Annotated in this window: 64 protein-coding genes (2 of these 64 only partly in view); all 64 read right to left on the reverse strand. The window is 41.5% G+C overall.

What is annotated here, in order from left to right; genetic code table 11:
• A protein-coding gene (rpsB, locus tag ABC357_RS11165; RefSeq protein ID WP_412887575.1) for a 30S ribosomal protein S2 crosses the window boundary here: on the reverse strand, positions 1–184 show its 5' portion. It extends 539 nt beyond the left edge of the window; 184 of the gene's 723 nt are visible here — the first part of the coding sequence; it begins with the start codon at positions 182–184; its stop codon lies beyond the left edge, outside the window.
• Between the two features lie 286 nt (positions 185–470).
• Complete coding sequence (locus tag ABC357_RS11170; RefSeq protein WP_412887576.1) at positions 471–1,070, reverse strand: hypothetical protein; 600 nt, start codon at positions 1,068–1,070, stop codon at positions 471–473.
• Positions 1,071–1,079: 9 nt separating this feature from the next.
• On the reverse strand, positions 1,080–1,394 hold the full coding sequence (locus tag ABC357_RS11175) for a hypothetical protein (protein WP_412887577.1): 315 nt from the start codon (positions 1,392–1,394) through the stop codon (positions 1,080–1,082).
• Positions 1,395–1,436: 42 nt separating this feature from the next.
• Complete coding sequence (locus ABC357_RS11180) at positions 1,437–2,813, reverse strand: flagellar assembly protein A (RefSeq protein ID WP_412887578.1); 1,377 nt, start codon at positions 2,811–2,813, stop codon at positions 1,437–1,439.
• A 28-nt stretch (positions 2,814–2,841) separates the two neighbouring features.
• The gene (locus tag ABC357_RS11185) at positions 2,842–3,603 is read right to left on the reverse strand and encodes a FliA/WhiG family RNA polymerase sigma factor (RefSeq protein ID WP_412887579.1); all 762 of its coding nucleotides are present in this window, start codon (positions 3,601–3,603) and stop codon (positions 2,842–2,844) included.
• A 92-nt stretch (positions 3,604–3,695) separates the two neighbouring features.
• Positions 3,696–3,986: a hypothetical protein gene (locus ABC357_RS11190; RefSeq protein ID WP_412887580.1), complete on the reverse strand. Its 291-nt coding sequence runs from the start codon at positions 3,984–3,986 to the stop codon at positions 3,696–3,698.
• A complete protein-coding gene (locus tag ABC357_RS11195) occupies positions 3,986–4,483 on the reverse strand; it encodes a chemotaxis protein CheD (RefSeq protein WP_412887581.1) in 498 nt (165 codons plus the stop codon). The genes ABC357_RS11190 and ABC357_RS11195 overlap by 1 nt, the downstream gene beginning before the upstream one ends.
• Positions 4,476–5,117 carry a chemotaxis protein CheC gene (locus tag ABC357_RS11200; protein WP_412887582.1) on the reverse strand — a complete coding sequence of 214 codons (642 nt, stop codon included), beginning with the start codon at positions 5,115–5,117 and terminating at the stop codon, positions 4,476–4,478. The genes ABC357_RS11195 and ABC357_RS11200 overlap by 8 nt, the downstream gene beginning before the upstream one ends.
• A 2-nt stretch (positions 5,118–5,119) precedes the next feature.
• A complete protein-coding gene (locus tag ABC357_RS11205) occupies positions 5,120–5,590 on the reverse strand; it encodes a chemotaxis protein CheW (protein ID WP_412887583.1) in 471 nt (156 codons plus the stop codon).
• A 32-nt stretch (positions 5,591–5,622) separates the two neighbouring features.
• Positions 5,623–7,704 (reverse strand): chemotaxis protein CheW, encoded by a 2,082-nt coding sequence (locus tag ABC357_RS11210; RefSeq protein WP_412887584.1) that lies wholly within the window; start codon positions 7,702–7,704, stop codon positions 5,623–5,625.
• A complete protein-coding gene (locus ABC357_RS11215) occupies positions 7,704–8,810 on the reverse strand; it encodes a protein-glutamate methylesterase/protein-glutamine glutaminase (RefSeq protein ID WP_412887585.1) in 1,107 nt (368 codons plus the stop codon). Before ABC357_RS11215 ends, ABC357_RS11210 begins: the two co-directional genes overlap by 1 nt.
• An 8-nt stretch (positions 8,811–8,818) precedes the next feature.
• A complete protein-coding gene (locus tag ABC357_RS11220) occupies positions 8,819–9,685 on the reverse strand; it encodes a MinD/ParA family protein (protein ID WP_412887586.1) in 867 nt (288 codons plus the stop codon).
• Positions 9,678–10,829 (reverse strand): flagellar biosynthesis GTPase FlhF, encoded by a 1,152-nt coding sequence (gene flhF, locus ABC357_RS11225; protein WP_412887587.1) that lies wholly within the window; start codon positions 10,827–10,829, stop codon positions 9,678–9,680. Before flhF ends, ABC357_RS11220 begins: the two co-directional genes overlap by 8 nt.
• Positions 10,829–12,865: a flagellar biosynthesis protein FlhA gene (gene flhA, locus ABC357_RS11230; RefSeq protein WP_412887588.1), complete on the reverse strand. Its 2,037-nt coding sequence runs from the start codon at positions 12,863–12,865 to the stop codon at positions 10,829–10,831. The genes flhF and flhA overlap by 1 nt, the downstream gene beginning before the upstream one ends.
• Before the next feature lie 93 nt (positions 12,866–12,958).
• Positions 12,959–14,041 carry a flagellar biosynthesis protein FlhB gene (gene flhB, locus ABC357_RS11235; protein ID WP_412887589.1) on the reverse strand — a complete coding sequence of 361 codons (1,083 nt, stop codon included), beginning with the start codon at positions 14,039–14,041 and terminating at the stop codon, positions 12,959–12,961.
• Positions 14,042–14,827 (reverse strand): flagellar biosynthetic protein FliR, encoded by a 786-nt coding sequence (gene fliR, locus ABC357_RS11240; protein ID WP_412887590.1) that lies wholly within the window; start codon positions 14,825–14,827, stop codon positions 14,042–14,044.
• 4 nt (positions 14,828–14,831) lie between these two features.
• Positions 14,832–15,101, reverse strand: a complete 270-nt coding sequence (fliQ, locus tag ABC357_RS11245; RefSeq protein WP_412887591.1) for a flagellar biosynthesis protein FliQ — start codon at positions 15,099–15,101, stop codon at positions 14,832–14,834.
• Between the two features lie 13 nt (positions 15,102–15,114).
• The gene (gene fliP, locus ABC357_RS11250; RefSeq protein WP_412887592.1) at positions 15,115–15,780 is read right to left on the reverse strand and encodes a flagellar type III secretion system pore protein FliP; all 666 of its coding nucleotides are present in this window, start codon (positions 15,778–15,780) and stop codon (positions 15,115–15,117) included.
• The gene (locus ABC357_RS11255) at positions 15,773–16,447 is read right to left on the reverse strand and encodes a flagellar biosynthetic protein FliO (RefSeq protein ID WP_412887593.1); all 675 of its coding nucleotides are present in this window, start codon (positions 16,445–16,447) and stop codon (positions 15,773–15,775) included. The genes fliP and ABC357_RS11255 overlap by 8 nt, the downstream gene beginning before the upstream one ends.
• An 86-nt stretch (positions 16,448–16,533) precedes the next feature.
• Positions 16,534–16,896 (reverse strand): chemotaxis protein CheY, encoded by a 363-nt coding sequence (gene cheY / locus ABC357_RS11260; protein ID WP_412887594.1) that lies wholly within the window; start codon positions 16,894–16,896, stop codon positions 16,534–16,536.
• A gap of 18 nt (positions 16,897–16,914) precedes the next feature.
• Entirely contained in the window at positions 16,915–18,138 is a 1,224-nt protein-coding gene (gene fliY, locus ABC357_RS11265) for a flagellar motor switch phosphatase FliY (RefSeq protein ID WP_412887595.1), read from the reverse strand.
• Positions 18,128–19,129, reverse strand: a complete 1,002-nt coding sequence (fliM, locus tag ABC357_RS11270) for a flagellar motor switch protein FliM (protein WP_412887596.1) — start codon at positions 19,127–19,129, stop codon at positions 18,128–18,130. Before fliM ends, fliY begins: the two co-directional genes overlap by 11 nt.
• Before the next feature lie 52 nt (positions 19,130–19,181).
• A complete protein-coding gene (gene fliL / locus ABC357_RS11275) occupies positions 19,182–19,598 on the reverse strand; it encodes a flagellar basal body-associated protein FliL (protein ID WP_412887597.1) in 417 nt (138 codons plus the stop codon).
• The gene (locus ABC357_RS11280) at positions 19,585–19,809 is read right to left on the reverse strand and encodes a flagellar FlbD family protein (RefSeq protein WP_412887598.1); all 225 of its coding nucleotides are present in this window, start codon (positions 19,807–19,809) and stop codon (positions 19,585–19,587) included. Before ABC357_RS11280 ends, fliL begins: the two co-directional genes overlap by 14 nt.
• A gap of 50 nt (positions 19,810–19,859) precedes the next feature.
• A complete protein-coding gene (gene flgG / locus ABC357_RS11285; RefSeq protein WP_412887599.1) occupies positions 19,860–20,681 on the reverse strand; it encodes a flagellar basal body rod protein FlgG in 822 nt (273 codons plus the stop codon).
• Positions 20,682–20,755: 74 nt separating this feature from the next.
• Positions 20,756–21,145 (reverse strand): TIGR02530 family flagellar biosynthesis protein, encoded by a 390-nt coding sequence (locus ABC357_RS11290; RefSeq protein WP_412887600.1) that lies wholly within the window; start codon positions 21,143–21,145, stop codon positions 20,756–20,758.
• A gap of 12 nt (positions 21,146–21,157) precedes the next feature.
• Positions 21,158–21,811, reverse strand: a complete 654-nt coding sequence (gene flgD, locus ABC357_RS11295; RefSeq protein WP_412887601.1) for a flagellar hook assembly protein FlgD — start codon at positions 21,809–21,811, stop codon at positions 21,158–21,160.
• Positions 21,808–23,208 carry a flagellar hook-length control protein FliK gene (locus tag ABC357_RS11300; protein ID WP_412887602.1) on the reverse strand — a complete coding sequence of 467 codons (1,401 nt, stop codon included), beginning with the start codon at positions 23,206–23,208 and terminating at the stop codon, positions 21,808–21,810. Before ABC357_RS11300 ends, flgD begins: the two co-directional genes overlap by 4 nt.
• A 28-nt stretch (positions 23,209–23,236) precedes the next feature.
• Positions 23,237–23,860: a MotE family protein gene (locus ABC357_RS11305; RefSeq protein ID WP_412887603.1), complete on the reverse strand. Its 624-nt coding sequence runs from the start codon at positions 23,858–23,860 to the stop codon at positions 23,237–23,239.
• Between the two features lie 8 nt (positions 23,861–23,868).
• Complete coding sequence (gene fliJ, locus ABC357_RS11310; RefSeq protein WP_412887604.1) at positions 23,869–24,315, reverse strand: flagellar export protein FliJ; 447 nt, start codon at positions 24,313–24,315, stop codon at positions 23,869–23,871.
• Entirely contained in the window at positions 24,316–25,635 is a 1,320-nt protein-coding gene (fliI, locus tag ABC357_RS11315; RefSeq protein ID WP_412887605.1) for a flagellar protein export ATPase FliI, read from the reverse strand.
• A 4-nt stretch (positions 25,636–25,639) separates the two neighbouring features.
• Complete coding sequence (gene fliH / locus ABC357_RS11320; RefSeq protein WP_412887606.1) at positions 25,640–26,401, reverse strand: flagellar assembly protein FliH; 762 nt, start codon at positions 26,399–26,401, stop codon at positions 25,640–25,642.
• On the reverse strand, positions 26,394–27,413 hold the full coding sequence (fliG, locus tag ABC357_RS11325) for a flagellar motor switch protein FliG (protein ID WP_412887607.1): 1,020 nt from the start codon (positions 27,411–27,413) through the stop codon (positions 26,394–26,396). The genes fliH and fliG overlap by 8 nt, the downstream gene beginning before the upstream one ends.
• Before the next feature lie 12 nt (positions 27,414–27,425).
• Complete coding sequence (fliF, locus tag ABC357_RS11330) at positions 27,426–29,027, reverse strand: flagellar basal-body MS-ring/collar protein FliF (protein WP_412887608.1); 1,602 nt, start codon at positions 29,025–29,027, stop codon at positions 27,426–27,428.
• A 76-nt stretch (positions 29,028–29,103) separates the two neighbouring features.
• On the reverse strand, positions 29,104–29,379 hold the full coding sequence (gene fliE, locus ABC357_RS11335; protein WP_412888642.1) for a flagellar hook-basal body complex protein FliE: 276 nt from the start codon (positions 29,377–29,379) through the stop codon (positions 29,104–29,106).
• A gap of 42 nt (positions 29,380–29,421) precedes the next feature.
• Positions 29,422–29,874 carry a flagellar basal body rod protein FlgC gene (gene flgC / locus ABC357_RS11340; RefSeq protein ID WP_412887609.1) on the reverse strand — a complete coding sequence of 151 codons (453 nt, stop codon included), beginning with the start codon at positions 29,872–29,874 and terminating at the stop codon, positions 29,422–29,424.
• Between the two features lie 2 nt (positions 29,875–29,876).
• Positions 29,877–30,269, reverse strand: coding sequence for a flagellar basal body rod protein FlgB (flgB, locus tag ABC357_RS11345; RefSeq protein WP_412887610.1), 393 nt, complete (start codon positions 30,267–30,269; stop codon positions 29,877–29,879).
• A 628-nt stretch (positions 30,270–30,897) separates the two neighbouring features.
• A complete protein-coding gene (codY, locus tag ABC357_RS11350) occupies positions 30,898–31,677 on the reverse strand; it encodes a GTP-sensing pleiotropic transcriptional regulator CodY (protein ID WP_412887611.1) in 780 nt (259 codons plus the stop codon).
• Between the two features lie 142 nt (positions 31,678–31,819).
• The gene (gene hslU / locus ABC357_RS11355) at positions 31,820–33,238 is read right to left on the reverse strand and encodes an ATP-dependent protease ATPase subunit HslU (protein WP_412887612.1); all 1,419 of its coding nucleotides are present in this window, start codon (positions 33,236–33,238) and stop codon (positions 31,820–31,822) included.
• A gap of 17 nt (positions 33,239–33,255) precedes the next feature.
• A complete protein-coding gene (hslV, locus tag ABC357_RS11360; RefSeq protein ID WP_412887613.1) occupies positions 33,256–33,798 on the reverse strand; it encodes an ATP-dependent protease subunit HslV in 543 nt (180 codons plus the stop codon).
• Positions 33,799–33,821: 23 nt separating this feature from the next.
• Entirely contained in the window at positions 33,822–34,715 is an 894-nt protein-coding gene (xerC, locus tag ABC357_RS11365; RefSeq protein ID WP_412887614.1) for a tyrosine recombinase XerC, read from the reverse strand.
• 55 nt (positions 34,716–34,770) lie between these two features.
• Positions 34,771–36,084: an FADH(2)-oxidizing methylenetetrahydrofolate--tRNA-(uracil(54)-C(5))-methyltransferase TrmFO gene (gene trmFO, locus ABC357_RS11370; RefSeq protein ID WP_412887615.1), complete on the reverse strand. Its 1,314-nt coding sequence runs from the start codon at positions 36,082–36,084 to the stop codon at positions 34,771–34,773.
• Positions 36,085–36,817: 733 nt separating this feature from the next.
• Positions 36,818–38,896 (reverse strand): type I DNA topoisomerase, encoded by a 2,079-nt coding sequence (gene topA / locus ABC357_RS11375; protein ID WP_412887616.1) that lies wholly within the window; start codon positions 38,894–38,896, stop codon positions 36,818–36,820.
• Between the two features lie 546 nt (positions 38,897–39,442).
• Entirely contained in the window at positions 39,443–40,324 is an 882-nt protein-coding gene (dprA, locus tag ABC357_RS11380) for a DNA-processing protein DprA (RefSeq protein WP_412887617.1), read from the reverse strand.
• A gap of 82 nt (positions 40,325–40,406) precedes the next feature.
• Positions 40,407–41,309, reverse strand: coding sequence for a succinate--CoA ligase subunit alpha (sucD, locus tag ABC357_RS11385; RefSeq protein ID WP_412887618.1), 903 nt, complete (start codon positions 41,307–41,309; stop codon positions 40,407–40,409).
• Between the two features lie 18 nt (positions 41,310–41,327).
• Complete coding sequence (gene sucC / locus ABC357_RS11390; RefSeq protein WP_412887619.1) at positions 41,328–42,488, reverse strand: ADP-forming succinate--CoA ligase subunit beta; 1,161 nt, start codon at positions 42,486–42,488, stop codon at positions 41,328–41,330.
• Between the two features lie 245 nt (positions 42,489–42,733).
• A complete protein-coding gene (locus ABC357_RS11395; protein ID WP_412887620.1) occupies positions 42,734–43,795 on the reverse strand; it encodes a DUF871 domain-containing protein in 1,062 nt (353 codons plus the stop codon).
• Between the two features lie 78 nt (positions 43,796–43,873).
• Positions 43,874–45,238 (reverse strand): PTS transporter subunit EIIC, encoded by a 1,365-nt coding sequence (locus ABC357_RS11400; RefSeq protein ID WP_412887621.1) that lies wholly within the window; start codon positions 45,236–45,238, stop codon positions 43,874–43,876.
• A gap of 37 nt (positions 45,239–45,275) precedes the next feature.
• Positions 45,276–46,160, reverse strand: coding sequence for an N-acetylmuramic acid 6-phosphate etherase (gene murQ / locus ABC357_RS11405; protein WP_412887622.1), 885 nt, complete (start codon positions 46,158–46,160; stop codon positions 45,276–45,278).
• Positions 46,161–46,320: 160 nt separating this feature from the next.
• On the reverse strand, positions 46,321–47,175 hold the full coding sequence (locus ABC357_RS11410; RefSeq protein ID WP_412887623.1) for a MurR/RpiR family transcriptional regulator: 855 nt from the start codon (positions 47,173–47,175) through the stop codon (positions 46,321–46,323).
• Between the two features lie 18 nt (positions 47,176–47,193).
• Positions 47,194–47,484, reverse strand: a complete 291-nt coding sequence (locus ABC357_RS11415; RefSeq protein ID WP_412887624.1) for an EscU/YscU/HrcU family type III secretion system export apparatus switch protein — start codon at positions 47,482–47,484, stop codon at positions 47,194–47,196.
• Positions 47,481–49,487 carry a hypothetical protein gene (locus ABC357_RS11420; protein ID WP_412887625.1) on the reverse strand — a complete coding sequence of 669 codons (2,007 nt, stop codon included), beginning with the start codon at positions 49,485–49,487 and terminating at the stop codon, positions 47,481–47,483. The genes ABC357_RS11415 and ABC357_RS11420 overlap by 4 nt, the downstream gene beginning before the upstream one ends.
• Positions 49,488–49,529: 42 nt before the next feature.
• Positions 49,530–50,324 (reverse strand): ribonuclease HII, encoded by a 795-nt coding sequence (locus ABC357_RS11425; protein WP_412887626.1) that lies wholly within the window; start codon positions 50,322–50,324, stop codon positions 49,530–49,532.
• A gap of 72 nt (positions 50,325–50,396) precedes the next feature.
• Positions 50,397–51,260 (reverse strand): ribosome biogenesis GTPase YlqF, encoded by an 864-nt coding sequence (ylqF, locus tag ABC357_RS11430; RefSeq protein ID WP_412887627.1) that lies wholly within the window; start codon positions 51,258–51,260, stop codon positions 50,397–50,399.
• A 15-nt stretch (positions 51,261–51,275) separates the two neighbouring features.
• Positions 51,276–51,827, reverse strand: coding sequence for a signal peptidase I (lepB, locus tag ABC357_RS11435; RefSeq protein ID WP_412887628.1), 552 nt, complete (start codon positions 51,825–51,827; stop codon positions 51,276–51,278).
• Between the two features lie 259 nt (positions 51,828–52,086).
• Positions 52,087–52,431, reverse strand: coding sequence for a 50S ribosomal protein L19 (rplS, locus tag ABC357_RS11440; RefSeq protein WP_019242330.1), 345 nt, complete (start codon positions 52,429–52,431; stop codon positions 52,087–52,089).
• A gap of 133 nt (positions 52,432–52,564) precedes the next feature.
• On the reverse strand, positions 52,565–53,302 hold the full coding sequence (gene trmD, locus ABC357_RS11445) for a tRNA (guanosine(37)-N1)-methyltransferase TrmD (protein WP_412887629.1): 738 nt from the start codon (positions 53,300–53,302) through the stop codon (positions 52,565–52,567).
• On the reverse strand, positions 53,299–53,817 hold the full coding sequence (gene rimM / locus ABC357_RS11450; RefSeq protein ID WP_412887630.1) for a ribosome maturation factor RimM: 519 nt from the start codon (positions 53,815–53,817) through the stop codon (positions 53,299–53,301). Before rimM ends, trmD begins: the two co-directional genes overlap by 4 nt.
• An 11-nt stretch (positions 53,818–53,828) precedes the next feature.
• Entirely contained in the window at positions 53,829–54,215 is a 387-nt protein-coding gene (locus tag ABC357_RS11455; RefSeq protein ID WP_412887631.1) for a YlqD family protein, read from the reverse strand.
• A gap of 155 nt (positions 54,216–54,370) precedes the next feature.
• The gene (locus ABC357_RS11460; protein ID WP_412888643.1) at positions 54,371–54,601 is read right to left on the reverse strand and encodes a KH domain-containing protein; all 231 of its coding nucleotides are present in this window, start codon (positions 54,599–54,601) and stop codon (positions 54,371–54,373) included.
• A gap of 13 nt (positions 54,602–54,614) precedes the next feature.
• A complete protein-coding gene (rpsP, locus tag ABC357_RS11465; RefSeq protein WP_050614750.1) occupies positions 54,615–54,887 on the reverse strand; it encodes a 30S ribosomal protein S16 in 273 nt (90 codons plus the stop codon).
• Between the two features lie 99 nt (positions 54,888–54,986).
• Positions 54,987–56,327 carry a signal recognition particle protein gene (gene ffh / locus ABC357_RS11470; protein WP_412887632.1) on the reverse strand — a complete coding sequence of 447 codons (1,341 nt, stop codon included), beginning with the start codon at positions 56,325–56,327 and terminating at the stop codon, positions 54,987–54,989.
• Positions 56,328–56,339: 12 nt separating this feature from the next.
• On the reverse strand, positions 56,340–56,666 hold the full coding sequence (locus ABC357_RS11475; protein WP_412888644.1) for a putative DNA-binding protein: 327 nt from the start codon (positions 56,664–56,666) through the stop codon (positions 56,340–56,342).
• Between the two features lie 272 nt (positions 56,667–56,938).
• A protein-coding gene (gene ftsY / locus ABC357_RS11480) for a signal recognition particle-docking protein FtsY (protein ID WP_412887633.1) crosses the window boundary here: on the reverse strand, positions 56,939–57,671 show its 3' portion. It continues 254 nt past the right edge of the window; the window shows 733 of its 987 coding nt (coding positions 255–987); its start codon lies beyond the right edge, outside the window — the gene reads right to left on this strand; its stop codon occupies positions 56,939–56,941.

Raw genomic sequence — 57,671 nt, forward strand, 5'->3', positions numbered from 1 at the left:
CAGCAACTTCTTTAACGAAGTTGTATGCTTCTTCGATTTTTCTCACTGTTTTTTGTAGGTCGATGATGTAAATCCCGTTACGCTCCATGAAGATATATTTCTTCATTTTTGGGTTCCAACGACGAGTTTGGTGACCGAAATGTACACCAGCTTCAAGCAATTGTTTCATTGAAATAACTGACATGTTTTGTTTCCTCCTAGGTTTTCTTTTTCCTCCGCCCAATTCATTTTCTGTTGAAAACTGTCTAAGACAGCACCTGTCAACGGAATCCTTGAGCGTGTGTATTAACACCATGAATTAATATAGCATATACATTCCGCATATTCAAGTGTTGATTCTTTACTTTTTAATTATATAGTGGCAGCCTGCAACATATTTCACCTTGACTAGTAGTATGTATGGCTTCAAAAGAAAAAAATTCTTCTGCCAGGATAACAAAAAAAGGCTGCCGGTTGTCCAGTTAGCCTTTTTAAGCATGGAATTTTACGAGAAGTTCTATTTCTGTTTTTCCTTTTCCCAATTGTTTAGCTATTTCTTCTTCCGTAAGGCCATCATTCTTCATTTTCATGACCTGCTCAGGGAGGGTCAATTGTTTTTCACTTTTCAATTGCTGCTTCAACAAATCTTTGAATCCATGTTTTTCTTGTTCTATGCTTTTATTTGGTTCAACGTTGGCATGGGACAATTCGACTTGATCAGTCACTTCATTCACTAATCCCTCATAGCTATCTGCCTGCTTGCTGTTAACGGAGAGGTCCATTGGTTGTTCTTCCTTGGCACCCATCCGATTAAGCGGCTGTAACTTGTTGTCGGAGGGCTTCGTTTCTGGACGCATTGGGTTAGCGCTTTTTTTCATGCTTCCCATTTGGCTAATGGCGTCCTTCATTTCATTATTGCTTTCCTCTAATTCCATGGCGAATGATTGCAATACATCCTCAAGTTCCTTTTTCATCTTCTCTATATGCTGTTCAGTCTCCTTATATTGATTTTGTCTGCTATATAGAATAATGATGGCTAATATGCTGACGCAATGTAAAATCAAGCTGACGATTAAAATAAATGTGATCATTAATTACCTCTATCCGGAAAAGTCGATTCTATTTCCTTTATAAGGATGGTGCGAAAGCTCTTCCTTTTCTTCTTGTGTACAGTTCAAATTATGTCCTGAATGCAGATTCGTTTGATTCATCTTCCCGGAATCTTCTCCGACCTTTTGCTGCCTTGCCTTTTTTGCAGCAATAACAGACTGTTCCTTTTTCTTTTCTTCTCTTTTTACCTCATTTGCTGCTGAATCGATTGCGATTTGGCTTCTTTGCTGCAACTGTTCCTGTATTTTGCCAGCGTCCTGGGTACGCGGCAAAGCAATTTGCATTTCTATAGCTTTCAAGCTCAAAAACGACCACCCCTTTACCCGAATATGGCCTAGGCTCCTCCGTTAAGATAGCGGTTCTGTCCTGATTTCGCCTTCAGAAAAGAATATCTTTATTGAAGACGTTTTTTTCTGAAACACCTTAGAATACTTCCCGAATCGCATTTCTGTATTTGGATATACTGTACCTCGTGCATGGATATATGCTTGTTCATGGGCCATTTGGAGTTCTTTCAATTTCTGGGCTTCTTCTTCCAATCGGGCTAATTTTTCCTTATTCGCACGCGTAGTTATTTCTTGTTTTTCTAGGACAAGCCTTTCCTTCACACCCAGTGTACCTGTCATTTGCTTATGCCCTTGTAATTTTTCCGACAAGATCTTAAGCTTATCAAGCGCTGCCTTCACCAGGTTAATTTCCTTTTGGATCTTGAGTTCCTGTTCTGCATATTGATGGGATTTCCCGACAAAAATGGATGTCTGCATATAATGATGATTGCCGAAGTCATTTGCTTCCACGCCATCCATCGCAGATAGGAAACCGCCAATCACAGCTCCTCTTTTACAGTAGACACTGCCTCCGCATTCAATCCTGCTATGCAAAATGGATGACTCAATATAGACTGATCCCCCTGCCCGGCAATTGGCTTGATTCAAGTAATTGGCTTGGATATTCAATTCAGCTTCAATTGAGCCTTTATTCCCCCCTGTTATCCCGCCTAAAATGTGAATTGACCCTCCTGCTTTCAGATCTGCGGACTCCACCAATCCATCTATTTTGATATCTCCTCCTGCACGGATGCTATAACCGTTCGGAACATCGCCATGGATCACTACATTCCCAATAAAATCGATATTTCCGGTTTTTAAGTCCAAATCGCCTTGTACTTCAAAAATAGGATGTACATGGACTGCATGGTTCGATAAAGATACTTGCCCATCTACAGTTGCATATACCTTCCCTTGAAGAAATAGGACATTTTTGCCGGCCTTCAGCTTAAAAGCGCGCCCAGTCTTTGCCGGAATCGCGGTCCCGCTTACATCAATTCCAGGCACCCCCAAACCTGGCTTCATAATTTCAGCCAGGCATTGCCCGTTTTTGACTGAAGGAATCGTAAGGACATTCCGAAGGTTCAGCGTTTTTTCAGAGGTTTGCTCATTTGCCTTATCCATCGAAGGCAGGGATACTTTATTGACCAAAAAACCATCTTCTCCATCGGTAGGAGGTATGCCCTCTGCCACAACGATTGGATCTTTGGCGATTGAGGGATCTAACGCAATGGAAGCCAATACATCCCCCTGTATTCCATAAGTGATGGAATACTCCGCTAAAGCTTGATTCAATTCATCTGCAGTCACGTCTTGGAATGCCTCCATATCCTTTTTTAAAACCATCTTTGCCATTAAGCCATCTTTGCTTTTAAGCACTTCAAACCGACCGTCCATAGGATGCTCCCTCTCTTCTTTACATTCTTTATAAGATCGACTTGAGCAGATTCCTCAATTTAAAGATAGATTTTGAATGGATTTGAGAGATTCTGCTTGTGGATAGGTCCATGACATGGCCGATCTCGGTTAACGTAAGTTCTTCTTTATAAAACAATTGGAGCACTAATTGTTCGTTTTTATTCAATTGGGCAATCCCGCGGGCAAGGTCCTCATATACTTCCGTTCGTACCATATGATCATCAGGAAGGACCGCTTTATCATCTTTTAAATGGACAGATTTCCCTTCCCCATCATCATGGTCGCCCTGGTCTTCAATGGAAATCACATTCGCGAAGAAGTTTTCATTCAATGAATGGATGACTTCATCAGGGCTAATGTCTAATTCTTCTGCGATTTCTTCCGCTGAAACATTCCTCAAATGCTCTTGTTCCAGCCTCTCGATTGTATGTTCAATCTTTTTCGTCTTTTCGCGGGCACTTCTCGGAAGCCAATCTTCTTTTCTTAAACCATCCAAAATAGTTCCACGGATCCGGAAAGATGCATATGTATCGAACTTCAAATCCCGATCCGGTTCAAATCGTTCAAGAGCATTGAACAAGCCCATCATCCCTAAACTTCGTAAATCATCTCTGCTTACACTTTTAGGAAGACCTACCGAGATGCGCTGGACATGATAGGAAACGAGCGGCATATATTTACGGGCCAAAAAATCTCCCGCTTCAGAATCTTTTGATTTAACCCATTTCTTCCAGTGAACTGTTTCATCATCTCTTGCTAGTTGAGACATTGTTCTCCTCCTTACCTACTATTCAATAAGGATTTATTTACTATTTAGTATATCAAACTACGATATTAAACAATAAATAAACCAAAATAGTATTATGAACGTTCTTCATCTTCCCTTAATAAATCTTTTACGACCTTCGAAACTTCTTTGATTTTTTCATCGGATGCCATATGATCCAGAGAATCCGTTTTCACTTTGCTTGTTTCTTTCAATGCAATACCCCACAGCCATCTGACCAGATACATAAAAAAATAAAAAATAATAAATGCGGCCAAACCTCGCCAGACTGCATACAAATAAAAATCCACACTGAAGGAAAAAAAGAAAAACATCGCAAATCCAAAAACCGCAAAAAGGAGATTCAATTTATATGATCCTGCCATTACAATTCTTTTACCCCTTGATATACAGTCCTGATCGATAATCGTTTTGTTCCCGGATTAAACTCAATGGTCCTGCCGCTGCTTCCCCCGCAATCTTCACCCTTTAGGCCAATATGAAACTGATCCAATGCCATCTTGACAGCCTCCACATTCCTGGGCCCAATCCTCATCATGTCACTTCCCGATGAAAACTGGAACATTTGGGCGCCTCCCGCAATTTTGGCCTTCAGGCGCGATATTGCGGCGCCCTCCCTTTCAAGTCTCGAAACCAATTCTGGAACTCCTGTATCAGCATATTTCGCTGCATTAATGGGGCCATTCCTCACAATACTAGATTCAGGAAGCATAATATGAACCATCCCGGCCAAATCCTGAATACAATCATATAAGACCACGCCCACACATGAGCCGAGGCCGGCAGTCCGGATGATATCGGGCGCTCTGACAATATTCATATCTGCTATACCCACTTTGATTATCTTCTGATTCTCAATCATCCACATCCACCCCTAAAGCATTGAAAATAATCTTGAAAGAAGATGGATCTGGAAGAAGAAAGAAATGACCATTAACACTCGTTTGTAAATCCCCTTCTTCCTCACTTAGCTCTGTATCAATGACAATCGCTGCATCCCCTTCACGTGAAAGCTCAATAAGGCCAAAGCTGATAATGGCCCCAACCATCTCCACCGAGAAAGCTGGAACAGATGGATATAAATTCAATTGGGTAAAATCTGAAAGTGATGTTAAATAGGAGCCGGTCAAGATATTTCCAAGCTCCTGCAAGGCAGAAATGCTCAATTCACTATATGGGGGATCTGAGAAACTGAATTTCCCATCCCCAGTCATCTGGTGCACAAAAAATTCAGCCTGATCCAGAGACAGAAGAAAGAACATGCTTCCCGGTGCGTCTCCCTCTAATCGTAAAAAAACCGATGCGACCACATTCTCTGGACCTCCAGCCAGATCCATTACTTCATCGAAAGATACCACACGAACATTCGGCACCTTCATATCAATTTTTTTGTCCAGCATAGTAGATAATGCAGTAGCGGCATGCCCTGCTCCAATATTTCCGATTTCCTTCAAAATATCTAGATGCATGGTGGATATCTTTTCGATATAAGACATGTTTATATTCCTTCCCCTCGTTCTTGTATAGCTTCTTCAGGATTCAAAACCTTCATCAAATCGATCAGGATGAGTAAACGTTTATCCATCTGAATTACTCCAGTAATAAATTCTGTCTCTTCCGCCCCTACAATTTCCGGCTGCGGTTCAATATCCGTTTCCGCTACATCAATGACATCATTTGCCGAATCAACGATTAAACCAACCTCCAACTCATCCAATGACACGATAATAATCCTTGTTTGTTCCGTATAAGGCTCCTCATCAATATCAAACCGGATGCGAAGGTCAATAATTGGCACAACCACACCTCTAAGATTGATTACCCCCTTTACATAAGGGACTGTATTAGGCACTCTGGTGATATGCTCAATTTTTTCAATCGCTTTTACCTGACTGACTGGTAAGGCATACTCCTTTTCCTTCAGCTGAAAAACGATCACTTTTATACTAGTTTCTATTTCCTGAGACACTGTAATCCCCCCTAAAATCTCCACATTGCTTCCTATTTAATTAGTGCATTGCAATCTACTATTAACGCTACTTGTCCATCTCCCAAAATAGTGGCGCCAGAAATTGCAAAGACCGACGTCAAATAATTGCCGAGAGACTTTAGGACCACTTCCTGCTGCCCTATAAAAGAATCCACGATTAATGCTGCCATTTTTTCTCCCTTTCGGACGATCACAACTGAAACATATTCATTATCTTCTTCAAAGAAAGGGACCTCGAACAATTTTGCCAAATTCAATAAAGGAACCACTTTTCCTCTAAAATCAATCACCTGCTGGTTATGCGCATTCATAATATTTTCCTTTTTAACGATAGCCGTTTCAATGATAGAAGATAACGGAATAGCATATTTCTCTTTTTGAATCTCTACAAGCATCACTGATATGATGGATAAAGTAAGCGGAAGTTGGATAGAAAAAATGCTGCCTTCCCCTTCATTCGAATCGATGGATACTGTACCGCCAAGCGATTCAATCGTATTGCGGACCACATCCAAGCCGACGCCGCGCCCGGAAACATCGGAAATAACATCGGCTGTCGAAAAACCGGAAGCAAAAATCAATTCATACACTTGCCTGTTTGTCATCGCAGCTGCCGCTGCCTTGGTCACAATTCCTTTTGATATCGCTTTATTCAGCACATTTTCCCGTTTGATTCCTGCACCATCGTCTTCAATTTCAATGAAGACATGATTGCCGCTGTGATAAGCCCGCAAAATAACCGTTCCTTCTTCACTCTTTCCTTTTGACAGCCGGACATCAGGTGTTTCAATTCCATGGTCCAATGCATTCCGCAGCAAATGGACCAATGGGTCTCCGATTTCGTCAATAACCGTTCTATCTAATTCAGTCTCTGCACCGACAATTTCAAGATTAATTTTTTTATTCAAATCTTTGGCTAATTGTCTAACCATTCTTGGGAATCGATTGAACACTGTTTCAACCGGGACCATTCTCATATTCAAAATAATCGTTTGAAGATCGCCTGAAATCCTCGTCATCCGTTCAACAGTTTCATGCAACGCTTGATTGTCCAGATCTTTTGAAATTTGTTCCAATCTGCCTCGATCGATAACAAGCTCTTCAAATAAATTCATCAGAATATCCAATCTTTCGATATTTACCCTAATGGTTTTATTCGTATTGACAGCCTTTTGGCCGTTCTGTTTTTTATCGCCCTGGTTCTGGTCTTGTTTTGCGATAACGGCTTCTTCATTTTCCTGTGCCTGTTGGGGCAAAGCTTCGCTTACTTCTTTGAATTCCGAAGCTTGTACTGAACCTGAATGGTTTTTCTTTAATTCATCTAATTCGATCGGAAATGCTGACACTTTATCCACTTCTGAAACCTTCATAATTTTCTTTTCAATTTCCTCTTGAGATGCATGTGATACAAAGGTTATTGTGAATTCCGAATCGAATTGTTCCTCTTCCAATTGTTCAGTTGCCGGGAATGTTTTGATGACTTCCCCTATTTGCTCCAATACTTCGAAGACCATAAATACGCGGGCAGCCTTCAACAGACAGTCATCACGAAGAGCTATCGTGATTTCAAACGAAGAAAACCCTTGTTCTTTCGATTGCTCCAGCACAGTCAGCTCATACTCGTCATACTCATTTTTCAAGGATGCTGGCAGGCTTTCTGCTGCTGGGCTGTTCTCCTGCTCGTGAACTGATTGTGGAGCTGAACCAAGCGGCTCCCCTTTTTCGATTTTCAGAAGTTTATCCACTACTTCAGAGACATCTTTTTTCCCATTTCCACCGGAAGCTATATCCATGACCATTTCTTCAAGGTGATCGACAGAATCAAAAACAACATCCAGCAATTCCTCGCTGACCTTCAGTTTTCCATTGCGGATTGCATCCAGCACGTTTTCCATTTTATGCGTAAGGTTAGCTAAATCTTCATAACCCATCGTTGCAGACATTCCTTTTAAAGTGTGCGCTGCACGGAATATTTCATTGACAATTGTCATTTCTTCCGGATTCTTTTCAAGCTCCAATAATTGTTCATTGCACATTTGCAAGTGCTCTTTACTCTCTTCAATAAACACTTCTAAGTATTGGTTCATGTCCATCAGAAGGCCCCCTTAAGTTCAGCATAACGCAAGATTGCGTCCGCAATATTCTCAACATGTTCGACAGTGTCTGCCAATTTGGCGCCGATCACAGACTTCGGCATCCCGAAGACGATAGATGTTTCCTCTGATTCAGCAATACAAACAGCAGGCTGGTTCTCTTTTATCAATGCTAACCCTTTAGTCCCATCACTGCCCATTCCTGTCATGACGACTGCAATCGTCGACAGATGTTTCACTAAACTGATCGACTCGAACATGACATCCACGGACGGTCTATGGCCATTGCGTACTTCATCTTTGCTTAATGCTATTTTTAGAATAGTACCGTTCCCTTCCACTTTCAGATGGTACCCTCCAGGTGCCAAATAGGCGGTCCCTTTCTCCAAAACATCCCCATCTTCCGCTTCTTTGACCGATATTTCAGACAGCTGGTCCAATCGGGATGCCAATGATTTTGTAAACCCCGGCGGCATATGCTGCACTATAACAATGGGCAAAGAGAAGTCTTTGGGCAACATCGTCAGTACGGACTGCAATGCTCTCGGCCCTCCGGTAGAAGTCCCTATGGCTACTAATTTCCTATTATTCATTTGGATACCATCCTCTGGAACTAGCCTTTCTTTTAGTTCCATTTTACTATAAGAAAGGCGCACATCCTGCGAATAATTTGGCAAATTCAGTTTTTTTTGCAGAAGTTGTATGTCTATCTTTCCTGCTGCTTTTATTTTTTCTATCAATTGTTCTTTGATTTTATGTAAATCCAGCGATATCGGCCCTGAAGGCTTTGCAATAAAATCAAAAGCGCCATGCTGCATTGCCTGAAGGGTACGATCGGCGCTTTGATCATTCAAGCTCGAAAGCATAATGACCGGGACCGGGCATTCTCTCATGATAATCTCCAATGCTTCAAGCCCGCTCATCACTGGCATTTCTACGTCCATCGTGACTACATCAGGATTCCATTTTTTTATCTTATTAATAGCATCCTGGCCGTTTCTGGCTATGCCGATTACTTCAATATTCTGATCTTCTGATAAAAAATTTTGAATAAGCTTCCTCATGAAAGCTGAATCTTCCACAATCAACACTTTAATTTTTCCCATGGCTTTCCCTACTTCCCAGTGAAAAATAATTTGAATTTATCAAGAAAAGTCCGCTGGCTTTCTTTTGCACCTTTAATGTTATCTCTCTCTAAAAATCCTATTGTCAGTTGTTTCATCGATTTGCTAATATCTGAATGGGCGTTGTGGGTTGTGAACGGGACTTGTCTTAATACTGCTTTCGAAACAGCTTTACTGTCAGGGAGTATCCCTAGAGTAACAATTTCCTTCCCCAAGAATTGCTTCACTGTCTTTTTAAGCCGATTGATCGTTTCACGCCCTTCCCGTTCATTGGATGCCCTATTGCAGACCACATTGAATGGAAGGTCCTCATTTTGCATATGCAAGTATTTTATAATTGAGTAAGCATCCATAATGCTAGTCGGCTCAGGTGTGGTAATCGTTATAATCTCATCAACACACATCAGGAATTTGGCCGTTTCAGCGGAAATGCCTGCCCCTAAATCAAACACAAGATAATCATAATGAGCCTGCAAAACAGTAAATTCAGCAATAAAAGAATCCACTTTTTCGTTATCCATGGAAAATAAATGCGAGAGACCGGATCCCCCACTGATAAAACGGAGATGATCCGGGCCTTCTGTAATCACTTCTTCCAAAGACATTTGATGATGGAAATAGTCGACAATGTTTCGTTCGGCTGTCCGGCCCATCAATATATCGATATTACCCATTCCTATATCCATATCGAACAATAACACCCGTTTTTGTTCCCTGGAAAGCGTTAAAGAAAAGTTCAGGGAAAAATTTGATTTCCCGACTCCTCCCTTCCCGCTGATCACCGCAATGGTTTTGCAATGGTTTTGTGCTGATTGCTTCATCATTTTGTGCCTTAGGTTTGCAGCCTGGTCATTCATGGCGGTTCACCTTAAACATCGAATCGACCAAGAAATCGGGCGATGCTTTTTTCAAGTCATCAGGGACGTTCTGCCCATCCGTCACATAGGCAATATTCAAGTTATATTTCACGACCATATTATAGGCAGCCCCTATAGTTGATGTTTCATCCATCTTTGTGAAAATAAAATAGGAGAGCGGTATGGAACTGAATTGCCCTACGATTTCTTCCATATCTCGCTGCTTGCTTGTTAAAGCAAGCACCATATATGTTTCCATCTGCTCATCAAATGAGATGATTTTATTCAGTTCCTCCACATATTCTGCATTTCTGAAGTTTCGACCGGCAGTGTCAATAAAGACTAAATCATAATGTGAAAAACGCTCAATCGCCTTCCTGAAATCTTCCACGTTATACGCAACTTCAATCGGCACATTCAGGATTTTGGCATATGTCTTTAATTGGTCGATCGCTGCTATTCTATATGTATCAGTAGTAATGAAAGCTACTTTTTTTCTGTATTTCAAGGCACTTTCCGCTGCCAATTTTGCCAGGGTCGTGGTCTTTCCTACACCAGTCGGCCCAACTACATTCACATATTTACGTTGAAAAAGTCTGTTTGCCTCTGAAGGCAATGAAGCCAGCAGGAATGATTTCGCAAACTCGATCGCTTCCTCTTCGGTAATGCCTTCTTTATCGTTAAGCATCACCAAAATGGTATCGATCACATCTTGAGCTATTTCCTGCCCAGACAATAGGTCGCTTACTTTTTTCAAGGGAGCAGATAATGTGTCTTTTTCCTGGTTTAGCTGAACCTTTTTCACCAGTTGCTTCAGCTCGCCCATTTCTTTCAATACATCATGGGCCGATTGATTATCTTCTTTGTTTGTATGGCCGACTCTATTCGGATTCCTATCGTAAGCAATCTTTTCGGCAGGCATCCCTTCTAAGCGCTTTTTCTTTACTTGAGTTGCCATTGGCTGTTGTCTCTCCTGTGGATCGACAGCAGCAATGACTTCTATTCCTTTTTTCTTAAAGAAACCGAGAATGCCGCCGGTAAAAACCACCTTCGAATTCAATATGACTGCTTCTTCACCTAGTTCATTCTTGATTTGCGCCATTGCTTCATTCATATTGGCAGCATTGTATTTTTTTATTTTCATCAGCTTACGTTCACCACCCCGATGCTTTGTATTTCCACTTCTGCTTCCAATTCGTTATAAGATAAAATTGGAACTTGCGGAAAATATCTTTCTGTCAATTGTCTAACATACATCCGCACTGCGGGCGAGCATAAGACAATTGGCTGTTGATCAATCAGCGATAGTTCCTCCAGCTTGGAAGCAAGAGATGCCAGTATTTCCTGGGTGACATTCGGATCGATGGATAAGTAGTTTCCATGCTCTGTTTGTTGTACACTGTCTGCAATCAGCTTTTCTACTTTCCCTGAAACGGTGATGACCTTCAGGGACGAATCACCATTCAAATATTGTTGGGTAATTTGTCTCGCTAAATTCTGCCGGGCATATTCCGTCAATAAATCCGTATCTGTCGACATCTTGCCGTAATCGGCCAGCGTTTCAAAAATAATCGGCAAATTGCGGATGGATATCTTTTCTTTCAACAATTTGGCAAGAACTTTTTGGATATCTCCAACCGAAAGCGGATTTGGTGTTACTTCTTCCACAAGAATCGGTGATGTCTCATTCAAGTGGTCTATTAATTGTTTTGTTTCTTGTCGGCCAATTAAAATATCCGCATTGTTTTTGATGACTTCCGTAATATGGGTGGACACCACACTTGGCGGGTCTACGACCGTATATCCAAGCATCTCAGCTTGTTCCTTTGTTTCTTCGCTGATCCATTTGGCAGGCAATCCGAATGATGGCTCTACCGTATCAATTCCTTCAATAGTATCATCATCCGTACCGGGGCTCATGGCGAGATAATGGTCAAGCAGGACTTCCCCCCTTGCCATCTCACTGCCTTTTATCTTAAGCCGATACTCATTAGGATTCAGCTGGATATTATCACGAATACGGACGGCAGGAATGACTAATCCCATTTCGATGGCCAACTGCCTTCTGATCATTACGACCCTGTCCAAAAGATCGCCGCCCTGATTGGCATCGGCCAATGGGATTAATCCATAGCCGAATTCAAATTCAATTGGATCGACACTGAGCAAATTAACGACGCTTTCCGGACTTTTCATTTCATCGCTCTGCAATTCCTCTTCCATTGTTTGCAGCTCTTCTTCATCCGGTTCAGGCTGCCGTCCGATCATATAACCGCCAAATATTAATATTCCGCCCAACGGAATCGTAAAAGCATCACTAATCGGTGTAAATAGGCCAAGCAAAATGATTGTTCCTCCAGTTACATACATCATCTTAGGATAGGCGAATAGCTGTCCGGTAATATCCGCGCCTAAATTCCCGGTCGATGCAGCTCTTGTCACTACAATCCCTGTTGCAGTGGATATCAACAAGGCAGGAACCTGGGAAACGATCCCGTCGCCGACTGTCAGGAGGGCAAAGTGAGTGGCAGCCTCTCCGAATCCCAAATCAAGCTGTGTGACACCAATAATAATCCCAAAGATCAGGTTGATCGCCACAATGATGATCCCTGCAATGGCATCCCCTTTTACAAATTTGCTGGCCCCGTCCATCGAGCCGTAAAAATCGGCTTCGCGGCCAATTTTTTCACGCCGTTCACGCGCCTCTTTTTCAGAGATCAAGCCGGCGTTCATATCTGCATCGATACTCATTTGCTTTCCGGGCATCGCATCGAGCGTAAAGCGCGCTGCTACCTCTGACACACGCTCGGAACCTTTTGTAATAACGATAAATTGAATAATGATCAAGATCAGGAACACTACCATACCAACCAGGACATTTCCGCCGATAACAAATGTACCAAATGTCTCAACAACGCCTCCCGCTTCTCCACGGCTAAGGATGGATCGTGTTGTAGACACATTCAACCCTAAACGAAACAATGTTAACAACAACAATAACGAAGGAAAAATAGAAAATTCCAGCGGTTCTTTCATGTTCATAGTGGTCAAGATCACAATTAACGCAAGCGAAATATTGCATAGAATCAAGACGCTTAAGAGCCATGTCGGCAACGGGATGATAAGCATGGCCACAATCATAATTACACTAATTAAAACCGATAAGTCTCTTGCTGACATCGTCTTCTCTCCTAACAAACCTAATATATATACATTTCTTTCAATCATCTCAGCAACAAATAGACTATCATCACACTTTATGTATCGGAATTGTTACACTTTTCCTTTTGCTTTATAAACAACTGCCAATATCTCGGCGATTGCCCTAAAAAACTCTTCCGGTATCGCTTCTCCGACTTCCGTCTGGTCATATAGCGCCCTTGCCAACGGCCGGTTTTCCACCATGCTGATATTGTTTTCGCTGGCGACAAGTTTAATCTTTTGAGCAATAAAATCTACACCCTTGGCAGCCACATACGGAGCATCCATTTTGCTTTCGTCGTATTTTATGGCGATTGCATAATGGGTAGGGTTCGTTATAACCACATCCGCATTTGGCACTTCCTGCATCATCCGCTGCATGGCCATTTCTCTCTGCCTTTGTTTAATCTTTGATTTAATCAATGGATCGCCCTCGATATTTTTGTACTCATCTTTTATATCCTGCTTTGACATACGGATACTTTTTTCGAAATCGAACCGTTGGTATAAATAATCAAGCAAAGCAATAAACAATAGCGCCAGCGAGCCGAGCAAGCCTACTTGAATGGTAATATTGCCAAGTGTGGCAAGTGCTGAATTCAATGGTTTTTGCGACAGCTTCAAGATTTCATCCAAATGGGAGTTGACAACAAAATAGGCAACAGAGCCAACAAACGCAATTTTCAATAAAGACTTTAACAATTCTACAATAGCCCTTACAGAAAAAATCCGTTTAAACCCAGATATAGGGTTGATTTTGTTCAGCTTGAACTGGATGGCTTCTGCAGAAAATAAAACGCCAACCTGCATATAATTCGCCGCCACTCCCCCCACCATGGCAGCGAGCATTACAGGAAGCAGAACATAGGCGGCCTTTTCGACCATAGATATAAACAGTGTGTGTACATTAGCTTCCGTAAGAGGCATCGTCAAATATTTTTCAAATGTCATTTTATAAATACCAAGCAAATGCTCTTTCATATAACCGCCCAAAAAGGACATTACACCGAATGAAGCTAATAGCACAATGGCTGTATTGACATCCTGGCTCTTCGCCACTTGCCCCTTTTTCCTTGCGTCCTGCTTTTTCTTAGGTGTGGCCTTTTCGGTTTTTTCTCCGGCAAAATATTGAAGGTCCAGTGAAAGCCAATCCATCTAGCTCCCCCCCATCAGCTGCATAAGTCCTCTCATCGTAACCAGAATATAATTGAATAGCTGGCCTACACTCGTCAGGAGAACACTCATTACAATGATTAAAACAATAAAACTAACGACAATTTTTACGGGTATGCCCACAACAAAAATATTTAACTGTGGTACTGTCCTAGCGAGAATACCAAGTGAAATGTCAACGATAAACAAGCTGCCCACCACCGGTATGGCCATTTGAAATGCAATTAGGAAAGCTTTATTAAATGCATGTATAATGAACCAGAACATTTTTTCATTTCCAAAGGGGATGGACAATTGATCAATCGGAATAAATTGGTAGCTGTTAAAAATACCATCGAGCAGTAAATGATGGCCGTTAGTAACTAATAAGAATAATAGTGCAAAAGTATATAAATACTGTCCTGTCAACGGATTTTGGACGCCCGTTTGAGGGTCTATGACATTAGCTATGGCAAAACCCATCTGAAAATCGATCAATCCGCCGGCAATCTGTATCGCTGTCAAAATCATATACGCGACAAATCCGATTAACAGACCGACGGACGCTTCTTTAAACACCAGCATAATAAACTGATAGTCCAATTCAATCCTCGGTATATCCAACGTATAATACATGATCCATGCCAAAAAAACGCTGAGACCGATCCGATGCATGGCAGGTATTGTTTTATAAGAAAAAATCGGCATGGTGACAAAAAAACAGGATACCCTGACCAACACCAGCAAAAACCCTGGAAAAGCCTGTAATGAGGGTAATAAAGCTTCCATATTCTTACCCTATGAATTTATACAGGTTAGCAAATATCTCAGTGGCGTAAGAAAGCATATGTGTCAGCATCCACGGACCGAAAAAGATCAACCCGAGAAGTACAGCTACAATCTTTGGCACAAAAGCCAAGGTTTGCTCCTGGATTTGGGTGGTAGCCTGAAATATACTGACAATCAACCCTATTCCCAATGCAAGAAGCAATAATGGACCACTAATAATTAAAACCGTATAAACTCCCTTTTCAGCCATATTAATTACAAATTCTTGACTCATTCTTTATCACCAACTAAAAACTTTGTAGTAGAGATTTTACAACCAGATACCAACCATCCACCAGTACAAACAACAAAATTTTGAACGGCAGTGAGATCATGACAGGAGGCAGCATCATCATTCCCATGGACATAAGCACACTGGCCACAATCATGTCAATCACCAGAAATGGTATGAATATCATAAAACCTATTTGAAAGGCTGTCTTTATTTCACTTATGGCAAACGCGGGAACTAAGGCGGTCAACGGGATATCCTTAATGTCCTTTGGTCTTTCCATTTGAGCATATGATAAAAACAACTCTAAATCTTTTTGTCTAGTTTGAGCACTCATAAACTCTTTGAAGGGACCAGTTGCCTCTTCGTATGCTTGTTCTAGATTAATCTCTTCCTTAAAAAGCGGTGTCAGCGCTTTTTCATTCACTTCATGAAATGTGGGGGCCATAATGAAGAAGGTCATAAATAAAGCTATTCCTACCAGTACTTGAGTTGGAGGCATCTGCTGAGTAGCGAGCGATGTTCTGACAAAACCAAGCACTATAATGATCCTCGTGAAACAGGTCATTAAAATAAGAATGCTGGGAGCAAGGGACAGGACAGTAAAAACCAAAAGCAGTTTAACAGAAGATGAAACGGCAGAAGGATCGCTATTATTGAAAAAACTCATGAATTCATTCATCTTTTGTTTCCACCTTCTTTTTGTATTCCTCTTTTATCGCTTTTCGGTTTGCTGCCATCTGGCTCAATTGTTCCTTGAATTGCTCTGTAAATGATACGGTTGTCTCTTTATCATCTCTGTCTTTTTTTCTGCCAACCCATTTACTGACAATATCGGCAGGCGCCATTGCCCGGTCGGCAGCAGAATTATACTCAGATAGAATCGTTTCCATTTCATCTTCATCGGTAATTTCATTCAATAATTGGACATTCTCTCCGACACCAATTATATACAGTTTTGTTCCGATTTTGACAATTTGGATTGATTTTGAATTTCCAAGGCTTGTCCCGCCAAGGTTTTGGATGAGATTCCCTTTCTGGTAGCCTTTTGTTCTTTTGTTAATGAACTTTAATAATAGATATAGAAGTCCAATCACAAACAGAAAAGCGGCCAACAAACGTAAAATATCCGTAAATCCGACAGTCGGCGCTGAATCCACTTCACTCGAAGGTTCTTCCTTCACTTCTTTTTTTTCTGTTTTACCCTTATTCTTCTGTTGCTCCAAGTATTGTTCAACCGTTTCATTCCCATTATCTCCGGCAGCATGGACATATGTGCCTGAGTTGATTGAAAAGAACAAGCTGAACATCAGGATTGCAATGAAGGATCGCATTGTTCGCTTTGCCAAAATAATTACACCCTCTAACTGCTGTGATGAATCAATAGAAAGGCAATCCTATAAAACTGGCATTCTATAGGATTGCAAACTGCCTGTTAGCTCAATGTTTTATTGATCGCTTCAAGGACACGGTCAGCTTGGAACGGCTTTACAATAAAGTCTCTTGCCCCAGCCTGGATAGCATCGATTACCATAGCCTGCTGGCCCATCGCAGAACACATAATGATTTTGGCTTGAGGATTGATTTTCTTTATTTCCTTCAGTGCGGTTATACCGTCCATTTCCGGCATTGTAATGTCCATTGTCACAAGATCTGGCTGTGTTTCTTTATATTTTTCTATGGCTTGGAGACCATCAGCCGCTTCCCCGACAATATCAAATCCATTTTTTGATAAAATATCTTTAATCATCATTCTCATGAATGCTGCATCATCCACGATTAAAATTTTATGTGCCATTCTTTACTCCTCCATATGTTAACGTAAATTTTTCAAACGGTCGCTTTGACTGACGATATCCGTCACCCTTACGCCAAAATTCTCATCAATAACGACTACTTCCCCTTTAGCGATCAATCGGCTGTTCACCAGAATATCTACCGGTTCGCCTGCAAGCTTGTCGAGTTCAATAATGGAACCATTGGATAATTCTAAAATATCCCTAACCGATTTTTTTGTTCTTCCTAATTCGACTGTAATCTGCAACGGAATATCCAGAAGCATGTCTAAATTTTTCATTCCTGTTTCCTGCGTTTCAAATGATTGGAAACTAGAGAACTGGGCGGGCTGCACATTTACCGGCTGGCTCGGCTTTGATTGTGATGCATTGTGTACCTGTGCAGGCGCTGTTTGGTAAGATTCCACCTGCTGCTCGATCTGCCGGGTTGTAGGAGGTTCCTGATACATATATGCATCATTTACCTTTTCTTCCTCTGCATAATGCATTGCCTCGCTGTGCAACTCTTGTGTGGCTGAAACCTCTTCCTTATATGGTTCGTCTTGTGACGGAGAAGCTCCGTTCATTAATTCATCCACAAGCGCCTTAGCGAATTTGATCGGTAGTAGCTGCATAATATTGGAGTCGATCAACTCGCCGATTTTCAACCGGAAAGAAATTTTCACCAGCAGGTTGTCGGGCGGTATTGCTTCTTCGCCTTCCCCATTTTGAATGTCGAGCAGTTCAATGCTAGGTGGGGAAATATCCACCTTCTTATTGAAAATGGTCGACATGGATGTAGCGGCTGATCCCATCATCTGGTTCATCGCTTCCTGGACGGCGCTTAATTGGATATCCCCTAGTAAATCACCGGGATTTTCTCCGTTCCCTCCCAGCATAAGGTCCGCAATGATGCTGGCATCACTTTGCTTGATCACCAATAAATTGGCTCCTGAAAACCCGGTCGTGTATTGTACTTGTATGGCTACATATGGATGCGGGAATTCTTCCTGCAGGCGGTTCCTGTCTACCAATGATACCGCAGGCGTTGTAATCTCCACTTTTTGGTTCAATAAAGTGGACAAAGCGGTAGCTGAGCTTCCAAATGAAATATTGCCGATTTCACCTAAAGCATCTTGTTCCATCGAACTTACATAATCATCAATCAGAGGAGAATCCATGTAATCATCATCATTATCGTCACCGTCAGTCCCTTTGAGCAAAGCATCTATTTCATCTTGGGATAACATATCTTCAGTCATCATCTTCTTCCTCTCCCCCCTTAACAGTATCTAAAATTTGCAACGCCATCTTATTGCCTATTTTGCCTGGCTGCCCTGTGAATTTAGGGACTCCGCCGACCTTCAATAGGAAATGGCTGTTCAAATGAGTATTCAAATCAATAACATCGCCCAAATCAAGCTGTAAAAAATCTTCAATCGATATATCGGTTGTCCCTAATTCGGCAACCAATTCAACCTCTGCGTGCTTCACTTCTTTTTCCAATGTTTCTTTTTCAATAGGCAATCTTTCTTTTTGTGAGGTCTGCATCCAATAATGGACAGACAATCTAGGAATAATGGGTTCAAGGACAACATGAGGAATGCAAATATTCATCATGCCGCTTGCTTCTCCGATATGGGTATTCAATGAAATGACAATAACGGTTTCATTTGGTGACACCATTTGAAGAAACTGGGGATTAACCTCAAATTCCGTTAAAACCGGATCAATATCCGCAAGCGTGTTCCAAGCTTCCTGTAAATGCTCGAATCCCCTCTCGAACAGGTTGGACATAATCTTTGTTTCGATTTCGGTCAGCGTATCCACTTTATTCATGCTTGCCCCTCGCCCGCCCAGCACACGGTCCATCATAGCGTACGCAATATTCGGATTGACCTCCATCACTATTCTTCCATCAAGCGGCGGGACCTCGAATACATTTAAAATGGTCATCTTCGGTATAGAGCGGATAAATTCCTCATAAGGGATTTGGTCTACGCTCGCCACTGATATTTGAACGTATGTGCGCAGCTGTGCAGAAAAAAAGGTGGTCAATAAACGGGCAAAGTTTTCGTGGATTCTCGTCAAACTTCGGATTTGATCTTTAGAGAAGCGCAATGCTCTCTTAAAATCGTATACTTTCACTCTCTTTTCCACTTCTTCTTTCTTCAGCTCATCGGCATCCATTTCACCGGTCGATAAAGCTGAAAGCAAAGCGTCTATTTCACTCTGCGATAATATTTCACTGGACAAGTTCTCTCACCCCCATTTATAAGCCTGCCAACGTTTAGGAACAGCATTGTTTCTATTGGATGATGGATGAGGTAACGTATACCCTTTCAATCTTTCCGTCCTGCATGATGCTGTTGATTTTTTCCTTCAAAATATTTTCAAGGTTTTCGAAGCTCTTAAATTGCGAAGCCTTCCGCTGGGAAAGTTCCGTAATGATGATATTCTTCACCTGGAAATTTCGTTTCTCCAATTCTTTCTTTGCGCTTTTGCTGTCCGTTTGTATCATAAATGAAATTTTTATAAATCCGTCTTCAGCAAGATTCGTCGTAATATCAGGCACTTCAACCGAATGCTTAACGATTTGGTCTATGGATGGGTTCTTGTCATCGCTTTTGCCCATGTTCAAAACCATCACCAACGCGATGGCAGCCACCAACGTAATCACCACTAACGTAATGAGCATAATCGTTAACGGTTTATTCTTCTTCATCATTACCCCCCGCAATCTCATGATGTCCGAACATTTTGATGGATGTATAAAATGAAGTAACAGCCTGTGTCATATCACTTTCGGACTCACGCACTAAGTATTTATGTCCATTTGTCAACGTAATGGTCGTATCTGGGTTGTAGTCGATTTTCTCTATGTACATCGCATTCAGTGTAAATGGCTTTCCGTTTAAACTTGTCACTTTTATCATTAATTGAGGAACTCCGACCCTTTTATATCGGAGTTCCTCCCTCCCTTACGTTATCGTTTTAAATTCACAAGCTCCTGAAGGATTTCGTCGGAAGTTGTGATGATCTTTGTATTCGCCTGGAAACCGCGCTGAGCGACGATCATTTCAGTGAATTCCTCAGACAAATCGACGTTTGACATTTCCAGTGTGGAAGAAGCAATACTACCTGTCCCATTTTGGCCAGCCAATGTCATTAACGGAGCACCGGAGTTTTTACTTTCTTTTAACAAATTCGACCCTACTTTTTGTAAACCGCCTGGATTTGAAAATTTTGCTATAGCCAATGTCCCTGCAGTTTGAATGTTACCTGCATCATTCAAATAATTCACTTTTCCATCTTGGCCTATTGTTAGTTCCTTTGCCGTTTTCGGTATATTTATAGTTTTACCATCACTGCCAGATACGTACATTCCATCACTGTTAACTAAATTACCGTCCACATCTAGATATAAATTACCTGCTCTCGTATAATTCTTTTCACCTAATGTAATATTACCACCGGTATCTTTTGTTCCATCGGCAACAACAAAATAGCCGTCACCAGCAATCATAAGATCTAAGACTCGTCCAGTAAATTGTGAACTTCCGACTGTATCGATTGTATCGATAGCAGCCATTTGTGAACCTAACCCCACCTGTTTAGGATTGACTCCACCTCGATTAGTTGTAGGCGCACTAGCACCAGCCGTTGTCTGGCTAAGCATATCCTGAAACACAACACGGCCTTTTTTAAAGCCGAATGTATTGACATTGGCGATATTATTGCCGATTACATCAAGCTTTGTCTGAAAGTTTTTCATTCCGCTAATACCTGAATACATTGAACGTAACATTTGTTTGTTCTCCTTTCGTTATGGCAGCTTCATTCAATCAGCTTGCCTAAGGCCCCCTTGAAAAGGTCCAGCCTTCAATCGATGACGATTGTTCCATTTATGTTTGTAAAAATCTGCCCTGCCGCTTCTTCTCTCCCCATCGCCGTCACAACGACATTGTTCTTGGCGCTAACAATTAAAGCAGCATTTGTGAGCAGCACCAATGAATCGTTGACTCCCTTTCGTTTTGCCTGTTGAGTCTTTTCGTTCACACGGTCCCACGTTTCATCGGATATGGATATTCCTCTTTGCTGCATTCGCGTGTTGGCATGCTTGCTGATTGTCAATCCCTGCTTTTCCTGCAGTACTTGGTTAAGAGATTGTGAGAAAGGCTGACTCGTATTTTTTGCTACATTTTTCTTAACTAGATTCGGATGCTGTGCGATCAGGGGAGTATTATTTACATGATGAAAATTTGTTTTCATCAAATCCACTCCTTATGATGAAATTTTAGTAATCTGATCGGCTGTAATCGTTGTTCCATTCTGATCGTTCAATTCGTACTGGATTTTGCTGTCCTTCATAAAAACAGATTTTACGACCGCTTCCAATTCCTGGTCATCCTTTTTCCATGTAATCTTTTTGCCGATCAGTTCACTCGCCTGCAGAAGACTGTTCCCGGATGCTCCAGATCCAGTGTTATTCACTTCCGAGATATTGGCAGGCTCCAATGTTGTCCCATCCTGAAGGACGAAAACGACTGATCCATTTTTATATTGGATGGTTTGGACTATACCTGTTCCTTCTTTGATCGTAGGTTTTCCGTCAGGCTCTGTCGCTTCCTCAATTTTATGCCATTTCACTTCTTTGCCCATAAATTGATTATAGGCAAGCAACTGGCTTTCCTGCTGCATACTAGCGAATTTTTCAAAGTTGCTGGACATATTGGTCATCTGCTCTAAAGAAGAAAACTGTGCAAGCTGGGCGATAAAATCCTTATCATCCATTGTGTTGTTAATATCCTGGTTCTGCAGCTGCGTCAGCAGAATTTTCATAAAAGCATCCTTCCCTAATTCATTTGAGGGAGTTCGCTTAGCGTCTTGCTGCTTTTTATATTCCGTGTAAAGCAAAGAACTATCTATACTTGTCATCCTAATTTCACCTCGCCTTGTTCAATTGCTTGAAGAAACTCTTCCAGAAACTGTTCTTCTTCTTTTGAATCGGATTGTTGCTGATTGTTTCGGTTCTGCTCTTGCTGTTGTTGGCCTTGTTCACGGTACATGTGCCTGTCCTGCGGCTGGGCATTGAAGGCTTGTGTGATTTCGACTTTTTCAACGGCAATATGCTGGTTGGCCAATGACTGCTTTAATCCTTGCAACTGATTGTCGAGCATTTCTTTGGCAGCCGAAGAACTTGTCATGATTTTGGCAACCATGATCCCATCTTTCTGTATCAACTCTATTCTTATCGATCCCAAATGTTCAGGATTCAGTTTGAGCAACAACTTCTGAGTGCCGTTGGCCATCGAAAAATTGGCCTTATTCATTATCGATTCGAATGATTTGGCCAGTTGCTCCTCGTTCACAGAGCCGTTGCTTTTCATTGGCAGGCTCCAGACGAACTGTTCAATCTTTGAGGGTGTTACAAACGGATTATGCTGTAACCCGGCAGGCTGGTCTCCATTTGTCTTTGCCAGCTTGTCCGACGCCACTGATTTAGACACTTGATTCATGCGATTAAACATATTTGTGTCCAGGCCCCAATTATTTGTTTTAATAATAGTTGCTTTTGCAGAACCTTTAAAGCTTGCTTCTTGGGAAAGGTGACTGTTCAGAGTCTCTTTCAACTGATTCAATTGGTTTTTTAGATGTGAAAAACCATTTTTCATGTCCACTGTCGTGTCTAATCGATCGCCAAGCAACGAAAGTTGTTTAGCTCCTTTTAAAGCGTCTTCCACTGTAGGAAGGACCAGCTCTATTAATGACTGTAATTGGCCTGTATCATATTTTGTATTTTGAACTGCCTTAACAAAAAAATCGGATTCCAATAAATTTTGGCATAATGTTGAGTATTTTTGAAGCAACACATCCACTCCGTCAGTAACACTTTTAGCTGCCGACGAATTTTCTACATCAGAAAGCCCCTTCCTCTCTGGTTGAGATGCAAAAGGAAGGTTATAGCCCATTCCTGTAAGCAATTCATATATATGTGCCATCAGATCATCTACAGATGATTTATCCATTTTAATGGGCATCTGTTCATATACATCAGATATAGTCAAATCATCTGTTTGCATTTGTGGCGTCAATTTCCCACTATTTCCTCCATCAGCAGGATTCGTCATATTCAATTGATCTAAAATTGATTGAAGCATTGTGAATGCTAAACCAGCTGCCGTTTGTTGGTTTCCATTTTGTGAGGATAATGGGTTAGTTCCGGTTAACTGGCTTGACAATAAATCGCCAAATGCTCCCAATGAGCTATTAGTTGCTTGTTTTTTACCATTTTGTGCACTAGGCATAAATGACTGCAACGCTAGGATATTCATCTTATCACCTCCCTTCATTTACTTTTCTTTATTGGGTAGAAGCCTCTTTATTCTCCGCAACCGTCAGCTTCTGGGTTAAACGGGCTGCAACAGCAGGATCCATTTTTTCTAAAATGGCTCCAAGTGTATCAGGCTTTAAGTTCGATAACAGTTTCACTGCCTCATCGTCCTTCAAACTCGCTATTATAGGTGCAGCTTTTTTAGGAGCCATCGATTCATACGTCCTGACAATATCTTTATAGGCTTTTTTGTTATCCTCCTGCACGGCTTTTAATTCTGTTATTTCCTGTTGGAGCCTTTGTTTTTCTATATCGCTTTTGTTAATTTCTTTATCTTTTGTATCGAGCATGCTTTCCAGTTTGCCGATTTGTACCTCATTGTTTTTAATCTCACCCTGAAGATTTACAATTTTTTCTTTATAGCGTGTAATAGAACCATCATCCTTATTACTGGTCAAACTTGAGACTACTGGGAGCTTGGAGCCGATGTCTTTGGTCCACTGAAAAACATTGATGCCGGCAACAGACATAACGATTAGTCCTAAAACGAGCGCAAATACAACGGGAATGACGATGGCAAACAAAAACCATTGAAACTTATTGTATGGTTTCTCTTCCTTTTGCATCTCTATTTGCTTTTCCTTTTTTCCCATACAATCACCTAATTTTCTTTGCTTAAAAATGTTTGGATTGAAATGTCATCCATTTGGATCTTTTCAAGTTGTTTTATATTTTCAACAAATTTACTGTATTGTTTTTCTTTGATTTTTTCGTATTTCTTAACTTCCACGTTTTTATCGATCAGCCTATTTTGCATGTGATTCATTTGAGTCCTTGTTTTCAATACTTCCTGCTGGGCAAAAGCGATCAGGTTTTCTAGATTATCCATAAATAATTGATTATGCCTGATTTCAATAATGGACAAACCGGAAACAAGCTTGTCTTGCTGTAAGCCATGCAAGGTTTCTTTCTTTTTTAATAGTTCGTATAGGTTTTCAGCAGCTTTTTCAAAAGCTTCAACGGCATGTCCATATTGTGCTTGGGCATCCTTTTTCTCTTTATCCTTTAAACTGAGAATCTTTTCAAATTTATACTGATAGCCCATCATTTATTTTGCACTTCCTATCAAGTCATTCAACATTTGGATGCTTTCATTCTTAGAGATCGATTCCTTGGTTCCCTGTTTAAGGAACGCAATAATATCCGGGTATTTTTCAAGCGCCTGATCAATTTCAACCGACGAACCCCTTTTGTATGCACCAATGTTGATCAAATCTTCATTCTCAATGTATTTGGACAGCATTTCCCTTACCTTTTCTGCATTCTTTACATGTGTAGGATCAGCTATATGATTCATTAACCGCGATATGCTCTTTAATACATTAACTGCCGGGAATTGGCCTTTATTGGCTAAATCCCTGTCCATTACAAAGTGGCCATCCAAAATTCCCCTCACTGTGTCGGCGATCGGTTCATTCATGTCGTCCCCATCCACAAGCACTGTATAAAATGCTGTAATGGTCCCTTTTTCATTCGTGCCTGTCCGTTCCAGCAATCCTGGAAGCAGGCCGAAAACGGAAGGCGGATACCCTTTTGTCGTTGGAGGCTCACCAACTGCAAGGCCAATTTCCCGTTGCGCCATCGCCACACGTGTTACCGAATCCATCATTAACATGACATTCAAGCCCTGGTCACGGAAATACTCAGCAATAGCGGTAGCTGTATAAGCGCCTTTAATACGCATAAGTGCCGGTTGATCAGACGTGGCTACGACTACAATCGAACGCGCAAGTCCTTCTGGCCCTAAATCGCGGTCTATGAATTCGCGTACTTCTCTGCCACGCTCTCCAATTAAACCAATTACGTTGATATCGGCAGTTGTGTTGCGGGCAATCATCCCAAGCAGCGTACTTTTGCCGACACCGCTGCCGGCGAAAATGCCTACGCGCTGCCCTTTCCCTACTGTGAGTAAGCTATCTATCATTCTTACTCCGACCTCTATGCTTTCATCGATAGGCGGCCTTTGCATTGGGTTAGGCGGCATACGGTCGGTACCCACTGTTGCCAATCCCTTAGGAAGAGAAGAACCATCTAAAGGAAAGCCTAGTGGATCGACAGCTGTTCCGATTAAGGCGGAGCCTACTTTAATCTCCAACGGTCTCATCGTTGCTTCAACAAAACAGCCAGGAGAAATTTCGTTTACAACCGTATAGGGCATCAGAATAATATTTTCTTCCTTAAATCCAACCACTTCGGCCCGGATTGCCTTCCTTGACGCTTTGCCTCCTGTGTGGATAAAGCAAACATCGCCTACAGAGCATTCAGGCCCTTGTGATTCTATCATCAAACCAACTACTTTTTTCACTCTTCCGTATCTCTTGTAAGTATCCATTTCTTTGATAAAAGGCAACAGTTCTTTTGCTTCCATTCCCTTATTCCCCCTCCAGAAGCTCTTCCAGCTGGTGTTTCACTTCTGTCAGTTGACTGTCAATTCCCGCATCAATTAGGCCGGCTGCAGATTCAATAACACAGCCAGTCTCATTCATATCTTCATCCGGATAGATGACCAAATCCGTCTCTTTCGGAAATATGGCCAGCAATTCAGCCTTTTGCGAAACGAAAAAGTCATAGTGCTTCGGATGCACCCGAAGCTGAACTTCCTTGTAATCTCTTACTTCTTTTATCGCTTTTTTGACAAGCGGCAAAAATGTCTCCTGCTTCTCCTGTATTTCCACATTTAAGATTTGGCTGGCGATGGCAATGCTCAAATCAAGTATCGTCTGCTCTGCGGAATCCAGATAGTTTTGATAATCCTTTTTGGCAGAAAGGACAACCTGTTGCGCCATTTCAATTTGAGCTTTCATTTCTTGGCGCCCCTGTTCTATTCCGTATGCATGGCCTTCATTAAAGCCTGAATCGCGAGCTGATTCTTCGAGCAATTTTCGATCGTGCAACTCCCACTTTTCCCTTTCCTGCTCAATCGACCTTTTAATCTCCGTTGCGCGTCGGTTGGCTTCATCCATAATGCGCTGTGCGCTGGCTTCCGCTTCCTCTAGCATTGCATGATGGTTCACATGTGCTGACTGTTCATCTTGAAAGCCAGTACTGGACAGGTGGGTTAGCGGAACAATTGAAATCCTCTTCTCTTCTTGCTTTTCTTGTGCCATCCAAGATGATTTGATGATCCTAGACAATGATGTCATCTCCTCCGCCACGCGCCACAATGATCTCTCCTGATTCCTCTAGTCTGCGGACAACCGCGACAATCCGGGATTGGGCTTCTTCTACATCACGCAGCCGGACAGGGCCCATATATTCCATTTCCTCTACAAATGTATCGACCATCCGTTTGGACATATTTTTGAAAATGATTTCCTTTACTTCCTCGCTCGACACCTTCAATGCCAGTTTCAAATCTTCATTCTCAGAATCCCTGATTACGCGCTGAATGGCACGTCCATCCAGTGTAACGATATCCTCGAATACAAACATCCGTTTTTTAATTTCTTCGGCAAGTTCCGGATCCTGGATTTCCAAAGCATCCAAGATCGTTCTTTCTGTTGACCGGTCAACGCCGTTCAACACATCGACTACTGCCTCAATCCCACCTGTTTGCGTGTAGTCCTGAGTAACAGTCGCAGAGAGTTTCCGTTCCAAAATCTGTTCAACTTCGTTGATGATTTCTGGAGATGTACTATCCATGATCGCAATACGGCGCGCAATATCCGCCTGAACCTCCTGAGGAAGTTCAGAGAGAATTTGGCCAGCCTGTGCCGGTTCCAAATAAGAAAGAATGAGCGCGATTGTCTGAGGATGCTCACTTTGGATAAAATTTAAAATCTGGGCAGGATCGGCTTTCCTTGCGAAATCGAATGGTTTTACCTGTAAAGAGGAAGTAAGTCTATTAATAATGGCTGTTGCTTCATTCGGTCCAAGCGCTTTCTCAAGCACCTGTTTGGCATAACCAATCCCGCCCTGTGTAATATAATCTTGTGCTAAAGCGATATGGTGAAATTCATCTAGTATGTTTTCTTTTTCAAGTGAATCTACCTTTCTTACAGATGAAATCTCCAATGTTAACCGCTCAATTTCTTCCTCAGATAAATGTTTATAGACTGAAGCAGAAACATCCGGACCCAAGGAGATGAGGAGGATGGCTGCTTTTTGTCTTCCTGTTAATCCAGCTCTTTTATCTTTCTTCGACAATTGCATAACCCCCTAATCCTGCGATAACCAAGTGCGCAATAATTTAGCAAACTCATCCGGTTTCTCTCTCGCCATTTTTTCTAATTGTTTTCTCTTCATTGATCCTTCCGTTTCCTGTTCATTGTTCACATCCGGTATATCAAATTCCTCTTGTTCTTCAATAACCATCTCTTCTTCCATTTCCTGTTTGTTTTTACGGGAACGCAAGAAAAGGAACAGAACAATAAGTAGGGCAATCAGCAGAATTCCCCCCACAATGTAAGCCCACAATGGGATTTGAGTGTTCTTGTCTTCATCAAAAGAAACTTTGCCATTGAATTTCTGGACAGAAACAGCAATTTTTTTATCTATATCTTCATCTGAGATTTGCTCACTTTTATCATCTTTATCAATCGTAGTGCGGATGATAGTTCCAAGAATTTTTGTAATATCATCGACGCGGTCCTGAGGCAGTGAGTTTAGGTCCTTAGGGTTTGGAGGTTCAACCATTACCTGTATACCTAAGTCTTTTACTTTATAAGGACTCTCCACTACTTCCTTCTTAATGCGGTTCACTTCATTATTGATCGTTTCTTCCGTTTTTTCATAATCGCCATCGCTTGAGGAGCCTTCAGCATACTGTGAGCTTGTCCCCAGGGAGTCGGATGCATCTTCCCCTTGCGGAACCCCACCGGCGGCGCCTTTTCCTGTAAACGTCTCAGTCAGCTTCTTAGCGCTGATCGCGATGCCTGCCATATTTTCTTCGTCGACAGGAGTTACAAGATTTTCTTCTCTTTTTTCCTGTGAGAAATCAACATCCGCTGTAACCGATGCCACAACTTTATCCTGGCCCATGATAGTCCCAAGCATTGCTTGTACACGTCTTTGTATATCCCGTTCAATTTGTTTCTTGATTTCAAATTGATCTCCAATTGTCGAACCATTGGCTAGCTTATTGCTATTGTTCAAATCATAATACTCGAAATTTTGATTCATGATGGCGATATTTTCTTCAGGAAGGCTCGGGATGCTTTTCGATACCAAATGGTATAACGCTTTGATTTGGTCATCCTGGAATTTATAGCCCGGTTTTACATTCAAAATGATAGAAGCGGATGCCTGTTCATTATCATCCGTTACAAATACGCCTTTATCAGGCATGGATATCATTACTTTTGCGTTTTGGACACCATCAATTTGCTTAATTAGATTGGCTAACTCCGTCTGTGTGGCATCCAGCTTCATTACATTGAATTCGTTATCTGTCATGCCCATTTTGGCATTATCGCTAAAAAAGGAGTAATCGATGCTCCCTGTCTCAGGCAACCCTTCTGCTGCCAATTGGACTTTTAATGTGTCCACCTGTTCCTTTGGCACCATGATGGTTGTGCCGTTATCAGCTATTTCCGTCTTGATTCCCTTAGCGTCCACATTTTCTTTAATGCTGCCTGTCTCTGCAGGAGATAAATCTGAATATAAAGGAACCATTGTAGGTTTCATCGCATACCAGGATGCCGCTCCAATAAATGCGATTATGAGTACAACAGAGCCGATCATGATTCCCTTTTGCTTGCTGGATTTGCTTTGCCAAAACAGTGTTACTTTATTTTTAAATTGTACTAGTTTCTCTTTCATCATGTTCCCCCGACCGCTTTGTCATGTTACTTTGTTCTCAGGATTATTCTTTTTCAGCTCGATAGGAAAATGATGTTTATACCTGCATTCTCATTATTTCTTGATAGGCTTCCACTGCTTTATTTCTAACCTCCAGTGTTGTCTGCATCATTATGTTCGCTTTTTGCGAAGCGATCATAACCGTATGTAAATCAACTTGCTCACCTTTAGCAAGCTTATTTGTCAATTCATCTGATTGTAGTTGCGAGTTGTTTACTTCGTTGATGGATTGCTTTAACAGAGAGGAAAATGATTTCTGGGCTTCTGCTGGTGTAGTGTTAGTGCCTGAAGACGGCTGCAGTGTTTGCATCATCTTTGGAGTGAATCCTGTGATTTTCATTTCAAAAACTCCTATCTATTTGCCAATTTCAAGTGCTTTCATCATCATGCTTTTTGATGCATTAAATACCGTTACATTCGCTTCGTATGATCTAGTTGCGCTCATCAGGTCAACCATTTCCCTTAACGGATCGACATTCGGCATACTTACATAACCATTCTCGTCCGCATCTGCATTCGTCGGATCATATACTAGTTTGGCAGGGCTATCGTCTTCAACTACTTTAGCGACCTTGACCCCTTCACCCACACCTGATTGTGAGCCCATTGCTTTATTCAGATAAGAAGAAAAAGGTGCATTCCCTGGCTGAAGCACGACCATTTTTCGTTGATATGGCTGCCATTTCCCATCGACATATTTTCCTCTTGCCGTATCAACATTTGCCATGTTACTCGATATGACATCCATTCGAAGCCTTTGGGCTGTAAGTGCAGAAGCAGTACTGTTCATCCCTTGGAATAAAGCCATAATTACTTGCCTCCCCTAATTACATTCTCAAGTGATTTCAATTTCCCGCTCATCCGATCGATTAGTGCATTGTAATAAATCTGATTAGTGGCCATAACGCTCATTTCTTTATCCGGATCTACCGAGTTGCCATTATTGTTGTACGAAACATTCTGTTTAACAAACACCCCAGGGGTGCTCCCTTCATTTGAAGTAAAAGCCATATGCCTTGCATCTGTACGGTTTGCTTGAAATTTATCCATTTCAGAATCAAGCATATTCCGAAAACTGACACTTTTCGCCTTATAGTTCGGCGTATCTGCGTTTGCTATATTGTCTGCAATCACTTTTTGTTTTGTACCCGCATAATTTAAGGCACTTTCTAATCCAGCAATAGTGCCTGAAAAAATCGACATCTTCGTCACCTCATTCTTTTATCTTCAGTATGCTTAAAATCCATATAGTGAAAAATATCTACCTTTTTTAAACAATCATCTACTCTTACTATTAAAGTACAAGTAATGTCCTATATAATAAAGCTTTGTTCATAAAATTTCTTAAATTCGTCATATATCCCCCATTCAAAACACATTTTACCCTCATTTTTTGCAAAGGGACTTATATAATAGGTCTAAGATGTCTTTTCTTGTTGATATATACATAATAATGAAAAATTTGAAAAAATAATGCATACTTATGACCTATTTTGAAACACATACCATTCTATGGTAATTATTAACAAATAAAGAAAAATATTATACAAAAGTTTATAATTGGGTTATATTGGAAGAATATTCACCAATTCATTTCTATTTTATGGCAAATTATTCATTTTTCTTATGAATCTTTTGGAATTTACCGGCATCTATATGACAATTCAATAGTCAAATATCCCTATTTTTTAGGAACTTTTACTCAAAAAAAAATAACTTTTTTTCATAAAAAGTTAGTGTTTAAGGCATATTAATAAATTATTTTGCATGACGAGGATGAGAATGGTCACTAAAAACAAAAAAACCAGCCGAATTCGGCTGGTTTTTTTCATTAATGATTTTTCAATTTTTCCAATTCTACAAGGAACTTATTATTCAACACTTTAATATATGTTCCTTTCATTCCAAGTGAACGTGATTCGATTACACCAGCACTCTCAAGCTTACGCAATGCATTTACGATCACTGAACGGGTAATGCCAACACGGTCTGCAATCTTGGAAGCTACAAGCAAGCCTTCGTGGCCATTCAGTTCTTCAAAAATATGCTCGATTGCTTCTAATTCGCTGTAAGACAATGATGAAATAGCCATTTGGACTACAGCTTTGCTACGCGCTTCTCCTTCAATCTCATCCGCTTTCTCGCGAAGGATTTCCATACCTACCACTGTAGCGCCATATTCAGCCAGGATTAAATCATCATCTTGGAATTTTTCTTCAAGGCGTGCCAAAATTAACGTTCCTAGTCTTTCGCCCCCACCGATAATAGGCACTACAGTTGTTAAACCGTTTACGAACAAATCTTTGTTTTCGACGGGAAATGCTGTATATTCGCTGTCTACGTTCAAGTTAGAAGATGTTTCTTGAAGATTGAAAAGGCTGTTCGTATATTCTTCAGGAAATTGGCGGTCTTCGAACATTTTTTTCATGCGCTCGTTTTCAATTTGTTGGTTAATGGAGACTCCTAGAAGCTTCCCTCTTCTGCTCACAACATATACATTTGAATCGATTACATCGCTCAAGATCTCAGCCATTTCCTTAAAATTAACTGGTTTTCCAGCTGCATTTTGAAGCATTGCATTAATCTTTCTAGTTTTTTCAAGTAAATTCATGAATAAGTTCCTCCTAATAGATGCGATATTAAATTTTATGTGTAGATTTTCCTCTGATAGTACAATCACTTGAAAATAACGTTGGATGAACCATTAAGTAAAAAGATCTCTCTTCTGTTTAAGAACGAAGCTTTTTGTTTAGTTATAAGATAAATTGGCTGAGATCCTTATTTTTAGAGATGGATCCAAGCTTTTCTTCCACATATTGCGGAGTAATTTCGATCTTTTCCATCGTAATATCCGGAGCCTCGAAAGATAAGTCTTCCAAGAGCTTCTCCAGAATGGTATGCAATCTTCTCGCACCTATATTATCTGTATTTTGGTTCACTTCATACGCTACTTCTGCAATCCTACGAATAGCATCGTCAGAAAATTCTATTTGTATACCTTCTGTTTCTAATAAAGCTTTATATTGTTTAATTAAGGCGTGGTCGGGCTCATGCAAAATCCGTTGGAAATCCTCTACAGATAGCTTCTGCAGTTCGACACGGATTGGGAATCTCCCTTGTAATTCAGGGATTAGATCCGAAGGCTTGGCGATATGGAAAGCCCCGGCCGCGATAAATAGTACATGATCTGTTTTGACAGGGCCATACTTAGTGACAACGGTCGACCCCTCCACAACAGGCAGGATATCGCGCTGAACACCTTCCCTGGAGACATCTGCGGAAGAGCTTCCCGTAGATTTGCTTGCGATTTTATCAATTTCATCGATGAAGATAATACCCGTCTGCTCCGCTTTCACGATAGCTTCCTGGGTTACTTCATCCATATCGATTAATTTGCCGGCTTCTTCATTTGTTAGCACGATTCTTGCTTCTGCAACAGTCAGCTTACGCTTCTTACGCTTTTTGGGCATTAAGTTGCTGAATGCATCCTGCATATTCATGCCCATTTGTTCCATTCCCGAACCCTGAAGCATGTCAAACATGGATGGGGGCTGCTCCTCCACTTCGACAGTCACAACCTCTTCTTCCAGTTTCCCGGCTTCAAGCTCTTTCTTTATCAATTCACGCTTTGTCTTTAAACTGTTTTCTTCAGAGGATTGAGCTTCCTCTTGGTCATCCTGGTTGCCGGAATCATTGCCGCCAAAAAACATTTCCAGCGGATTTTTAAATCCTGCAGATTTCTTTGCTGAAGGAACTAGCAATTCAACCAATCTTCTATTGGCATTGCTCTCCGCCTGCTCTTTAACGCTTAACATCTTTTCTTCTTTCACCAACCGGATGGCCGTTTCAGTCAAATCCCTAACCATGGATTCAACATCCCGGCCAACGTATCCTACTTCAGTGAATTTGGTTGCTTCCACCTTAACAAAGGGGGCGTTGACCAATTTCGCTATTCTCCGGGCAATTTCTGTTTTACCGACACCGGTAGGGCCGATCATAAGAATATTTTTAGGAACAACTTCCTCCCGTAAACTTTCAGAGAGCAGGCTTCTTCTGTATCGGTTCCGTAAAGCTATCGCTACTGCCCGCTTTGCATCATTTTGGCCTACAATATATTGGTTAAGTTTATCAACAATCTGTCTTGGGGTAAGATTACCTCGGTTATTCTTCATCATCGCAGCCACCTCATTTATAATTCTTCAATTATAATATTGGAATTAGTAAATACACAGATTTCACCGGCTATAGTTAGGGAAGCCTCCGCGATTTCCCTTGCTGTCATACTGTCGCCGGAATAGCGTTTCAGCGCTCTCCCGGCACTTAGTGCATAGCTTCCGCCTGAACCGATCGCCAGCATGCCATCATCGGGCTCAATGACCTCCCCTGTGCCTGATACAAGCAACAGGCTGTCCTTGTCCATAACAATCAGCATGGCTTCCAATTGGCGCAGCATTTTATCGCCCCGCCATTGTTTGGCCAGTTCCACTGCCGCTCTTTGAAGATTACCGTTATACTCCTCCAGCTTTCCTTCGAACATTTCCGATAGCGTGAAAGCATCAGCCACAGATCCGGCAAATCCGGCTAATACCTTTCCTCTAAACAGCCGTCTTACCTTTCGTGCGGTATGCTTCATCACGATTTGATTGCCAAGCGTCACCTGGCCATCCCCTGACATTGCACACTGTCCTTTATGCTTAATCGCAAAAATAGTAGTTGCATGAAAATTTCCCATCGTATTTCTCCTTTCAGTACAGGCTATGCCCGTGGATGTGAAGATTGATATACTTTCCGCAGTTGATCCTTTGTTACATGTGTATAGATTTGTGTAGATGAAAGATTGTCGTGGCCCAGCAATTCCTGGACAGAACGCAGGTCCGCGCCGTTATTCAATAAATGGGTGGCAAAGCTGTGCCGCAACATATGCGGATGAAGCTTGCCGTCTATACAGGCATGTTCTATCAATTGTTTCAGTATGTGCCGTATTCCCCGGACTGTAAGCGGTTCACCGCGGGAATTAACAAACACATAATCATGATCTGCCTTTTTCATGAGTTTTTTTCTAGCATCATTTATATATTTATGCAAAGCGCTGCCTGCATATTTCCCAAATGGGACATAGCGGTCTTTTTTCCCTTTACCGTGCACAAGAATGGTTTCCAGATCAAAGTGAATATCTTTCAACGTAAGTCCACAACATTCACTTACCCGAATTCCTGTTGCATATAACAATTCCACCAAAGCAAGATTTCTAATCCCTAGCGTTGTCGAAGGGATCGAAGCCAAAAGCTTTACGATTTCTTCTTCATACAGAAATTGTGGAAGCTTTTGTTCTTTTTTCGGGAGGGAAACTAGGGCAAAGGGATTCTCGGCAGCCAGTTCTTCTCTCATAAGCCATTTATAAAAGCTTCGCAAACAGGAGGTTTTCCGGGCAATCGATTTCTTTGCCATATCCTTGTTATACAGCTTTGTTAAATACAGCCTTGCATCAAAAAAAGAAACAGTATGTATATCAGCAATAGATTGTTCATCGATGAACATGAAAAATTCATTAACATCTTTGCTGTAGTACTCGATTGTATAATCAGAATAATTCTTTTCCAATTGTAGATATTGTAAAAAAGCACGAAGAATGTCATCTTTACTTTGCATTCATTTCACCTCACAAGGGCTACTAAATCGTAACACAATTCAGCAGCCCATGCAATTAATAGTGCAAACTTTTCACAAAGTTCTGAATTGTTTCCAATGCCCGTTTTGCATGCCTTTCATTTCGTTCTTTTTTCCCTCTGATTTTCTCGGGAAGGTCAGGGAATAAACCGAAATTAGCATTCATCGGCTGGAAATTTTTCGGATTTGCAGTCGTAATGTATTTTGCCATACTTCCCATTGCTGTCTCAGCAGGCAACTCAACAGGCTCTTGCCCAGCAGCCAAAAGAGCTGCATTCATTCCGGCAATTAACCCTGACGCGGCTGATTCAACATACCCTTCAACACCCGTCATTTGTCCCGCAAAGAATAAATGCTTGTTGTTTCTGACCTGATAAGTTGCATCCAATACATTCGGCGAGTTAATGAATGTATTGCGGTGCATGACACCATAACGGACAATCTCTGCATTTTCCAGGCCGGGGATTAAACGGATCACTTCTTTTTGGGCTCCCCATTTTAAGTGTGTCTGGAAACCGACAATATTGTATAGTGTTCCCGCAGCATCATCCTGTCTCAATTGGACCACCGCATACGGTCTTTTGCCAGTGCGCGGGTCTTCAAGCCCAACCGGTTTAAGCGGTCCAAAAAGCATGGTCTTTTTCCCACGGGAGGCCATCACCTCAACAGGCATGCATCCTTCAAAAAAGATTTCTTTCTCGAATTCCTTCAGTGGAACAGTTTCCCCTGAAATTAATGCTTCGTAGAAAGTGTTAAACTCTTCTTCATTCATTGGACAGTTCACATAGGCTGCTTCCCCTTTATCATAGCGGGATTTGACGTATACCTTGTCAAAGTCAATACTATCTTTTTCAATGATAGGTGCGGCCGCATCGTAAAAATACAAATGCTCTTCACCGGTTAATGCAGATAGTTTTGCAGAGAGATCCGGGCTCGTTAGCGGCCCAGTTGCGATAATGGTAAGGCCTTCAGGTATTTCGCATACCTCTTCATTCATGACGGTAATATTCTCATGTGTCCGCAATGCTTCAGTAATACGGCCGGCAAACTCGTGTCGGTCTACGGCAAGCGCCCCGCCCGCAGGCACGGAACTTTCATCGGCTGCCTTCATGATCAAGGAATCCATTTGGCGCATTTCTTCTTTCAAAACGCCGACTGCATTCGTTAGAGTATTGGCTCTTAAAGAGTTGCTGCAAACCAATTCAGCAAATTTATCTGTATGATGTGCAGGCGTCATTTTGACCGGTCTCATCTCAAACAGTTTTACTTTAATGCCTCTATTAGCTATTTGCCATGCCGCTTCACTTCCCGCAAGTCCTGCTCCAATTACATTTACTGTCATATTTGACATGTTAAAACCTCCAAATAAAGAAATGTTTGCTTGTCCTGTACATTACACATTTTTTTGATCCTAATAAGGAAAGCAAGGCTCTATAAAACAAAAATCGAAATTTCTTTGGTGAGTCATCAAAAAATCATGTAAGCAACATGGGATGTCAATCGATTCCATTATCAGAGACTTGAACTGCTTTATAGCCCATTTAGATATCAACCAGTAAAAAAGATATATTGATATGTACATTTTCAACTGGTAGCATAATCCAAACTTTATATTATCAATAAAAGAACAGAAGATAATTCTTTCATTCTTTTTCGTAATATTATTTCAGTAAAATAACTGAGCCGAATGCAATTATATCCTTATTGTTCTTAATTTGTCCATATACATTTCACACAAAATTGAATCTTTGTGAAAAAATGTTCACTAATTATTCTTATCATTATTAAACTACTGGGTATTCAGGACAAATTTGCTATATGAAAACTATTTTCGCCTTTTTTTTAGGTCACCAATCAAACAATAGATTGATGAAGCCTTAAATAGTTTAACAAATATTCTTTAAATTTACCTTAAAATAGCTTTATACATAGATCTGTTCTCAAATAGGTTGATGAGAGGTGTAGACTAAGATAATAGGAACCTGCTTAATCATCTGTCCCGCCAGCTACATTAGCAACAAATTGCCGAAAACAACCGTCCATATATCCTTTCGGCCAGAAAAAAAGCAGGGGCGATTAGCTCCCTACTTTTGCTGACTCTCCTTATAATCACACTGTGTACATTGTACCTGCACGCCCTTTTTAAGCTTTTTCTCTACGAGTAAGCTTTCACATTTAGGGCATTTTCGTGCGATTGGTTTATCCCAAGAAATAAAATCACATTCAGGATATAAGTTGCAACCATAGAAGATCCGCTTTTTCTTGCTTTTCCGTTCAATGATTTCCCCTTTGCCGCATTTCGGGCAAGGTACATCGATTGACTTTACGATCGGTTTTGTATTTCTGCATTCCGGAAAATTGCTGCAAGCCATAAATTTGCCGTAACGCCCCATTTTGAACACCATCGGGCTTCCGCATAGCTCACAATCTTCTCCGGCAGGCTCATCCTTAATCTCTACCTTTTCCATTTCAGCTTCTGCTTTATGCAAATGGACCTCAAAATCCTCATAGAAATCTTTTATGACCTCTTTCCATTTGATTTCCCCTGCTTCGATATTATCCAATTCTTGTTCCATATTGGCAGTAAATTCCACATCAAGGATATCAGGAAAGAATTCTTCAATTAGCTGAGATACAATTTCACCGAGTTCAGTCGGGATAAAACGCTTATTATCCAATGATACGTAACCCCGCTTTTGAATTGTATCCAAAGTAGGGGCATAGGTGGATGGACGGCCAATGCCCCGCTCTTCAAGCGTTTTCACCAGTCGTGCTTCCGTATATCTTGGAGGAGGCTGCGTAAAGTGTTGGGCTGGTTCAATATCTTTGGAATATACCAGGTCGCCCTCCTTCAAATCCGGCAAATGATTGTCCTTCTTCTCTTCCACATTGTCATCGGTTCCTTCAACATACACTTTCATGAAGCCAGGAAACTTTATTTTACTGCCTGTCGCCCGGAAAAGAACTTCGTTATTCTTTAAATCGACGCTCATTGTATCCAATACGGCAGGCGCCATTTGGCTCGATACAAAACGTTCCCAGATTAGACGGTATAATCGATGCTGGTCACGGGACAAAAACTCCTTGACCGATGCAGGGTCCTTCATTGTGCTTGTAGGGCGCACCGCTTCATGGGCATCCTGGGTTTTGCCTTGCTTCTTATCTTTCCGATGTTCCTTTATGACAAATTCCTTGCCGAAATGACTTTCGACATATTGTGCACATTCTGCCACAGCTACATCAGAAATACGGGTTGAATCTGTTCTCATGTACGTAATCAGCCCGACTGTCCCTTCCTTGCCCAAGTCGATTCCTTCATACAGCTGCTGAGCGAGCATCATTGTCTTTTTTGCCCGGAAATTCAATTTTCTAGCTGCTTCCTGCTGTAAGGAAGACGTCGTGAAAGGAAGTGCTGGATTTCGTTTTCTTTCTTTTTTTGTAACAGATGAAACGGTAAAATCATTGCCGTCCATGTTAGCTTGAATACGCTTTACATCTTCTTCCGTATGTAAAGGAACTTTTTCGCCTTTATAGCTAAAGAAAGAACCTTCAAAAACGTTATTCCCTTTTTGGAATTGAGAGCCGATTGTCCAATATTCTTCAGGATTGAAATCAAGTATTTCCTTTTCCCGGTCGATAATCAATTTCACCGCAACAGATTGAACACGGCCGGCGCTCAATCCTTTTTTTACTTTCTTCCATAATAATGGACTGATATTGTAGCCGACCAATCTGTCCAAAACACGTCTCGCTTGTTGGGCGTCTACTAAATCCATATTGACGGAACGGGGATGCTTGAATGAATCCTTAATGGCATCCTTAGTTATTTCATTAAATACTACCCGGCATTTGGATCCTTCATCCAAATTCAACGATTTTGCCAAATGCCATGCAATTGCTTCCCCTTCTCTGTCGGGGTCAGCTGCAAGATATATTTTCTTAGCTTTCTTTGCTGCTGCCTTAATTTCTTTCAGGACAGGGCCTTTTCCGCGAATCGTTATATATTTAGGTTCGAAGTTATTTTCTTTAGTAACACCCATCTGGCTTTTGGGCAAATCAATAACATGTCCCATAGATGCTTTTACTTTATATTTTTTTCCAAGGTATTTTTCAATGGTTTTTGCCTTGGCTGGTGATTCTACTATGACAAGATATTCTGACATGCAAAATCCTCCTTAAGAGGTAATTTAAATCCATACTATTATTATTCATTTAAAAATCGTTTGTCAATCCGTACAAACGATGTAAGGTTATTTCCTGCTTTCCTTTACCTGCATGCTTTACTTTGAAAGTGCAGTTCTAATCATTGCACATTAAATGCACATTTGGCAAATAAAGAGGTTTTATAGGCAGCTAAGCGATTGGTTAAAACCTCTTGCTAGAGTAGACTGCTTCATTCATACTTACAGCTAAATATGCCGCCAGCATAGTCAAGCTGGACCAGTTAATCTCCTTACAGTTGCTCCTTCAATACGGATTATCATTTATATGTGCTTGAAGCCCAATGTATATCAAAATGATAAACATTTCAACCTATTTCGAATTCTATCCATGCAAATTTCTTACAAATTTCATATTTACATAGTTTTAATAAGCTGTAAACAAAAAAAGAACCCAATTCATAAAAAATCAATCAAACGGCTTATACAATCCAGCCGATTGATTGATTTTACCACTGCAATTATCCAAGTTCCTTCATTATATAGAGACTAGTTTCTTACGATTTCTTCTTCGATATCCTCCGGTCTCAAAATCAGCTTGGCACCTTCTTGAATCAATAGATTGGTTCCTGATGAGCGCTCGCTGAAAATGCTGCCTGGAACAGCAAACACGTCTCTTCCTTGCTCCAATGCTGTCTGTGCGGTTATGAGTGAACCACTTCTGCTTTTTGCCTCAACAATCAAAACTGCGAGGCTCATTCCACTGATAATTCTGTTTCGCATCGGAAACATAAACGGCTGTGCTTTTTGGAAAGGCACTGTCTCTGAGATGACTAGCTGGCTTCTCATCATATCAAGCCCAAGGCTGATATTTTCCCTTGGATATATGTGAAATAGGCCGCCTGCCATGATTGCGATTGTTTTGCCTCCTTCCTGGATCGCACATTGATGCGCATAGGCATCAATTCCTGCTGCAAGGCCGCTAACGATTACATAATTCTGTCGAACAAGTGGAGGCAGAAGTTGATCAATCGCCATTTTTCCATATTCAGAGGGTTTTCGAGGGCCGACAACAGCCAAGGGCTTAAGTTCTGCCAGCAACTGTTTGTTCCCTTTCATATAAAGCACCCACGGAGGATCATAAATATGGGTCAATAATGAAGGATAATCCAGATCAAATGGAGTTAGCATTTCAATGCCATTATATGTGTATTGCCTAATTTTTTCTTCTATTGGGATGCGATGTAAATCCGAATGGAATAGGGATAATTGGGAGGGGGGTAAAAAAGGCAGGAGAAGTTGCCACTGTTTGATGGGGATATGCATGATTTTTTCAAGCTGTGGATCAAAAGCCAATATAGTTTGTATGCCCTTCCACCCGATTCCTCTGCAATGGTGGAGAAGGACAAGTTGTTTCTTAAATGTATCCAATAAGCATGACCTCAATTCCTATTTTTTATATACAAAAGCACACCCCCCATATGTGAGGGGTGTCCCTTCTGCCAACTACTGATTAATGTGTTTTACATTGATCGTATAGTCCTTTTTCTTTCAATACGGAAATAAGTGTTTCACCCATTACAGATGGTGTTTCTGCAACCTTAATTCCACATTCATTCATGACGCGGATTTTTTCGTCCGCTGTCCCTTTGCCGCCTGAGATGATAGCACCAGCATGACCCATGCGCTTTCCTGCAGGGGCAGTGCGTCCGCCGATAAAGCCTACAACAGGTTTAGTCATATTTTCTTTCACCCATTGCGCTGCTTCTTCTTCAGCTGTTCCCCCGATTTCACCGATCATGATAACTGCATATGTTTCCGGGTCTTCATTAAATGCTTTCAACACATCGATGAAGTTTGTTCCGTTTACAGGATCGCCGCCGATCCCTACAGCTGAGGATTGGCCCAAACCAGATTGAGTCAATTGATGAACTGCCTCATAAGTCAATGTACCTGAACGGGAAACAACGCCTACATGCCCTTTTGTATGGATATAACCAGGCATGATACCGATTTTGCATTCGTCCGGAGAAATAACTCCAGGGCAGTTTGGCCCGATCAAACGAGTTTTCTTGCCTTCCATATAACGTTTCACTTTCACCATATCCAATACAGGTATATGCTCTGTGATACAGATGACAAGATCCAATTCAGCATCAACCGCTTCAAGAATAGCGTCTGCCGCAAATGGAGCTGCCACATAAATGACGGAAGCATTTGCTCCTGTTTTTTCTACTGCTTCGCTCACAGTATTGAATACCGGCACTCCTTCAACTTCCTGTCCGCCTTTTCCTGGCGTTACGCCACCCACAATTTTAGTGCCGTATTCGAGCATTTGCTGTGTATGGAAACGGGCTGTTGAACCTGTAATCCCTTGAACAATAACCTTCGTGTCTTTATTAATTAAAACGCTCATGTTTCTCCCCCCTGCCTATTAACCTACTAATGATACGATTTTTTGTGCGCCATCAGCCATTGATTCGGCTGCAGTGATATTGATGCCAGAATTTTTAAGGATTTCTTTGCCTTCTTTGACGTTTGTTCCTTCCAAACGGACAACCAATGGCACTGTCAATCCTAATTGTTTAGCAGCTTCTACTACACCTTCAGCAATGATGTCACATTTCATGATTCCGCCAAAAATGTTAACAAAAATGCCTTTTACATGTTCATCGGATAGGATGATCTTGAATGCTTCCGTTACTTTTTCAGCTGTCGCGCTGCCGCCGACATCAAGGAAGTTGGCAGGGTCCCCGCCGTAATGCTTGATGATATCCATCGTTGACATAGCAAGACCGGCTCCATTAACCATGCAGCCAATATTTCCGTCCAATGAGATATAGCTTAAATCATATTTGGAAGCTTCAATTTCTTTAGGGTCTTCTTCTTCAAGGTCTCGGTATTCCACGATGTCCTTGTTGCGGTATGTTGCATTATCATCAAAGTTCAATTTAGCATCCAATGCCATTACTTTGCCGTCTCCAGTAACAACCAATGGATTGATTTCAGCGATTGAGCAATCCTTTTCTACAAAAGCTGTATATAGATTGATCATGAATTTTGCAGCTTGGCCGACCAATTCATTCGGAATGTTAATATTGAAGGCAATGCGTCTTGCCTGGAAGCTTGTCAATCCAACGACAGGATCGATAACTTCTTTAAAGATTTTTTCTGGCGTTTTTTCAGCCACTTCTTCAATCTCAGTGCCGCCTTCTTCAGAAGCCATCAAAACGACTCTGGATGTTTGGCGGTCCAATACTAAACCTACATAATATTCTTTCTTGATATCGCAGCCTTCTTCGATAAGCAAGCGTTTTACTTCTTTGCCTTCTGGGCCTGTTTGATGAGTTACGAGAGTTTTCCCAAGGATCTCGTCTGCATATGTACGCACTTCATCAAGATTTTTTGCTACTTTTACCCCGCCTGCTTTACCGCGTCCACCTGCGTGGATTTGAGCTTTTACGACACATACTTGTGTTCCGAGCTCTTTTGCAGCTTCAACAGCTTCTTCCACAGAAAATGCTACCTTGCCATTAGGCACAGCGACTCCGTATTTTCTGAGGACTTCTTTACCTTGATACTCGTGGATATTCATGTCCCATCCTCCTATCGACGTTCACAATTATTTAAACGCGCAATACAAACTGATTATTTAAAACAATACGTTCCAAAATAAACTCGATTGCGCTTTCATTGTATAAAATGTCAAAAAACTTGTCTAGCAATTACCCTCCAAAAACGAGAAAATATAATCCCACTATAAAAATCCAACTTTGGAAATTCACATCCCCTCCCTCTGTTGTATAACGCCTTCTTCCTCTATATCTTCATTGTGCAAACTTAAATAGGAATAAAATGAAAAGTGCTTCCCGGAGCGATCAAATCGATTAAGGGCATATCTTCCGCTATTATTTTTCCGGCTACGTTTACTTTTTCATCAGCTGGCAGGTCCTTCTTTAAAATTTGAAGTTCCCCGCTGTACCTTCCATATTTTTCATTATCAATCGTGATGCACCCCCTCTGTCTTACAACAGTATTTTCTTTAGAGACTTTTTGTCCTGGAAGAGCATATAATCTCGACGTCTCCGAACGGATGACATCCCTTGACGGATCCATTCTGCTTCGGTGGTAGATGTTGATGATGTCATATTGAACAGGATCATTAGTATAGAGATTGCACCTTAATCCGACTTTCCCTTCCTTCCACCATTCAAATTGCTCCAGACAAAAAGGCGAAATCGATTTATCGCCTATTATTACTTTATCAACATAGCATTCTTTTATATCCAGATAAGCAAAAAATGGCGAAATACGCCGATGTTCCTCCAGTGTCGGCAACGATTCGTATATAGGTCCCCTCAGCTCCCCATCGCCCGGAATAAATGCCATTACAGTGAGTCCGTATTCTTGTAGCCTTTTATTCTTTTCGATGAAGGAAAGGCGCTCCAGCCCCGTTTCAGGCCGCGGATAAAAATTGTGCCATACTTCTGTATGATTAGATTGAAGCCCCATCTTCAGCAGCGCTTCAAGAAAATCCTCGTTTAAGGTACTGGCGTTCAAAGCAATTTTCATTTTTTGGGATAACTCTACGATTTGTAAGGGTTCAATCCCGTAATCCAGCCTTATTCCAGCCACCCCCCACGAGATAAGCTCTTCTGCATTCTCCAGGCTAAGGCCAAGCAAGGGAAAAGAAACAGGCGATATATCGGCAAAAAGCTCCATACCGAGTTCCCTTGCCTGATTTCCCAGCTCTTTTAACAGGTCGGCATATCCTTTCCCATCGTCTTCCGGTATATGCAAAGACGTAAAGATGGTTGTAAAGCCAGCCTTTTTCATTCGTTTCAAATAAGCTAATTGTACCTCAGCTGTTTGCTGCCCGATGTAAATCGACATGCCGCGCATTGCCATTCGCTCCTTTTTCTATCAATTTAATAACGTTCCTACAAAGAGAAAAACAAGGAGGGAATCCCTCCTTGTTGCTTAATCCATATTTTCTACCATTTCTTCCTTGAAACCGAACAAATACGTAAAAATAAAGCCGGCAACATAAGAGATTACTAATCCAATAAAATAGTAGAAATATTTGCTTTCAGCAATAAGCGGGATCAATGATAGCCCTGAAACCCCTATTCCTGTTGCAGCTGTATGCATCAATGCCTGAAAAGCCCCGCCAAAAGCTGCTCCAAGGCATGCTGTTAGGAATGGTCTGCCTAAAGGTAAAGTAACACCGTAAAGCAAAGGTTCACCTATTCCCAAAAAACCGACCGGCAACGCACCTTTTATAATATTGCGTACTTTCTTGTTCTTCGTTTTTACAAAAACAGCAATCGCAGCGCCCACTTGCCCTGCTCCAGCCATTGCAAGTATAGGCAAAATAGGTGTTACGCCTGTAGAAGAAATGAACTCCATATGGATTGGCGTAAGGCCCTGATGCAATCCGACCATAACCAGAGGAAGGAATGTCCCGGCCAAAATAGCCCCGGCAAATGCGCCGCCTACATCCAAAATCCAATTAATTACCCAAATAATGCCGTCTGATAACCATCCTCCAACTGGCTGGATTACAATTAATGTGATGAAGCCGACCAATAAGACCGAAATTAAAGGTGTAAAAATAATATCTACAGCATTCGGGATGATTTTGCGTACATTTTTCTCAGTGAATGCCATCAGCCAGGCAGCCATAATGACCGCAAACAGGCCGCCACGGCCAACGACAAGCGCTTCTCCAAATAAGTGAAGGTTGGCAAGCGCCGGGTTGAACACGAAGATTCCTGCAATTGCTCCAAGTGCTGGTGTACCGCCAAATTCTTTGGCTGTATTCCAACCGACCAAAATTCCTAGATAAGTGAAAATCCCTCCTCCGATGAACAAAAGGATTTGCATTATCGTACCGTCTTTATCCGCGCCTCCGTTAACAGCAAAGTTGGCTATCCCGTTAATAATACCTGACGCAACAAGCGCAGGAATTAACGGAATGAATATATTTCCGATTTTACGGAGGAGATTTTTGAATGGAGTATTATTTTTCGCTTTTATTTCTGCTTTTTTATTTTGGCCCAGCGATGATCCATCTTCTGCCACTTCTCCAACTTTCATTCCTGTTAGTGTACTCATTTCATTGGCTACTTTTGTGACAAAACCAGGCCCTACTACAATTTGCAGCGTTTCATCATCAATTACACCCATGACGCCATCCAGTTTTTTGATGGCTTGGATGTCTACCTCCTTATGGTTCCGGATCCCCAAGCGCAACCGTGTCATACAATGATTGATTTGGCTTATATTATTATTTCCACCGACCAATCCGACGATTTCTCCTGCTAATTTTTGTTCTTTCTTCACCATGCTTCCCCCTTACGTATGAACTGCATTTGCTACTTTAAATCGCTGTGCGTACAAACCCCTTTGAAAGTGCCAGTTTCTTTTTCGCTTCTTGAAGCGAGCAATTTGTAAGTATCATGACTATAGCCGATTTTACATCTTTATCTGCCTGCCCATAAAAATGTTTGGCTGTTTCGTAATCTGCTTCGCTTGCATCCATAATAATACGGATCGACCTTTCAACCAACTTTTCATTTGTAGGCTGTACATCGACCATCAAATTTTTATACACTTTCCCGATGCCGATCATTGATGCTGTTGAAATCATATTCAATACTAATTTTTGGGCTGTCCCCGCCTTCAACCTTGTAGATCCTGTCAGAATCTCTGAGCCTGTATTAATCTCAACCGCCACTTGGCTATATTGGCTGATGGCGGCACCGGTGTTGCATGCTATACTTCCAGTGGAAGCGCCTACTAGCTTAGCATATTCTAATCCCCCAATGACATATGGAGTCCTCCCGCTTGCAGCAATGCCGATCACCATGTCATTTGAATGAAGGTTCAACTCCTTCAACTCGGCTTCAGCAAGTTCTTTCGAATCTTCCGCTCCTTCTATCGCTGCCAGAAACGCTTTTTCGCCGCCAGCGATAAGCCCAACAACCATCGATGGATCTGTACCGAAGGTCGGTGGGCATTCTGCTGCATCCAAAACACCCAAACGTCCGCTTGTTCCTGCCCCGATATAAATTAGCCGACCTCCTTTGTTGAAGGATTCTATTGTAAGCTCAATAAGAGCTTCAATATTCTTTAATTGTTGTTTAATGGCTACGGGAACACTCGCATCTTCTTCATTCATAATGCTTAGAATATCAATCGTAGACATTTCATCCAGATTCATCGTTTTTGTATTTCTGTTTTCAGTTGATAGTTTTTCTAACATGTAATCCCTTCTTTTCCCTTAGTTGCCTTTTTGAATACGTTTCCATTATAATTCTTCTGAATTTTTAAATCAATAAAAACTACACATATTATGAAATTTAATTTCATTAAAAGAATATAAAAAAGCATATCTACTATAAAATATGCTTTCTTATGCCTCTTTATTTACGTTGCTCTATAATCTTTTCTCTTGATTGCGTCAACAAATCGACGATTTCTTGATCCATCAACCGAAAGATGCCCAAATACAAGGTATCGATTATATTCAATTGAGTCATTCTGGACGCTATGGTGCCAATTCTATGTTCTTCTTCAACATGTGGTGTACACAGCGTAATGTCGCTTAGTTTCATCAGCGGTGATTTTTGTAAAGTTGTGATGCTAATAACAATGACATTCCGGCTTTTTGCATAGTTCGCCAGTTCAACTACTTCTTTTGTTTTTCCGGATGTACTGATCAAGACAAGGACGTCTTTTTCCTTCATCATGGTTACAAGTGCAACTGTATAATGATAATCTGCTGAAGCAAGTGAATGGAATCCAAGCTTCATTAATTTATACTGTGCATCGACGGCGGGAGGATAGGATCCCCCGACACCATAAAAAGCAATGGTTCCCGCTTCCATAATGGTTGAGACGGCTTTTTCCAATTCCTTGCGGTCCAACGTATGCAATGTTTGCTCTATAGCAGATTTGTTGAAATAAGTGACCTTATGAAAAAGGCTGCTCGTTGTATCATTGCTGTGGATCAATGAAAAATCATTGATATTGCCTTCATTTTTTGTCTGGTCTTTCGCTAACTGCACTTTCAATAATTTAAAGCTGCGGATACCTATGCTTTTGCAAAATCTGACCACACTGGCTTCACTGGCATCCGCTTGCTGTGCCAGTTCCTTTGTTGTCATTGTCGGCACATATTCAGCATGGTCGATCACATAATCTGCGACCTTCTTTTCTGCATCTGTCAGGGAAGAACGTTTATTTTTAATTTTTGAAACCAATAATAGTTCATTCATCTTATGCGCCTCCCCCACCTATTCTAATGGATGGGACTTCTTTTTGCCAGCTTCCTTGTCCAGCTTATAGATAAAAGCAAACACTTCCGCAACCGCTTCATACAATTCCGGGGGGATTGATTCATTGATATTCAGCTTTCCAAGCAGCTCAGCAAGCGTCGGGTCCTCCTGGATAGGAATATGGTTTTCTTTAGCGCGCTCCAGAATACTGTCTGCTATTTTCCCTTTCCCTTTTGCAATCAGTTTAGGCGACGCATCCTGATCGGAATCATACTTTAATGCAATGGCTTCTTTTCGTTTATCTGTCATATTCTAATATCCACTCCATTATAGGATGGTTGCCCTTCTAACAATTTGCCGAGATCCACCTGGTCTTGTATAGAAAAATCATTGGCTGGCTCTTCAAAAGAAACTCCAGATACTTTATAGCCTATTTCCTCTAATTTTTCTTTGCATATTTTCATATATGGGCTCGATATTTTCTTTAAAACATTCGCATGTTCATTTTTGATCTCGATTTTCATGACTCTATTTTGCACAACCATATCTATGACCGTTTCGTTTAAATGCTCTAGGTCCAAATAGAAAAGTACCCTGCAAAAAGAGGGATCAATTTCTCCGTTCGATGATTCCCTGCCGCTCCATTGCATGGAGACATCGCTCCGGAAATGCCCGAAAGAGAATGGAATCTGCATAAAGAAATGTTGAAGCGGTCCTGTTTGATTTGATAAGATTTGTTGCCCTGTTATTTTATTCAGTAATTGTTCAGCATGCTCCTTGACGGCAGGATTCTGGGTTTCAGCCAATACTTTCATAAGAAGAGGCTTTAGAGTCATTAACTCTTGTTCTTTTATGGCGGACCCTTTCTCAGTGTGCGCTAAGTAATGCTCAAAGCCTAAACCGAGCAAACGGATCGCCTGTTTGATTTCATTGCCTATCAGCGCGGATGATGGCTGCTGAAGCTGTTGTCTCTCTGCATACAAAACTTTTGTGATTAATTGGCGGTCCCAATGGTTATAAACGTCTTCCATTGGGGAAACTTCTGATTTGGATAACAGGTTGATGATCTGTTGCTTTGGAAGCCGATATCCATTTTCCGCTCCAGCGCTTTTGGATAAAATCTGCAGGTTCTCTTTTGAACTCGATATTTCATTTACCGTTGATTGAATATAAAGAAGTAATTGCTTTGCGCTTGGTACAATGTTCATACTTGCCTGCATAGGTTGATTCCCGGCGGCTGTTATTCGGGAGGATGTTGATTGGCGTGTCTGCTCTCCACTAGAGCGTACAACCGTATGTCCCGTATGACTGTTCATGTTCGTTTGTTCCCAAAGCTGTTTCAGACTCTTCCATAGCTTATATTCATCACTCGATTGGGGTGTATGTACTATTCGTTCATTGATTTTATTCCTAAGTTGGGAAACCAGTTCGATTTGTTTCTCCTGGATTCCTTCATTCTTGTTCAACTGTCCCAATAATAGGGCCGCTTCTTGGATGGAGGGATTTTTTACAATTCTCCCGCTCTTTGCCATATCAATCAGGGCATCCATGATAACGTCCTCTTGCCGGCTGTTTTTAGGGAACATACCAATGTTTTGCAGAATCCTGAAAAGGTGGTCCTTTAATTCTCCCTTTGATGCAAGCCATGTCGAATACAGCTTTTTCAGTCCTCTTTCCGCCACTTTATCTGCCGGGGATTCCATCATATATGATAAGACACCTTTGAGGTTCTGCTCTGCCTCATTCTCTGGCATCTCCAGTGCGTGCATAAGTGTTTGGATGGATGTATGCATCGGCATCTTTTCCTCTAAAGAAAACAACGCTTTAAAGATTGATTCATTCATAGGCAGATTCAGCGAATGCATCGTCTTTAGTACATTCAGTACCTGATTCGATTTTTCCGGCATCGAGAGGAACTGTAATGCTTGCGAAAACTCTTCCTTCGTGACAGGCATCTGGTTTTTTACAAAAAACTGGGCAAGCAACATACTCTCCTTCGACGAATGGATTGATAGATGCTGCAATAATTGAATGGCCATGTCCTTGATGCTCTGGCTGCCGCCATTCCCTGGCAACACTTTTAACGCCGTGGTGTCACCAGTTTGCTGAACCTGGAACCAATATCTTTCACCGACGGCGATCGGGGCATCCAGCATCGCCGTATATTTATTTGCGCCTATAGAAATTTCAGCTGTCTGATTGCTATAGATTTTATTAATTTTTGCATAAACCATCTGTCCGTCCCTTAAAGCCGGCGTTTGCTCTGGGCCTGTCTGTGGCGGCAGGCTTTGGCCAATATTCATTGTTTGCATCCTATCACATCCTACTCATATGAATGAACCCGCCTCAGACACTTATCTTTCCTGCCTGCGCAAAGCTCCCACTATATCTTTTACTGGAGCAAAGCTCTTCCTGTGGATTGGCGTAATGCCAAATTGGTCCAAAGCCGAAAGGTGCTCCTTCGTTCCATATCCCATATTATTCCGAAATCCATATTCTGGATAAGTCGTATCATATTCGCACATTAGATGGTCTCTTGTTACTTTGGCAATAATTGATGCTGCTGAAATGGAAACACTTTTCGCATCCCCTTTAATGATGGATTCCTGAGGCAATCCAACGGGTAATTTCATAGCATCAATCAATAAGTAATCTGGTGTATGTTTCAGCCCATTTATTGCTTCAAGCATTGCTTTTTTGGAGGCTTCATATATGTTGATTTCATCAATCACACCGCTTTCGATAATGCCGATTCCGATATCCGCACCAGAATCGATGATATGTCCATAATAAAGCTCTCTGTTTTTTTCCGTAATTTTTTTTGAATCATCCAAGCCTAAAAGGACAAAATCCTCCGGCAATACGACAGCAGCAGCCACAACCGGCCCGGCCAATGGACCCCTTCCCACTTCATCTATTCCTGCAATGGCCTGAAAGCCTTTTGTACGGCCATCTCTTTCATACCGGTTCATTTCGGTCCATTTTGATTGAAGAAGTTGTTTTTTCTGTTGTTTTTTCCTCCATTGTTCCAATGCCTTCTGGACGCCCTTCCGTTCATCCTTTTTGCATAGTTCAATAAAAGGGTCATCAGAATGGTCGATTTCCCTTAATAGAGCTTGAATCTCTTGGATACTCTGAGGTTTATTCATAAGCCTGTTCACTTCCTATTATTTTTTATATCGGCACACCCGCAAAAAAATAAAGCTCCCGGGTAAGGGAGCTTATTCTTCTTCTTGTTCTGGCGGGGGCATTTCCAGTGTAATTCTTCCTAATCTAACTGATCTCAGCTCACGGATAATCAATTCTGCCGTTTTATCATAGTCAATTATACCGCCGCCTGCAAGGACGCCGCGATTCTTTCCGATTGCATCGAATAACTCGACAATGTCCTCCGGAATTTCAGTCAGCTGAAAACGCTCTTCAAGCGTGCCAGGATAGTTCTCCTGCAGGAAGCGCAATACATAAATGGCTAATTCCTGCTGATTTAAGAGTGTATCTTTAATAGCCCCGGTCACAGCAAGGCGTTTTCCAATTTCCTGGTCTTCAAATTTTGGCCAAAGAATACCTGGAGTATCTAACAGCTCCAACTCCTTGCCCACTTTGATCCATTGCTGTGCCTTAGTGACACCAGGCATGTTCCCTGTTTTAGCGATGTTCTTTTTGGCAAGCCTATTGATAAAAGTAGATTTGCCGACATTTGGTATTCCGACAATCATTGCGCGGATTGCTCTCGGCTTAACCCCTTTTGCTTTCAGGCGGTCAAGCTTTTCTTTCAGTATCGTCTTTGATACAGTCGTTATTTGCGATAAGCCGCTGCCTTCCTGCGAATTAATAGCAAGTGCGGTGATGCCCCTGCTTTTAAAATAATCAAGCCATTGGGACGTCTTATGCGGATCAGCCATATCGGCTTTGTTCAATAGGACCAAACGGGGTTTATGCTGAATGATCTCATCAATCATTGGATTTCGTGAAGATAGCGGCAATCTTGCATCCACTAATTCATACATAATATCCACTAGTTTTAACTTCTCTGTAACTTCTCTTCTAGCCTTGGCCATATGGCCTGGAAACCATTGAATAGTCACTGGTATCCACCTTTCTTATTTAACGATTCTCATATCCTTGATCGGCCAGTAAACAACGCTAGTCTTCCCGACTACATCATCCATAGAAACAAAGCCGATCTGTCTTGAGTCTTTTGAATTTCTTCTGTTATCTCCCATTACAAATAAATGGCCTTCCGGCACCTTTTGCACGCCTCTATTTTCAAGAAGCGTAAAATTTTCAGTCAAAGGTCCGCCAATCACCTGTTTTTTATACTCATCCAAATATGGTTCTTTATACGCTTTCCCATTGACATACAATACATCGTCCTTATATTCAATCGTATCGCCCGGTAAGCCAATTACGCGCTTAATATAATCTTTCTTTTCAGGAGCATGGAATACGATGATATCGAAACGGTCTGGTTCCCCGATTTTATACGATATTTTATTGACGATCATTCTGTCTTTATCATGTAAGGTTGGCATCATCGAATATCCATCCACTACAATTGGGGCCAGAAGGAAAAAACGAATGATGGCAGCCAATGCTATGGCAATCAACAGCGCTTTTGTCCATTCCCATGTTTCATTCTTCTTTTTTGCCATTACTTTTCACCAGCCAGTGCAGATATTTTAAACTGTGAACACAAATGTGTACAGCTATCATCAAGTATAAGGAGGCTGATATCGCCCGTCAATCAAACACAGCCTGCCGAAAAAATCTATGTATTGCATTATAATTGGGCTTTGCGCTAGCCGGCAAGCCATTATGACTTAGTAAAAAAAGAGCTTGAAATATCAAGCTCTTTTTTCATGCATTCATTGTATTTCCATTTATGTCAGCTAGGCTGCCAGTTTTGGAAAATTAGCGGATCTCTTTAATACGAGCTGCTTTACCGCGAAGGCTGCGTAGGTAGTAAAGTTTCGCACGACGTACTTTACCGCGACGAACTACTTCAAGGTTAGCGATTTTTGGTGTGTGTACAGGGAATGTACGCTCAACGCCAACACCGTAAGAAATCTTACGAACTGTGAAAGTTTCGCTAATTCCGCCACCGCGACGCTTAATTACAACACCTTCAAAGATCTGGATACGCTCACGAGTTCCCTCTACAACCTTAACGTGTACACGTACTGTGTCACCAGGGCGGAAAGATGGAAGATCTGTGCGTAATTGTTCTTTAGTAATTTCGTGAATTAATTGTTGCATCTTTTTCAACTCCTCCTACGGATGCTCTTGCAAGTCCAATTGCCCACAGCGGAACATCGTTATCAGTGACAAGGAATATTACTTTCCAAGCCACGAGATTTATAATACCATACATGCATTTGTTATGCAATACTCACTTATTATTTTTAATATCTTCCAGCCATTTTTTCTCTTGTTCATTTAATGTATGGCTGTCTAATAGGTCAGGGCGCCGGTTCCACGTTCTGCGCAGGCTTTCTTTCATGCGCCATTCGTCTATCAACTTGTGATTCCCTGACATGAGCGCTTCCGGCACTTTCATGCCTCTGAAATCATACGGACGCGTATAATGCGGATGCTCCAGTAAACCGGAAGAATACGAATCAAGAACCGGAGAATCTTCATTGCCCAGGACGCCTGGAAGCAAACGCACAACACTGTCGATAATCACCATAGCTCCAAGCTCTCCGCCAGTCAGCACATAATCGCCCAAAGAAATTTCATCTGTCACTACATGCTCCCGGATCCGTTCATCATACCCTTCATAATGGCCGCAAATAAAAATCAAATGCTCTTCTTTTGCGAGCTCTTCCGCTTTTTTCTGGTCATATCGCTCTCCCTGTGGGCATAGCAAGATAACTCTCGGCTTCGCGGCCTCGCTCTTTTCTCTGGCATGGGCGACTGCATCAAATATAGGCTGAGCTTTCAAAACCATGCCTGCCCCGCCTCCATAAGGATAATCGTCCACCGTATGATGCTTATTATCCGAGAAGTCCCTGAAGTTGATGACATTATAAGAGGCTGATCCTTTTTCTTCTGCTTTTTTCAGAATGGAGGAACCGAAAACACCAGTAAACATTTCCGGAAACAACGATAAGACATCGATTTTCATGATAATAATCCTTCCATGGGCTCAATGGTAATGAGCTTGCCTTCAATATCAATCTTTTTAACGATCTCTTCAATGTAAGGAATCAATACATCCTTGCCCTTTTTTCCTTTGATTACCCATACATCATTCGCACCTGGGGTTAGTATTTCATATATAGTCCCGATTTCTTCCCCTTCGACTGTTACAACCTTACAGCCGATAATTTCGTGGAAATAATATTCATCCTTCCCCAATTCGGAAAGGAAAGATTCAGGGACTTTAAGAAGGCTCTCTTTGAACTGGACAACATGATCCATATTATAGTACCCCTCGAAGGATAGCAGATCAAAATTCTTATGTTTTCTATGGGAAGCTACAATTAATTTCAGGGGTTTTGGCTGACCCTCTTTGAACAGAAATAAAGCGTTGCCGACTTTATATCTTTCATCAGCAAAATCTGTTTGTGAAATAACTCTCACTTCACCTTTTAAACCATGTGTATTTACTATTTTGCCTACATTAAACCATTTTTCCACTTTTCACACCTCTACCGGATTTCTGTCACTTTTCCATCTGTGACGATAATGGTTCGAGCTTTGGTCAACTCTTCCCAATCACTGCCTATTTCCACGTCCACAAGCGCTTCTACTTCCCGCTCCTTCAATTCGCTGCCGATGGGAAGAATATCAAGCTGCTCCACCTTATATTCGAGCAATTTGATTTTTTCATTACGATTGGAGATTTCTTTTTCAAAATGGATTTTCAAACTCATCGGCTGCACTTTTTTCGTTTTTTCGAACTTTTTCATTTCGAATTTCAATTGATCGATTTCTTTTTGCAATTGCGCACGTTGATTATCATATTTATTGAGGAGTTGATTCTTGCTGTTTTCAGTTAAAACTTGGTTGACAGTGATCGTTTGCAGAATCCTCATGTTTGCCCCTCCTGACCCTATTCCATTTTTTCGAAACGTATGTATGAAAAATTCTTTTCCAACCAGGCACCGAATTGTTTAGACAGCATCAGTACCCATTATCTATTTGTATTCTTATTATTTTATCATACCAAAAAAGGAGGGGATTAGCCCTCCTATTCGGAAATCTCTAGATAGATTTTCTTTTGCTGCGCAGAACCCGCTGCATAAATAACAGTACGAATCGCTTTCGCAACACGCCCTTGTTTTCCGATCACTTTCCCCATATCTTCCTTGTGGACAGATAAAGTATACGTAATCGAATGCTCGTCTTCCTGCTCTCTTACTGAGATATCTTCCGGATGATCGACAAGTGACGCTACAATTGTTTTGATGAGATCATTCATCATAAACGATAACTTATTTGCCTAATTTTGCATTGTGGAATTTTTCCATAATGCCTTCTTTAGAAAGCAAGTTACGAACTGTATCAGATGGTTTTGCACCATTTGAAAGCCATTTTAAAGTAAGTTCTTCATTGATTTTAACTTCAGCTGGTTGAGTTACAGGATTGTATGTTCCAACCACTTCAATGTAGCGACCGTCACGTGGAGAACGAGAATCTGCTACTACGATACGATAAAAAGGAGATTTTTTTGCTCCCATACGTTTTAAACGAATTTTAACTGCCATTTTAAAAAGCACCTCTTCCGAATAGTTTCACACAAGATAATATATTATCAAAAGTATTATTAGTTTGTAAAGGTTTTTTTCTTAACAGTGATAAAAACCTTACATAAAAGGGAGTTTGAACCCTTTTTTCTTGCCTTTTTGCATATTGGTCATCTGTTTCATCATTTTTTTCATCTCATCGAATTGCTTCAGCAAACGATTCACTTCTTGTATCGTCCGCCCGCTTCCTTTGGCAATCCGTTTACGGCGGCTCGCATTGATCAGCTCCGGATTTTCTTTCTCCTTCGCGGTCATTGAGCGAATGATCGCTTCCACATGCCCAATTTGCTTCTCATCAATGGATACATTGTTGAGCCCCTTCATTTTGTTCGCCCCAGGCAGCATTTTCAACAGGTCATCAAGAGGACCCATGTTTCGGACTTGGCCAAGCTGCTCCAGGAAATCGTCAAAAGTAAAGGATTGGTTGCGAATTTTCTTTTCAAGTTCTTTAGCTTTCTCCTCATCGACATTGGCCTGCGCTTTCTCAATAAGGGAAAGCATATCGCCCATGCCTAAAATGCGGGAAGCCATTCGTTCAGGATGGAACACTTCCAGTGCGTCCAACTTCTCGCCCATACCGATGAACTTAATCGGCGTGTTCGTTACAGAACGGATTGATAATGCAGCACCTCCGCGTGTATCTCCATCAAGCTTTGTCAAAACAACGCCTGTAAGGCCCAGTTGATCATTGAAGCTTTGCGATACATCAACGGCGCTCTGGCCGGTCATACTGTCGACAACCAGGAATATTTCATCCGGTTGAGCGACTTCCTTCACATCCTGAAGTTCCTTCATCAAGTCTTCATCAATGTGAAGGCGTCCGGCCGTATCAATCAGAACATAATCATTATGCTGCTCTTTGGCTTGCTCGATGGCCTGCTTCGCAATTTCTACAGGGCTCACTTGGTCGCCCAATGAAAATACTGGCATATCCAATTGCTTGCCCAGTGTTTCCAGCTGTTTAATGGCAGCAGGACGATATATGTCCGCCGCTACAAGTAACGGTGAACGGTTATATTTTTTTCGAAGCAGATTAGCAAGCTTACCTGTAGTGGTCGTTTTACCGGCACCTTGCAGACCAACCATCAGAATAACTGTCGGAGGGCGCTTGGATACGGCAATCTTGCTTTGTTCCCCACCCATCAAGAGTGTCAGCTCTTCCTTAACGACCTTAATGACCTGTTGGCCCGGTGTCAAGCTTTTGAGAACTTCTTGCCCAACTGCGCGTTCACTGACGCGCTTGATAAAATCTCTGACAACCTTAAAGTTAACGTCAGCCTCCAAAAGAGCGAGCTTCACTTCACGCATCATCTCTTTGACGTCTGATTCATTAACCTTTCCTTTGCCTTTGATTTTTTGCATCGTGCTCTGCAGTCGGTCGGCTAATCCTTCAAATGCCATACATGCCGCCTCCTAATCCAATTTCTCAAGTTCGGTAATCAAATCAAGCGATTTCGTATGATCAGACGAAGCAACTGCTTCTTTTAACTGTTGATTAAGAGTACTTCGCTTTTGAAATTTCTCAAATAATAAAAGCTTTGCTTCATAATCCTCAAGCATCGCTTCCGTTCTTTTAATGTTATCATAGACTGCTTGCCTACTGACATTATATTCTTCGGCAATTTCACCTAAGGAGAAATCATCAAGATAATAAAGCGCCATGTAGCTTTGCTGCTTTTCCGTCAACAACGATTGATAAAAATCATAGAGATAATTCATTCTCGTCGTCTTTTCAAGCATGTGCTGCTGCATACGTCGCCCTCCTTATGTTAAGTAAAAATCCTTTACGTCTTACAGTGTACAAAATTACAAACAACTTGTCAAGGCAATTTCTTTACAAGAAGAAAAGCGGAATGCGCCTGCTTACCCCGGAAAGCTTTAGGCAAGGCACTATCAAAGGCTGTCCTTTGCCTTTGACAGTGGATTGACTGAAGGCCTCGAGCGCAGGCAGATACGGTCCCAACTGCATAAAAAGCTGTTCTACACCAACCGGAGAGAACAGCTTCATTTTATTATTCTTCGGCTTTTTCCACTAAATCCGCAAAGAGGCCGTACACATATTTTTCAGCATCAAATTCCTGCAAGTCGTCCATTTTTTCACCAAGGCCGACAAATTTCACTGGAATGCCCAATTCGTTTTTGATCGCCAAAACGATTCCACCTTTTGCAGTTCCATCAAGTTTTGTCAATACAATACCAGTCACATTGGTTGCTTCCTTAAACATTTTCGCCTGCACCAATGCATTTTGCCCAGTAGTGGCATCCAGCACAAGAATAACCTCATGTGGAGCGCCCGGCACTTCACGTTCGATGACTTTTTTCACTTTTTCAAGCTCTTTCATCAAATTGACTTTATTTTGAAGGCGGCCGGCAGTATCGCAAAGCAACACATCGACATTGCGGGACTTTGCCGCTTGGACGGCGTCAAACATGACAGCGGCTGGATCTGAGCCTTCAGCTTGCTTTACGACCGTAACGCCTGTTCGTTCACCCCATACTTCCAGCTGGTCAATCGCCCCGGCACGGAATGTGTCTCCTGCAGCAAGCATGACATTTTTGCCTGCTGTTTTATATTTATGGGCCAACTTTCCGATTGTTGTCGTTTTTCCAACTCCATTAACGCCAACGAAAAGGATAACCGTCAATTCATGATCCAAATGGATAGAAGGATCGCTTTCTTCATTATTCCGGTAGATGTCAACCAGCTTTTCCGAAATAACAGACTGAACTTCCTGCGGATCCTGT

This window comes from Bacillus kalamii (assembly GCF_047238185.1).
GTDB lineage: Bacteria > Bacillota > Bacilli > Bacillales > DSM-1321 > Bacillus_AD.

Coding starts and splice junctions, on each gene's coding strand:
- ABC357_RS11170 (WP_412887576.1), bottom strand. CDS start 1,070: ATGATCACATTTATTTTAATCGTCAGCTTGATTTTACATTGCGTCAGC.
- ABC357_RS11180 (WP_412887578.1), bottom strand. CDS start 2,813: ATGGACGGTCGGTTTGAAGTGCTTAAAAGCAAAGATGGCTTAATGGCA.
- ABC357_RS11185 (WP_412887579.1), bottom strand. CDS start 3,603: ATGTCTCAACTAGCAAGAGATGATGAAACAGTTCACTGGAAGAAATGG.
- ABC357_RS11190 (WP_412887580.1), bottom strand. CDS start 3,986: ATGGCAGGATCATATAAATTGAATCTCCTTTTTGCGGTTTTTGGATTT.
- ABC357_RS11195 (WP_412887581.1), bottom strand. CDS start 4,483: ATGATTGAGAATCAGAAGATAATCAAAGTGGGTATAGCAGATATGAAT.
- ABC357_RS11200 (WP_412887582.1), bottom strand. CDS start 5,117: ATGTCTTATATCGAAAAGATATCCACCATGCATCTAGATATTTTGAAG.
- ABC357_RS11210 (WP_412887584.1), bottom strand. CDS start 7,704: ATGGACATGAACCAATACTTAGAAGTGTTTATTGAAGAGAGTAAAGAG.
- ABC357_RS11215 (WP_412887585.1), bottom strand. CDS start 8,810: ATGGGAAAAATTAAAGTGTTGATTGTGGAAGATTCAGCTTTCATGAGG.
- ABC357_RS11220 (WP_412887586.1), bottom strand. CDS start 9,685: ATGAATGACCAGGCTGCAAACCTAAGGCACAAAATGATGAAGCAATCA.
- flhF (WP_412887587.1), bottom strand. CDS start 10,829: ATGAAAATAAAAAAATACAATGCTGCCAATATGAATGAAGCAATGGCG.
- flhA (WP_412887588.1), bottom strand. CDS start 12,865: ATGTCAGCAAGAGACTTATCGGTTTTAATTAGTGTAATTATGATTGTG.
- flhB (WP_412887589.1), bottom strand. CDS start 14,041: ATGGATTGGCTTTCACTGGACCTTCAATATTTTGCCGGAGAAAAAACC.
- fliR (WP_412887590.1), bottom strand. CDS start 14,827: ATGGAAGCTTTATTACCCTCATTACAGGCTTTTCCAGGGTTTTTGCTG.
- fliQ (WP_412887591.1), bottom strand. CDS start 15,101: ATGAGTCAAGAATTTGTAATTAATATGGCTGAAAAGGGAGTTTATACG.
- fliP (WP_412887592.1), bottom strand. CDS start 15,780: ATGAATGAATTCATGAGTTTTTTCAATAATAGCGATCCTTCTGCCGTT.
- cheY (WP_412887594.1), bottom strand. CDS start 16,896: ATGGCACATAAAATTTTAATCGTGGATGATGCAGCATTCATGAGAATG.
- fliY (WP_412887595.1), bottom strand. CDS start 18,138: ATGATGACTGAAGATATGTTATCCCAAGATGAAATAGATGCTTTGCTC.
- fliL (WP_412887597.1), bottom strand. CDS start 19,598: ATGAAGAAGAATAAACCGTTAACGATTATGCTCATTACGTTAGTGGTG.
- ABC357_RS11280 (WP_412887598.1), bottom strand. CDS start 19,809: ATGATAAAAGTGACAAGTTTAAACGGAAAGCCATTTACACTGAATGCG.
- flgG (WP_412887599.1), bottom strand. CDS start 20,681: ATGTTACGTTCAATGTATTCAGGTATTAGCGGAATGAAAAACTTTCAG.
- ABC357_RS11290 (WP_412887600.1), bottom strand. CDS start 21,145: ATGAAAACAAATTTTCATCATGTAAATAATACTCCCCTGATCGCACAG.
- flgD (WP_412887601.1), bottom strand. CDS start 21,811: ATGACAAGTATAGATAGTTCTTTGCTTTACACGGAATATAAAAAGCAG.
- ABC357_RS11300 (WP_412887602.1), bottom strand. CDS start 23,208: ATGAATATCCTAGCGTTGCAGTCATTTATGCCTAGTGCACAAAATGGT.
- ABC357_RS11305 (WP_412887603.1), bottom strand. CDS start 23,860: ATGGGAAAAAAGGAAAAGCAAATAGAGATGCAAAAGGAAGAGAAACCA.
- fliJ (WP_412887604.1), bottom strand. CDS start 24,315: ATGATGGGCTATCAGTATAAATTTGAAAAGATTCTCAGTTTAAAGGAT.
- fliI (WP_412887605.1), bottom strand. CDS start 25,635: ATGGAAGCAAAAGAACTGTTGCCTTTTATCAAAGAAATGGATACTTAC.
- fliF (WP_412887608.1), bottom strand. CDS start 29,027: ATGAAAGAGAAACTAGTACAATTTAAAAATAAAGTAACACTGTTTTGG.
- fliE (WP_412888642.1), bottom strand. CDS start 29,379: ATGATGCAAACACTGCAGCCGTCTTCAGGCACTAACACTACACCAGCA.
- flgC (WP_412887609.1), bottom strand. CDS start 29,874: ATGGCTTTATTCCAAGGGATGAACAGTACTGCTTCTGCACTTACAGCC.
- flgB (WP_412887610.1), bottom strand. CDS start 30,269: ATGTCGATTTTTTCAGGCACTATTGCTGGATTAGAAAGTGCCTTAAAT.
- codY (WP_412887611.1), bottom strand. CDS start 31,677: ATGAATTTACTTGAAAAAACTAGAAAGATTAATGCAATGCTTCAAAAT.
- hslU (WP_412887612.1), bottom strand. CDS start 33,238: ATGAAGAATAACCGAGGTAATCTTACCCCAAGACAGATTGTTGATAAA.
- hslV (WP_412887613.1), bottom strand. CDS start 33,798: ATGGGAAATTTTCATGCAACTACTATTTTTGCGATTAAGCATAAAGGA.
- xerC (WP_412887614.1), bottom strand. CDS start 34,715: ATGCAAAGTAAAGATGACATTCTTCGTGCTTTTTTACAATATCTACAA.
- trmFO (WP_412887615.1), bottom strand. CDS start 36,084: ATGTCAAATATGACAGTAAATGTAATTGGAGCAGGACTTGCGGGAAGT.
- topA (WP_412887616.1), bottom strand. CDS start 38,896: ATGTCAGAATATCTTGTCATAGTAGAATCACCAGCCAAGGCAAAAACC.
- sucD (WP_412887618.1), bottom strand. CDS start 41,309: ATGAGCGTTTTAATTAATAAAGACACGAAGGTTATTGTTCAAGGGATT.
- sucC (WP_412887619.1), bottom strand. CDS start 42,488: ATGAATATCCACGAGTATCAAGGTAAAGAAGTCCTCAGAAAATACGGA.
- ABC357_RS11395 (WP_412887620.1), bottom strand. CDS start 43,795: ATGCGCGGCATGTCGATTTACATCGGGCAGCAAACAGCTGAGGTACAA.
- murQ (WP_412887622.1), bottom strand. CDS start 46,160: ATGTTAGAAAAACTATCAACTGAAAACAGAAATACAAAAACGATGAAT.
- ABC357_RS11410 (WP_412887623.1), bottom strand. CDS start 47,175: ATGAATGAACTATTATTGGTTTCAAAAATTAAAAATAAACGTTCTTCC.
- ABC357_RS11415 (WP_412887624.1), bottom strand. CDS start 47,484: ATGACAGATAAACGAAAAGAAGCCATTGCATTAAAGTATGATTCCGAT.
- ABC357_RS11420 (WP_412887625.1), bottom strand. CDS start 49,487: ATGCAAACAATGAATATTGGCCAAAGCCTGCCGCCACAGACAGGCCCA.
- ABC357_RS11425 (WP_412887626.1), bottom strand. CDS start 50,324: ATGAATAAACCTCAGAGTATCCAAGAGATTCAAGCTCTATTAAGGGAA.
- lepB (WP_412887628.1), bottom strand. CDS start 51,827: ATGGCAAAAAAGAAGAATGAAACATGGGAATGGACAAAAGCGCTGTTG.
- rplS (WP_019242330.1), bottom strand. CDS start 52,431: ATGCAACAATTAATTCACGAAATTACTAAAGAACAATTACGCACAGAT.
- trmD (WP_412887629.1), bottom strand. CDS start 53,302: ATGAAAATCGATGTCTTATCGTTGTTTCCGGAAATGTTTACTGGTGTT.
- ABC357_RS11455 (WP_412887631.1), bottom strand. CDS start 54,215: ATGAGGATTCTGCAAACGATCACTGTCAACCAAGTTTTAACTGAAAAC.
- ABC357_RS11460 (WP_412888643.1), bottom strand. CDS start 54,601: ATGAATGATCTCATCAAAACAATTGTAGCGTCACTTGTCGATCATCCG.
- rpsP (WP_050614750.1), bottom strand. CDS start 54,887: ATGGCAGTTAAAATTCGTTTAAAACGTATGGGAGCAAAAAAATCTCCT.
- ffh (WP_412887632.1), bottom strand. CDS start 56,327: ATGGCATTTGAAGGATTAGCCGACCGACTGCAGAGCACGATGCAAAAA.
- ABC357_RS11475 (WP_412888644.1), bottom strand. CDS start 56,666: ATGCTTGAAAAGACGACGAGAATGAATTATCTCTATGATTTTTATCAA.